This window comes from Tepidimonas alkaliphilus (genome assembly GCF_007556595.1).
Lineage (GTDB): Bacteria > Pseudomonadota > Gammaproteobacteria > Burkholderiales > Burkholderiaceae_C > Tepidimonas > Tepidimonas alkaliphila.
Genome location: NZ_VJNB01000005.1, coordinates 55401 through 112659 on the forward strand (window position 1 = coordinate 55401; position 57259 = coordinate 112659).

48 protein-coding genes (2 of these 48 only partly in view) are annotated in these 57259 nt (G+C 70.2%); 28 read left to right on the forward strand and 20 right to left on the reverse strand.

Annotation, left to right across the window (positions count from 1 at the left end):
- The 3 genes in view from ligK to Talka_RS06140 are tightly spaced (at most 47 nt apart) and all read right to left on the reverse strand, a layout consistent with a single transcriptional unit that may run on beyond the window.
- Window positions 1-565, reverse strand: the 5' portion of a protein-coding gene (gene ligK, locus Talka_RS06130; RefSeq protein ID WP_143890236.1) for a 4-carboxy-4-hydroxy-2-oxoadipate aldolase/oxaloacetate decarboxylase. 122 nt of this gene lie to the left of the window's left edge; the window shows 565 of its 687 coding nt (coding positions 1-565); its start codon is at window positions 563-565; its stop codon lies beyond the left edge, outside the window.
- A 38-nt stretch (window positions 566-603) separates the two neighbouring features.
- A complete protein-coding gene (locus tag Talka_RS06135; RefSeq protein ID WP_143890331.1) occupies window positions 604-1632 on the reverse strand; it encodes an amidohydrolase family protein in 1029 nt (342 codons plus the stop codon).
- Between the two features lie 47 nt (window positions 1633-1679).
- Window positions 1680-2432 (reverse strand): substrate-binding domain-containing protein, encoded by a 753-nt coding sequence (locus Talka_RS06140; protein ID WP_246100598.1) that lies wholly within the window; start codon window positions 2430-2432, stop codon window positions 1680-1682.
- A gap of 118 nt (window positions 2433-2550) precedes the next feature.
- Here Talka_RS06140 and Talka_RS06145 point away from each other — a divergent pair, with 118 nt between their 5' ends.
- Window positions 2551-3510, forward strand: a complete 960-nt coding sequence (locus tag Talka_RS06145; RefSeq protein WP_143890237.1) for a LysR substrate-binding domain-containing protein — start codon at window positions 2551-2553, stop codon at window positions 3508-3510.
- Here Talka_RS06145 and Talka_RS06150 read toward each other — a convergent pair.
- The 9 genes from Talka_RS06150 to Talka_RS06190 all read right to left on the reverse strand — a co-directional run bounded on the left by Talka_RS06150 (window position 3419) and on the right by Talka_RS06190 (window position 12510).
- A complete protein-coding gene (locus Talka_RS06150; protein ID WP_143890238.1) occupies window positions 3419-4384 on the reverse strand; it encodes an NAD(P)-dependent oxidoreductase in 966 nt (321 codons plus the stop codon). The two genes, Talka_RS06145 and Talka_RS06150, sit on opposite strands and share 92 nt — an antisense overlap.
- A 28-nt stretch (window positions 4385-4412) precedes the next feature.
- Window positions 4413-5735, reverse strand: a complete 1323-nt coding sequence (locus Talka_RS06155; protein WP_143890239.1) for a TRAP transporter large permease — start codon at window positions 5733-5735, stop codon at window positions 4413-4415.
- 1 nt (window position 5736) lies between these two features.
- Entirely contained in the window at window positions 5737-6258 is a 522-nt protein-coding gene (locus Talka_RS06160) for a TRAP transporter small permease (RefSeq protein WP_143890240.1), read from the reverse strand.
- A 114-nt stretch (window positions 6259-6372) separates the two neighbouring features.
- Window positions 6373-7422, reverse strand: a complete 1050-nt coding sequence (locus Talka_RS06165) for a TRAP transporter substrate-binding protein (protein WP_143890241.1) — start codon at window positions 7420-7422, stop codon at window positions 6373-6375.
- Between the two features lie 255 nt (window positions 7423-7677).
- Window positions 7678-9000, reverse strand: a complete 1323-nt coding sequence (gene fahA, locus Talka_RS06170; RefSeq protein ID WP_143890242.1) for a fumarylacetoacetase — start codon at window positions 8998-9000, stop codon at window positions 7678-7680.
- Between the two features lie 27 nt (window positions 9001-9027).
- On the reverse strand, window positions 9028-9234 hold the full coding sequence (locus Talka_RS06175) for a DUF2783 domain-containing protein (RefSeq protein WP_143890243.1): 207 nt from the start codon (window positions 9232-9234) through the stop codon (window positions 9028-9030).
- A 21-nt stretch (window positions 9235-9255) separates the two neighbouring features.
- Window positions 9256-10863 carry an FAD-dependent oxidoreductase gene (locus Talka_RS06180; protein ID WP_143890244.1) on the reverse strand — a complete coding sequence of 536 codons (1608 nt, stop codon included), beginning with the start codon at window positions 10861-10863 and terminating at the stop codon, window positions 9256-9258.
- Window positions 10864-10964: 101 nt separating this feature from the next.
- Window positions 10965-11507, reverse strand: coding sequence for a VOC family protein (locus Talka_RS06185; RefSeq protein ID WP_143890245.1), 543 nt, complete (start codon window positions 11505-11507; stop codon window positions 10965-10967).
- A gap of 46 nt (window positions 11508-11553) precedes the next feature.
- Window positions 11554-12510, reverse strand: a complete 957-nt coding sequence (locus Talka_RS06190) for an MBL fold metallo-hydrolase (protein ID WP_143890246.1) — start codon at window positions 12508-12510, stop codon at window positions 11554-11556.
- A gap of 176 nt (window positions 12511-12686) precedes the next feature.
- On the opposite strand from Talka_RS06190, the gene Talka_RS06195 reads away from it, so the two are divergent.
- The gene (locus Talka_RS06195; protein ID WP_246100599.1) at window positions 12687-13499 is read left to right on the forward strand and encodes an IclR family transcriptional regulator; all 813 of its coding nucleotides are present in this window, start codon (window positions 12687-12689) and stop codon (window positions 13497-13499) included.
- Window positions 13500-13508: 9 nt separating this feature from the next.
- Here Talka_RS06195 and Talka_RS06200 read toward each other — a convergent pair whose 3' ends face one another.
- Window positions 13509-13955 carry a Clp protease/crotonase-like domain-containing protein gene (locus Talka_RS06200; RefSeq protein ID WP_246100600.1) on the reverse strand — a complete coding sequence of 149 codons (447 nt, stop codon included), beginning with the start codon at window positions 13953-13955 and terminating at the stop codon, window positions 13509-13511.
- 228 nt (window positions 13956-14183) lie between these two features.
- Here Talka_RS06200 and Talka_RS06205 point away from each other — a divergent pair, with 228 nt between their 5' ends.
- The 6 genes from Talka_RS06205 to Talka_RS06230 are packed head-to-tail and all read left to right on the forward strand — an operon-like array spanning window position 14184 to window position 21211.
- Window positions 14184-14972 carry a crotonase/enoyl-CoA hydratase family protein gene (locus Talka_RS06205; RefSeq protein WP_143890248.1) on the forward strand — a complete coding sequence of 263 codons (789 nt, stop codon included), beginning with the start codon at window positions 14184-14186 and terminating at the stop codon, window positions 14970-14972.
- Window positions 14973-15028: 56 nt separating this feature from the next.
- Window positions 15029-16963 (forward strand): feruloyl-CoA synthase, encoded by a 1935-nt coding sequence (locus Talka_RS06210; protein WP_143890249.1) that lies wholly within the window; start codon window positions 15029-15031, stop codon window positions 16961-16963.
- Window positions 16960-18243: a thiolase family protein gene (locus tag Talka_RS06215; protein WP_143890250.1), complete on the forward strand. Its 1284-nt coding sequence runs from the start codon at window positions 16960-16962 to the stop codon at window positions 18241-18243. Before Talka_RS06210 ends, Talka_RS06215 begins: the two co-directional genes overlap by 4 nt.
- A gap of 56 nt (window positions 18244-18299) precedes the next feature.
- Entirely contained in the window at window positions 18300-19085 is a 786-nt protein-coding gene (locus tag Talka_RS06220; RefSeq protein WP_143890251.1) for an SDR family NAD(P)-dependent oxidoreductase, read from the forward strand.
- A gap of 16 nt (window positions 19086-19101) precedes the next feature.
- Complete coding sequence (locus Talka_RS06225) at window positions 19102-19524, forward strand: acyl-CoA thioesterase (protein ID WP_143890252.1); 423 nt, start codon at window positions 19102-19104, stop codon at window positions 19522-19524.
- 4 nt (window positions 19525-19528) lie between these two features.
- Complete coding sequence (locus tag Talka_RS06230) at window positions 19529-21211, forward strand: acyl-CoA dehydrogenase family protein (protein ID WP_143890253.1); 1683 nt, start codon at window positions 19529-19531, stop codon at window positions 21209-21211.
- Here the strand turns inward: Talka_RS06230 and Talka_RS06235 are convergent.
- The gene (locus Talka_RS06235; protein ID WP_143890254.1) at window positions 21208-21951 is read right to left on the reverse strand and encodes a type 1 glutamine amidotransferase; all 744 of its coding nucleotides are present in this window, start codon (window positions 21949-21951) and stop codon (window positions 21208-21210) included. The two genes, Talka_RS06230 and Talka_RS06235, sit on opposite strands and share 4 nt — an antisense overlap.
- 102 nt (window positions 21952-22053) lie before the next feature.
- Between Talka_RS06235 and Talka_RS06240 the strand changes: the two genes are divergently transcribed.
- Entirely contained in the window at window positions 22054-22551 is a 498-nt protein-coding gene (locus tag Talka_RS06240) for a MarR family winged helix-turn-helix transcriptional regulator (RefSeq protein ID WP_143890255.1), read from the forward strand.
- Here the strand turns inward: Talka_RS06240 and Talka_RS06245 are convergent.
- The gene (locus Talka_RS06245) at window positions 22521-23372 is read right to left on the reverse strand and encodes a fumarylacetoacetate hydrolase family protein (protein ID WP_143890256.1); all 852 of its coding nucleotides are present in this window, start codon (window positions 23370-23372) and stop codon (window positions 22521-22523) included. The genes Talka_RS06240 and Talka_RS06245 overlap by 31 nt on opposite strands.
- Window positions 23373-23512: 140 nt before the next feature.
- Here Talka_RS06245 and grpE point away from each other — a divergent pair, with 140 nt between their 5' ends.
- The 3 genes from grpE to dnaJ all read left to right on the forward strand — a co-directional run bounded on the left by grpE (window position 23513) and on the right by dnaJ (window position 27362).
- Window positions 23513-24106, forward strand: a complete 594-nt coding sequence (gene grpE / locus Talka_RS06250; protein ID WP_143890257.1) for a nucleotide exchange factor GrpE — start codon at window positions 23513-23515, stop codon at window positions 24104-24106.
- Window positions 24107-24202: 96 nt separating this feature from the next.
- Entirely contained in the window at window positions 24203-26131 is a 1929-nt protein-coding gene (gene dnaK / locus Talka_RS06255; RefSeq protein ID WP_143890258.1) for a molecular chaperone DnaK, read from the forward strand.
- A gap of 97 nt (window positions 26132-26228) precedes the next feature.
- Entirely contained in the window at window positions 26229-27362 is a 1134-nt protein-coding gene (dnaJ, locus tag Talka_RS06260) for a molecular chaperone DnaJ (RefSeq protein ID WP_143890259.1), read from the forward strand.
- Window positions 27363-27489: 127 nt separating this feature from the next.
- Here the strand turns inward: dnaJ and Talka_RS06265 are convergent, their stop codons facing one another.
- The gene (locus Talka_RS06265; protein ID WP_143890260.1) at window positions 27490-28287 is read right to left on the reverse strand and encodes a spherulation-specific family 4 protein; all 798 of its coding nucleotides are present in this window, start codon (window positions 28285-28287) and stop codon (window positions 27490-27492) included.
- Between the two features lie 158 nt (window positions 28288-28445).
- Here Talka_RS06265 and Talka_RS06270 point away from each other — a divergent pair, with 158 nt between their 5' ends.
- The 8 genes from Talka_RS06270 to Talka_RS06305 all read left to right on the forward strand — a co-directional run bounded on the left by Talka_RS06270 (window position 28446) and on the right by Talka_RS06305 (window position 42150).
- Window positions 28446-31181 carry a bifunctional glycoside hydrolase/polysaccharide deacetylase family protein gene (locus Talka_RS06270; protein ID WP_143890261.1) on the forward strand — a complete coding sequence of 912 codons (2736 nt, stop codon included), beginning with the start codon at window positions 28446-28448 and terminating at the stop codon, window positions 31179-31181.
- A complete protein-coding gene (locus tag Talka_RS06275) occupies window positions 31141-34947 on the forward strand; it encodes a tetratricopeptide repeat protein (RefSeq protein WP_143890262.1) in 3807 nt (1268 codons plus the stop codon). Before Talka_RS06270 ends, Talka_RS06275 begins: the two co-directional genes overlap by 41 nt.
- A gap of 40 nt (window positions 34948-34987) precedes the next feature.
- Window positions 34988-35509: a penicillin-binding protein activator LpoB gene (locus Talka_RS06280; protein ID WP_143890263.1), complete on the forward strand. Its 522-nt coding sequence runs from the start codon at window positions 34988-34990 to the stop codon at window positions 35507-35509.
- On the forward strand, window positions 35506-36807 hold the full coding sequence (locus Talka_RS06285) for a PelD GGDEF domain-containing protein (protein ID WP_143890264.1): 1302 nt from the start codon (window positions 35506-35508) through the stop codon (window positions 36805-36807). The genes Talka_RS06280 and Talka_RS06285 overlap by 4 nt, the downstream gene beginning before the upstream one ends.
- Window positions 36804-37814, forward strand: a complete 1011-nt coding sequence (locus Talka_RS06290; RefSeq protein ID WP_143890265.1) for a hypothetical protein — start codon at window positions 36804-36806, stop codon at window positions 37812-37814. The genes Talka_RS06285 and Talka_RS06290 overlap by 4 nt, the downstream gene beginning before the upstream one ends.
- Window positions 37811-39325, forward strand: a complete 1515-nt coding sequence (pelF, locus tag Talka_RS06295) for a GT4 family glycosyltransferase PelF (RefSeq protein ID WP_143890266.1) — start codon at window positions 37811-37813, stop codon at window positions 39323-39325. The genes Talka_RS06290 and pelF overlap by 4 nt, the downstream gene beginning before the upstream one ends.
- A gap of 2 nt (window positions 39326-39327) precedes the next feature.
- Window positions 39328-40704, forward strand: a complete 1377-nt coding sequence (pelG, locus tag Talka_RS06300) for an exopolysaccharide Pel transporter PelG (RefSeq protein ID WP_143890267.1) — start codon at window positions 39328-39330, stop codon at window positions 40702-40704.
- 78 nt (window positions 40705-40782) lie between these two features.
- A complete protein-coding gene (locus Talka_RS06305; RefSeq protein WP_143890268.1) occupies window positions 40783-42150 on the forward strand; it encodes an MBL fold metallo-hydrolase RNA specificity domain-containing protein in 1368 nt (455 codons plus the stop codon).
- A 17-nt stretch (window positions 42151-42167) separates the two neighbouring features.
- Here Talka_RS06305 and Talka_RS06310 read toward each other — a convergent pair whose 3' ends face one another.
- Window positions 42168-44288: a PhoX family protein gene (locus Talka_RS06310; protein WP_246100602.1), complete on the reverse strand. Its 2121-nt coding sequence runs from the start codon at window positions 44286-44288 to the stop codon at window positions 42168-42170.
- An 89-nt stretch (window positions 44289-44377) separates the two neighbouring features.
- Complete coding sequence (locus Talka_RS06315) at window positions 44378-45787, reverse strand: aminotransferase-like domain-containing protein (RefSeq protein ID WP_143890269.1); 1410 nt, start codon at window positions 45785-45787, stop codon at window positions 44378-44380.
- Window positions 45788-45948: 161 nt separating this feature from the next.
- Between Talka_RS06315 and gabT the strand changes: the two genes are divergently transcribed.
- Window positions 45949-47259 (forward strand): 4-aminobutyrate--2-oxoglutarate transaminase, encoded by a 1311-nt coding sequence (gabT, locus tag Talka_RS06320; RefSeq protein ID WP_143890270.1) that lies wholly within the window; start codon window positions 45949-45951, stop codon window positions 47257-47259.
- A 27-nt stretch (window positions 47260-47286) separates the two neighbouring features.
- On the opposite strand, the gene Talka_RS06325 is transcribed toward gabT, so the two are convergent.
- Together Talka_RS06325 and Talka_RS06330 are read right to left on the reverse strand one after the other, a co-directional pair.
- The gene (locus tag Talka_RS06325; protein WP_143890271.1) at window positions 47287-48465 is read right to left on the reverse strand and encodes an ATP-binding protein; all 1179 of its coding nucleotides are present in this window, start codon (window positions 48463-48465) and stop codon (window positions 47287-47289) included.
- Window positions 48466-48510: 45 nt separating this feature from the next.
- On the reverse strand, window positions 48511-49428 hold the full coding sequence (locus Talka_RS06330; RefSeq protein ID WP_143890272.1) for a LysR substrate-binding domain-containing protein: 918 nt from the start codon (window positions 49426-49428) through the stop codon (window positions 48511-48513).
- A gap of 192 nt (window positions 49429-49620) precedes the next feature.
- Here Talka_RS06330 and Talka_RS06335 point away from each other — a divergent pair, with 192 nt between their 5' ends.
- The 7 genes from Talka_RS06335 to speB form a co-directional block, all read left to right on the forward strand.
- Window positions 49621-50808, forward strand: coding sequence for an acyl-CoA dehydrogenase (locus Talka_RS06335; protein ID WP_143890273.1), 1188 nt, complete (start codon window positions 49621-49623; stop codon window positions 50806-50808).
- Window positions 50809-50822: 14 nt separating this feature from the next.
- Entirely contained in the window at window positions 50823-51995 is a 1173-nt protein-coding gene (locus Talka_RS06340; RefSeq protein WP_143890274.1) for a CaiB/BaiF CoA transferase family protein, read from the forward strand.
- A 198-nt stretch (window positions 51996-52193) separates the two neighbouring features.
- Window positions 52194-53267 (forward strand): ABC transporter ATP-binding protein, encoded by a 1074-nt coding sequence (locus tag Talka_RS06345; protein ID WP_143890275.1) that lies wholly within the window; start codon window positions 52194-52196, stop codon window positions 53265-53267.
- A 28-nt stretch (window positions 53268-53295) separates the two neighbouring features.
- Complete coding sequence (locus tag Talka_RS06350) at window positions 53296-54339, forward strand: ABC transporter substrate-binding protein (protein ID WP_143890276.1); 1044 nt, start codon at window positions 53296-53298, stop codon at window positions 54337-54339.
- Entirely contained in the window at window positions 54324-55577 is a 1254-nt protein-coding gene (locus tag Talka_RS06355) for an ABC transporter permease (protein WP_143890277.1), read from the forward strand. The genes Talka_RS06350 and Talka_RS06355 overlap by 16 nt, the downstream gene beginning before the upstream one ends.
- A gap of 4 nt (window positions 55578-55581) precedes the next feature.
- Entirely contained in the window at window positions 55582-56412 is an 831-nt protein-coding gene (locus Talka_RS06360) for an ABC transporter permease (RefSeq protein ID WP_143890278.1), read from the forward strand.
- Window positions 56409-57259: the 5' portion of an agmatinase gene (speB, locus tag Talka_RS06365; protein WP_143890279.1), read on the forward strand. The gene runs 121 nt beyond the window's last position; only the first 851 of its 972 coding nucleotides appear in the window; the start codon lies at window positions 56409-56411; its stop codon lies beyond the right edge, outside the window. The genes Talka_RS06360 and speB overlap by 4 nt, the downstream gene beginning before the upstream one ends.

Consider the following 57259-nt stretch of genomic DNA (forward strand, 5'->3'; position numbering starts at 1 on the left):
CCGCCTCCAGCGTCGCGGCGGCCTTGTCGCGCGGCACCACGACCACCCCATCGTCATCGGCGACGATGACGTCGCCCGGGTGCACCAGCGCGCCGGCGCACACCACCGGGATGTTGACCGAACCCAGCGTGGCCTTGATCGTGCCCTTGGCGCTGATGCACTTGCTCCAGACCGGAAAGCGCATCTCGGTGAGCGTGCGCACGTCGCGCACGCCGGCGTCGATCACCAGCGCGCGCGCCCCGCGCGCCTGAAAGCTGGTGGCCAACAGGTCGCCGAAGTAGCCGTCGCAGCACTCGGCGGTGAGCGCCGCGACGACCACGTCGCCGGGCTGGATCTGTTCGGCCACCACGTGCATCATCCAGTTGTCGCCGGGGTGCAGCAGCACGGTGATCGCCGTGCCGCCGACCTGCGCGCCGGCCCAGATCGGGCGCATGTAGGGCTTCATGAGGCCAACGCGGCCCATGGCCTCGTGCACGGTGGCGCTGCCGAAGGCGGCCAGCGCGTCGGCGACCTCGCGGTCGGCGCGCACGACGTTGCGGTAGACGACGCCGAGTTCGTAGTGCATGGTGGGGACTCCTGCGGGATCGGTTGGCGCGCGGCGCCTCACAGGCCGCGCGCCTTGAGCCTGGCGTCCAGCCGCGGAAAGACGCGGCGGGCGTTGGTCTCGAACACCTTGCGCCGCGCAGCCTCGTCCAGGTGCGGCGTGGCCAGCACATAGCGCCGGGTGTCGTCGTAATGGTGGCCGGTCTCGGGGTCGATGCCACGCACGGCACCGATCATCTCGCTGGCGAACAGGATGTTGTCCACCGGCACCACGCGCGTCAGCAGGTCGATGCCCGGCTGGTGGTAGACGCAGGTGTCGAAGAACACGTTGCCCAGCAGATGCTCCTGCAGCGGGGGTTTCTTTAGCTCCTGCGCCAACCCCCGGTAGCGGCCCCAGTGATAAGGCGCCGCACCGCCGCCGTGCGGGATGATGAAGCGCAGCGTCGGGAAGTCCTTGAACAGGTCACCCTGGATCAGCTGCATGAACGCCGTCGTGTCGGCGTTGATGTAGTGTGCCCCGGTGGTGTGGAAGCACGCGTTGCACGAGGTGCTGACGTGGATCATCGCCGGGATGTCGTACTCGACCATCACCTCGTAGATCGGGTACCACCAGCGGTCGGTCAGCGGCGGCTCGCGCCAGTGGCCGCCGGAGGGGTCGGGGTTGAGGTTCACGCCGACGAAGCCGTACTGCTCGACGCACTTGCGCAGCTCCGGGATGCAGGTGCGCGGATCGACGCCGGGCGACTGCGGCAGCATCGCCGCGCCGACGAAGTGCTCGGGAAAGAGCTGCGTGACGCGGTAGACCAGCTCGTTGCAGATCGCCGCCCAGGTGGCCGAGGTGTTGAAGTCGCCGATGTGGTGCGCCATGAAGCTGGCGCGCGGGCTGAAGACGGTGAGGTCGCCGCCGCGCTCGCGCATCCTGGCGAGCTGGTTGGTCTCGATCGACTCGCGGATCTCGTCGTCGCTGATGCGCAGCTCGCTCGGGCTGGGCGCACGGGCCGGATCGCCGAGCGCCGCGATCTGCCGGTTGCGCCACACTTCCAGCGCCTTGGGCGCGGTGGTGTAGTGGCCGTGGACGTCGATGACCAGGGGTGGACGCATCGGGGATGACCTCTTGAGGGATGGTGGAAAGTGGCTCAGGCTGGCGGCGCGGCATCGGACGGGCACGGGGCGAGCCGCGCCGGCTCCATGCCCTCGCGCCGCTTGACCTCATCGGCGGCTGGCGCGGCCATGAAGGCCAGCAGCGCGCGCGCCACCGCAGCGCGGGCGCTGCCGGCACCGATGGCGCCGCTGAAGGTGGTGACGATGGCAATCTCGGGCGGCAGTATGCCCACCACCTGCACGCCCGGCTCGTGGATCAGCTCACTCAGCTGCTGAAAGCCCAGGTCGATCTCGCCGGCGGCCAGCAGGCGCGCCACCGGCACGCCGGGCGGCGGCACCACCAGCCGCCCGCGCACGTGCGCCCCCAGCCCCCACTGCTCGAACAACGCCTGCAGCGCACGCCCGCTCGGGCCGGTGGAGACGCCCAGGCGCCGCGCCGCCTGCACCGCGGCGCGCACCGCCGCGGCACTGCCGAGATCCGGCCGCGGCGCCCCGGCCGGCACGGCCACCGCCACCGGCGAGCGCACCAGATCGACGCGTGAGCCGGCCAGCGCGTGCCCACCCTGCAGCAGCCGCTCGATCGCATCGGACGCCAAGATGACCACGTCGCAGGGCTCGCCGGCGGCGACCCGCCGCTCGGCCTCGACGCCGCCGACCGACTCGATCGCCACCGGCGCCCCACCAGCCTCGCGCCACGCCCGCAGCAGCTCGGCGAGCACGCGCCGCGTCGCCATCGATGAGAGGACGCGCAGCGGCGCGCTCGGGTCGGAGGGCATGGCGGAGGTCATGGCAGCGTGGACGGTTGGCGGATCGTCGGCATTGTGCCGCGCCTCAGCCGTCACGTTCGCGCATGACGCGGCTAGCTGCTATGGCACTTTGGCATGGCATGGCGTTAGACTCGTCGCCATGGACCTCAAGCAGCTGGAGTACTTCGTGCGCGTGGCGGAGCTGGGCAGCTTCACGCGCGCCTCGCACGCCCTGGGCGTGGTGCAGCCGGCGCTGAGCCGCCAGATCCGCGCGCTGGAGGTGGAGCTGCGCCAGCACCTGCTGCTGCGCAACGGCCGCGGGGCGGTGCCGACCGAGGCCGGCAAGGTGCTGCTGGCGCACGCGCGCGGCATTCTGCATCAGGTGGCGCGTGCGCGCGAGGAGCTGGGCCGCGTGCGCGGGGCGCTGGTCGGGCGCGTCGCGATCGGGCTGCCGCCGAGCCTGGCGCGCACGCTGGCGGTGCCGCTGACGCGGGCGTTCCGCCGCGCGCTGCCGGAGGCGACGCTGTCGATCGGCGAAGGGCTGACGGTGGCGATGCTGGACGACCTGACGCAGGGCCGCCTGGATCTCGTGCTCGCCTACAACCCCCCGGCGCTGGCCGACGTCACATTCGAGCCACTGTTCGACGAGGCGCTGGTGCTGGTGCAGCGGCGCACGCCGGGGCTGGCGGAGGATCCGCCGCTGCCGCTGACGCTGCGCGAGGTGGCGGCGCTGCCGCTGGTCATCCCGAGCCGGCCCAACGCGCTGCGCGTTCAGGTGGACGCGGCGATGGCGGCGCTGGGCTGCAAGCCGCGCATCGAGCTGGAGATCGACGGCGTGGCGGCGATCCTGGAGCTGGTGGCCGACGGCGTGGGCGCGGCGATCCTGTCGCCGCATGCGGTGGCCTCAAGCCCCCACGCCGCGACGCTGGCGGCACGGCCGATCGTGGAGCCGGCGCTGCATGCCCACGTGGCGCTGGCCACCTGCGACCGCCGCCCGGCGACGCTGACGCAGCAGGCCGCGGCCGACGTCATCCGCCAGCTGTGCCGTCAGCGCTTCGGCGCGCCGCCAGCAGTGCGTCCGCCCATGCCCGCCACGGTGCACGGGGATCCACCGCGTTGAAGACGCCGGCCGCGCGCGCGTCGGCCACCTCGTCGTCCTTGCGCGCGATCGCCTCGGCCAGCAGCGGCGCCAGGCCCGCCTCGCGCACCGTGCGCGCCACCTCGCGCATCTCCTCGGCACGCCGCCGCCCGTGCTGCGCCACGCGCTGGAAGAAGTAGCCGCCCTGCCCCTCCCAGTCGACGCCGGGAAAGGTTTCCCGCAGCGTGGCCAGCATCGCGTCCTCCACGCCGTAGTGGCGCGCCGCGGTGTAGCTTTCGATGACCAGCGCTTCCAGCCCCTTGATCATGATGCTGCGGCACATCTTGGTGGCGCTGGCCACGCCGAGCCGCGCGCTCGCCAGCTCCACCTGCATGCCCCAGGCGCGCAGCGCCGGCAGCAGCGCCGCGGCGTGCGGCCCGCCCACCAGCATCGGCACGCGGATGCCGTACGGCGGCACCGAGGTCATCACCGCCGCCTCGACGTAGCGGCCGCCGGCGGCCTCGATGATGGCGGCGGCTTCCTGCTTGGCCGCCGGCGACGCGGAGTTCAGGTCCAGCCACCAGGTGCCGGGGCGCAGGTGGGCAGCCGCCTGCCGCGCCGCCGGCACCGCATTGGCGGCCGTGACGGCGCAGATGATCAGGTCCGCTCCGGCGCACAGGGCCGCCATGTCGGCGCACGCCTCGGCGCCGGCCTCGCGGGCCCGCGCGCGCACCTCGGCCTGTTCCGGATGGCCGGGGGCGAGCTTGACGTCCCAGCCGCCGAGCCAGGTCAGCCCGTGCTGGGCCAAGGCGCGCGCGAAGATCGTGCCGACCTCGCCGAGCCCGAGCAGCCCGACGCGCTGCACGCTGCCGGGTGCCCCGTCGTCCGCCCCGCACCTCGCAGCCGTTGCCTTCATGGTCCGCCCCTCCTCGCTTGCGCCGGCATCAGGAGGTCAGCCGCAGCGCCAGCAGCGTGATGGCCGGAAACGCCGCCAGGATGGCCGTGCGCACCAGGTCACTTAGCACGAACGGCATCACCCCGCGGTAGGTCTGCACGATCGGCACGCCGCGCGCCAGGTTGTTGATGACGAACAGGTTCATCCCTACCGGCGGTGTGATCAGGCCGACCTCGACGACGATCAGCACCAGGATGCCGAACCAGATGGCCGTCTCCTCCGGCGACAAGCCGAAATCCAGCCCCATGATCATCGGGAAGAAGATCGGGATCGTCAGCAGGATCATCGACAGCGAATCCATCACGCAGCCCAGCAGCAGGTAGATCACCAGGATGATCGTCAGCACCAGCCACGGACTCAACCCCAGCCCGATGACCCACTGCGCCAGCTCCTGCGGCAGCTGCGACAGCGCCAGGAACGTGTTGTACAGACCCGCCCCCAGCACGATCATGAAAATCATGCCGGTGGCCACTGCGGTGCCAAAGACGGCCTCGCGCAGCGTCTTCATGTTGAGCCCGCCGCCGAACCATGCCGCCAACCCCGTGCCGAAAGCGCCCACCGCGGCCCCCTCGGTCGGCGTGAAGACGCCGCTGTAGATGCCGCCCACCACCGCCAGGAAGATCACGATCACCGGCCAAGTGCGGGCCAGCGCCCTGAGCCGCTCGCTCATCGGCGCCGGCTCCATGCGGCCGGCGCTGTCGGGCCTGAGGCGCACGACGATCGAGATGACGATCACGTAGCCGACCGCCGCCAAGATGCCCGGAATGAAAGCCGCCAGGAACAGCTTGGCGATGTTCTGCTCGGTCAGGATGGCGTAGATGACCAGTACCACCGACGGCGGGATCAGGATGCCCAGCGTCCCCCCGGCAGCCAGGCACGCGGTGGCCAGGCCGCCGGCGTAGCCGGCGCGACGCAGCTCCGGCAGCGCCACCTGCCCCATCGTGGCCGCCGTGGCCAGCGACGAGCCGCAGATGGCGCCAAAGCCCGCGCAGGCGCCCACCGCCGCCATCGCCACCCCGCCGCGCCAGTGGCCGACCCAGGCCTCGGCAGCCTTGAACAGCGAGCGCGACAGCCCGCCCAGCGCCGCGAACTGCCCCATCAGCAAAAACAGCGGCACCACCGACAGGTTGTAGTTGGCAAAGGTCGTGTAGGTGATGTGCTTGAGCTGGTTGAGCAGCGGCAGCGGCGTGCCGTAGACCAGATAGGCGCCTGCGAGCCCGCACAGGGCCATCGCCAGCCCGATCGGCACGCGGATGAAGATCAGCCCCAGCAGGACGGGAAACGACCAGGCGGCCAGTTCGATGTTGGTCATCTCAGTGCTCCCCCGCCTCGGCCTGCGGCCAGCCGGCCGGGTACTCGGCCAGCCCGAGGTCGATCAGCGCCTGCGTCAGGTAGGCCAGGCAGCCGATCACCGCGCCGGCCAGGCCCGCCGCGTAGCCCCACCAGACGGGCATCTGCAGGATGAAAGAGGTCTCCAGGTACTCGCGCTTTTCCAGCATGCCGTCCCACAGCTTCCACGTCAGTACCAGCCACAGGGCCAACATCAGCACGTCGCAGACGACGCGGATGGCGCGGCGCAGCGCCGCCGGCAGGTGCTGGTACAGCAAGTCCACGGTGGCGTGACCCCCGCGCAAGTGCGTCCACGGCAGGAAGAGGAACACGGCCACGCCGATGCCTACCTCCACCAGCTCGAAGTCGCCCGGCACAGGCCCGAGCCCGAAGCCGATCAAGGCCCGGCCGGCGATGCTGGCCACGCTCATCAACGTCAGGGCCACCAGCACCAGCCCCCCCACCATCGCTGCCGCCTGCGACAGCCGGAACACCCATGTCGTCATGCCCGTTGAAACCTTCCGTCTCGTTGATCCCGTTACCATCCGCGCGACGTGCCGGCGCAAAAACGGGCGCGCAGCGTCGGATCCGGTCCGGCTGCGCGCCCGCGCGCGCTCAGCTCACTGGCGCACGTCGTGCTGCCTGATCAGCGCACGCGCCTCCTTCAGCAGCGCCTCGCCGTCGATGCCCTTGCCGCGCATCTCCTTGATCCAGTCGTCCTCCACGCTGCTGGCGGTGCGCAACCAGCGCTGGGTTTCGGCCAGCTCCAGGAGGTTGATGCGGTTGCCGGCCTTGACGGCGATCTCGCGCCCCGTCTTGTCCGCCTCGTCCATCGCCTTGCCGAACGCGGCCGACAGCGCCGCACCGCTGTTGTTGTCGATGACCTTCTTCAGGTCCGGCGGCAGCGACTCGTACTTGGCCTTGTTCATCGAGAACGCGAACCCCATCGTGTAAAGCGCCCGGTCACCAGCGAAGGTGGTGTGGTTCTTGACGATCTCGTGGATGCGCAGCGACGGGCCGACCTCCCACGGGATGGTGGTGCCGTCCAGCACGCCCTTGGACAGCGCCTCGGTCACCTGCGGCACCGGCATGCCCACCGGCGTGGCGCCGAGCTTGACCAGCATGTTGTTGACGATGCGCGTGCCACCGCGGATCTTCATGCCGCGCAGGCTCTCCAGCCCGGTGACGGGCTGCTTGGTGTGGATCAGGCCGGGGCCGTGCGTGTGCACGGCCAGCAGCTTGACGTCCTTGAACTCCTCGGCGGCGAACTTCTGCGCGAAGTCCCACGCCGCCTTGGAGGTGACCTCGGCCGAGCGGTCGTGCGACGGCGCGATGAACGGAATCTCGAACACCTCCATGCGCTGGAAGCGCCCCGGCGTGTAGCCGAGCACGGTCCAGGTCACGTCGGCCACGCCGTCACGGGCCTGGTCGAACAGCTGCGCCGGCGAGCCGCCCAGCTGCATCGCCGGGAAGATCTGCACCTTGATGCGGCCACCGGACTCGGCCTCGACCTTGCGCGCCCACGGCTCGATGGCCAGGCGCGGGATCGCACTCTGCGCCGGCAGGAAATGGTGCACGCGCAGCGTGACCTGCTGCGCCCAGGCCGGGCTGCCCAGCAGCGTGGCGGCCGCAGCCGCCGCCAGGGCCTTCAAGGTCGTACGCTTGTCCATGTCGATCGTCTCCTTCGGGTGTGAGAGAAGCCGGGCCCGGCGTGGCAAGCCCGAACCGCTCAAACAATGAGCATACTGACGATTATCGGGGCAATCGAGGGGTGCCGGAACGCGCCCCCATTGGGGATTACCCCTAACCGCGGGGCGCGACATCCTGCCGCGCTCCCGCGCGGACACTGTAGGCCCCGCACCATCCGAACCGAACCGGGCCGCCGCTCAAGCTGCTATGCCTGATCGGCATGGCCGCTGCCTGGCTCAGACCGCCGGCGCCGGCAGCACGGTGCCGGTGCAGCGGCCAAAGCCGATGCGCACCGCCCCCGGCGCCTCGCACCAGCCGCTCAGCGTCACCTCGTCGCCGTCCTCGAGGAAGGTGCGCCGCTCGCCGCCGGGCAGCTCCAGCGGCCGCTGGCCGCCCTCGGTCAGCTCGATCAGCGCGGCGGCCTGCTCGGGCGCCGGGCCGGAGAGCGTGCCGGTGCCGAGCAGATCGCCCGGCTGCAGGTTGCAGCCGTTGACGGTGTGGTGCGCCACCAGCTGCGCCGCCGTCCAGTAGGCGTGGCGGTAGTTGGTGCGCGCGATCGTCTGGGCCGGCAGCCCCTGCGCGCGCATGCGCGCGGTGCGCAGCGCCACCGCGAGCTCGATCGCCACCGCGCCGGCGCGGCGGTTGGCCTCGCCGTCCAGATACGGCAGCGGCGCCGGGTCGCCGGCGGGCCGCTCCAGCGGCGCGCGAAACGGCGCCAGCGCCTCCCACGTCACCACCCACGGCGAGATCGTGGTGGCGAAATTTTTGGCCAGAAAGGGCCCGAGCGGCTGATATTCCCACGCCTGGATGTCGCGCGCCGACCAGTCGTTGAGCAGCACGACGCCGAACAGGTGCGCCTCGGCCTGCGGCAGCGGAATCGGCTCGCCCAGCGCGTTGCCGGGGCCGACGAACAGGCCCAGCTCCAGCTCGATGTCGAGCCGGCGGCTCGGCGCCACGACCGGCTCGGCGACATCAGGCAGCTTGATCTGCCCGCACGGGCGGCGAAACGCCTGCGGCGAGACGGCCACGCTGGAGCTGCGGCCATGGTAGCCGATCGGCACCCACTTGTAGTTCGGCAGCAGCGGGTTGTCGGGGCGGAACAGCCGGCCGATGTTGGTGGCGTGGTGGATCGAGGTGTAGAAATCGGTGTAGTCGCCGATGCGCGCCGGCAGCGTCAGCTCCGCCGCGGCCTGCGGCACCAGACACGCCGCCACGGTGGCCTCGAGCGCACTGCCGCAGCGCAGCGCGCGCGACAGCGCCAGCCGCAGCGCGCTCCAGTGCGCCGGCCCCAGCGCCATCAGCGCGTTGAGCGTGGGGCCGGCGGCCGCCGCCAGCGCCTCGGCCGCCGCGCCGTCGAACGGATGCGCGCGGTGCAGCGCCGCCAGGTCGATGATCTGGTCGCCGATGGCCACGCCGCCGCGCCATGGCTCGGCCGTGCCGGCGCGGCGGAACACCCCGAACGGCAGGTTCTGGATCGGAAAGTCGGTGCCCGGCTCGTGGGCCGAGGCGACCCAGCAGCGCAGTGCCGGATCGTGGGTCTCGTTCAGCGTCGGGATCATGCGGACAGGCCTCCGGCGGGCGGCGGCTCAGGGGCGCGCGGCCAGCGAGTTGTCGCGCGCCAGGCGGATCGCCTCGCTCAGGATGGCGCGGTCGCCGACGTGGTTGGCCAGGATCAGCGCCAGCTTGGCGACGAACATCTCGGCCTGCTCGTCGGTTAGGTCGCGCTGGGCGTCGATGAGCTCCTCGTAGAAGCCGTCGTGGTCGGGGATGTTGGGGGTGCGGATCAGCGGCATAGCGGCGTGCCTCCGGTCGGTTCAGTGCAGGGCCAGCGCGCGCGCCAGCGCCGCCTGCACGGCGGCGGCGTCGAAGCGGCGCCAGCGCGCGGCGACGTACTGGTCCGGGCGGAACAGGTACACGGTGCCGGGCTGGCCATCGTAGCGCTGCGTCAGCACGCCCAGGCGGTCGTGCAGGTCGCGTCCGACCTCCAGCACCGTCGCCTCCACGCCGCCGACGCGCACCGGCTGCGCGCCGGCCCCGAAGCTCAGCAGCACGAAGCCGCGGCCGAGCCGCTCCAGCAGCCAGCCCGGGCGGCCATCCACCTCCACCGGCGCGTCGGCGGCGAACATCCCCGGCGCCATGCGCCCGGCAAAGGTGTCCGCATCCGGCGTGTTCAGCGGCGAGCCGACGTACGGCGTCGGGGTGGACAGCCGCCCGCTGTTGACGAGTGGCCGCGCGAACGGCTCGGTGCGCGCCAGCTCCAGCACCGCGTTGCGCAGCCGCAGCGACGTGCGGCTCTTGGGCGTGATGAAGTCGGTGGAGCGGGTGGAGTTGAGGATGTTGTCGTCCGCGGCCAGCGCCCGCTCCCAGTGGTAGCTGTCCAGCAGCGCCTCGGGCGCGTGACCCGCCAGCACCGCGGCCAGCTTCCAGCCCAGGTTGTCGGCGTCCTGCACGCCGCTGTTGGCGCCGCGCGCGCCGAACGGCGAGACCTGATGCGCCGCATCCCCGGCGAAGATCACCCGCCCGTGGCGGAAGCGGTCGATGCGCCGGCAGGCGAACTGGTACACCGATACCCACTCCAGCTCGAACGGCACGTCCGGCCCCAGCATCGCCTGGATGCGCGGGATGACGCGCTCGGGCTTCTTCTCCTCGTTGGGGTCGGCGTCCCAGCCGAGCTGGAAGTCGATGCGCCAGACGTTGTCGCACTGCTTGTGCAGCAGCACGCTCTGGCCGCGGTGGAACGGCGGGTCGAACCAGAACCAACGCTCGGTCGGGAAGTCCGCCTTCATCACCACGTCGGCGATCAGGAAGCGGTCCTGGAAGAACTGGCCGGTGAACTCCGCCCCGACCATGCGCCGGATGTCGCTGTGCGCGCCGTCGCAGGCGATCAGCCACTCAGCCTCCATCTTGAAGATGCCGTCGGGGGTCTCCACCGTCAGCACCACGTGGTCAGGCTGCGGCTCCACCGCCAGCACCTTGTGCTTCCAGCGCAGGTCCACCCGCGGCGAGGCGTCGCAGGCGCGCACCAGCCGCTCCTCCAGGTAGTACTGCTGCAGGTTGATCATCGCCGGCATCTTGTGGTGATCCTCCGGCAGCAGGTCGAACTGGTAGACCAGCTCGTCGCGGAAGAACACCTTGCCGACCTTCCACTGCACCCCCTGCGCGACCAGATCCTCGCCCAGCCCGAGGCGGTCCCAGATCTCCAGCGGGCGCTTGGCGTAACAGACCGCGCGCGAGCCGACGCTGACAGTGTTGTTGTCGTCCAGGATCACGGTGGGCACACCGCGGAAGGCCAGGTCCAGCGCCTGCGTCATGCCGACCGGCCCGGCGCCGACGACGACCACCGGATGGCGCACGCGCCGCCCCTCGGCCTGCTCAGGGCTGATGCGATAGGGGTATCGCGGGTAGGTGTAGGTGTGCAACATCGCTCGTGTCCTTCGGACGGGGGCCGCGCCGCGGGCACGCGGCGCACGGCCACCCCGGCCCGCAGCGGGCCGGGCCTGGCGCGCGCGGCGAGGCCAAGCCTTCAGCCGGCGGCGCCGAACTCCTTCTCGTGCATCCAGGCGGCGTGCTTGGGCGCGCGGCGCGTGCGCGCCCACTCTTCCAACATGTCCCACTTCACGGCGTCGAGCTTGGCATACATCTCGGGCGTGCCGACGTCGGCGGCCAGCTCGATGCGGTGGCCGTTGGGGTCGAAGAAGTAGATGCTCTTGAAGATCGTGTGGTCGGTGATGCCGACCACCGGGATGCCGGCGGCCTCCAGCCGCGCCTTGGTCTCCTCCAGCGTGCGCACGCTGTCGACCTTGAAGGCGATGTGCTGCACCCAGTCCGGCGTGTTGGGATCCTTGCCCATCGGCGGCGACTTCGGCAGCTCGAAGAACGCCAGCACGTTGCCCTGCCCGGCGTCGAGGAAGACGTGCATGTACGGGTCGGGGGCCTTGGTGGAGGGCACCTGGTCCTCGGCGATGGCCAGCACGAACTTCATGTTCAGGTGCTTGACGTACCACTCCACCGTCTCCTTGGCGTCGCGGCAGCGGTAGGCGACGTGGTGAATGCGCTCGATCTTCATCGTGGGTCTCCTCTGCGAGGGTGCGGCGGCGCGGCCCGTCTGGCGTTCAGCCTTCCAGCGCCTCCCACATCTGGCGGTCGCGCTCGGCGGTCCAGATGCGCGGGTCGGGGTAGGCGGTCAGCTCGTCGTAGCAGCGCGTCACGTCAAACGGCATGCAGTGGTCGAAGATCACCCAGCGGCCATACTTGGGTTGCAGGCGCGCGTAGGTCTCTTTGTAGATGACGCGCAAGTCCTTGCCGGCGCGCACGCCCTCCTCCACCGCGGCGCGCACGTCCTCGATGAAGGCTTTGGTGCCGGCCAGCGCCTGCTGCACCTGCTCCGGCGTGGTCAGCGCCGCGCCGCGGCCCGGCACGAGCTTTTCGGGCTGAAGCGCCGCGAGGTTGTCCAGCGTCTGCGGCCAGTCGCGGAAATAGGCATCGCCGGCGTAGGGCGTGGCGTCGAACTCGACCAGGTCACCGCTGAAAAGGATGCGCTCCTGCGGCAGCCAGGCCACCGTGTCGCCCTTGGTGTGGCCGCGGCCCAGCTGCAGCAGCTGCACCTCCAGCTTGCCCAGCCAAATCGTCATCTTGCCGGTGAACGTGAGGGTGGGCCAGGTCAGCCCCGGCGGAATCGACTCCACCGCCCGGAACAGGCGCGGGAAGCGGCCGATCTCGCTGGCCTTGTCCTGCTCGCCGCGCTCGACGATCAGGTCGTAGGTGTCCTGGCTGGCGATGATGTGCTGCGCGCCATACGCGCTGGCGCCCAGCACGCGCACCGCGTGGTAGTGGCTCAGCACCACGTACTGGATCGGCTTGTCGGTGACCTCGCGGATGCGGCGGATCACGTCCTGCGCCATCACGGGCGTGGCCTGGGTGTCGATCACCATCACGGCGTTATCGCCAATGATGACGCCGGTGTTGGGATCGCCCTCGGCGGTGTAGGCGTAGGCGTGGTCGGACAGCTTGGTGAAGCTGACCTGCTTGTCCTGCAGGTCGGCCTGGCTGGCGAAGGCTTTGGTGCTCATGGTCCGGTTTTCGTCGGGCGAACGCGGCATGGAGATTCAACCATGCCAAACGCATTTGTCTTATGTGGCGCAATGGTAGGCGATCAGGTTGTACGATGTCAAACGCGTTCGCATAAGTGAAAACCCCGAGATCGCCAGCGCGGAGGCAGGCGAGCCGCGCGGCGACAATGATGCGCATGCACACTCTGCCCCCGGACCACCACGCAACGGACAGCACGGCCGGCGACGACGGCCCGCTGCGCCGCCCCCGCGGCATCCAGAGCATCGAGGTCGGCGGCCAGCTGCTCAAGGCGCTGGCTCGCGCCGGCCGCGCGCTGCCGCTGAAGGAGTTGGCGCGCGCCGCCGGCATGGGCGCCGCCAAGGCCCACCCCTACTTGGTCAGCTTCGGCAAGCTCGGACTGGTGGAACAGGATCCGGTCAGCGGCCACTATGGGCTGGGGCCGCTGGCGCTGCAACTCGGCCTGATCGGGCTGCAGCAGGTCGACCCCGTGCGGCTGGCGGTGGCCGAGCTGCCGGCACTGGCACGCACGCTCGGCTGCACGGTCTCGGCCGCCGTGTGGGGGCCGGTGGGGCCGATCATCGTGCACGTGGAGCTGGCCCCCACGCCGGTGCACGTGGCGATGCGCCACGGCATGCCGGCCTCGCTGCGCCACACCGGCACTGGCAAGATCTTCGCCGCCTTCGGCGAGCCGCAGGCAGTGGCCGCGGCGCTGGCGCGCGAGGGCGAGGCCGAGGCGCTGCGCGATCCGGCCTTCGCCGAGGAGCTGGCAGCGATCCGCCGCGAGGGCCTGAGCCGCGTACGCGATGAACTGCTGCCGGGCATCAGCGCGCTGGCGGTGCCGGTGTTCGATGGCTTCGGGCGCGTGGTGCTGGCGCTGGCCGCCATCGCCCCCAGCGCGCTGCTGGATCTGCGTGCCGAAGGCGCCCAGGCGCAGGCCCTCATCGCCGCCGGAAGGCGGCTGACGCAACGCTTGGGCACGGGCGGCTGAGCCGCCGCTTCAGGCCCCGCGGAACACCGGCGCCCGGCGCGCCCGCACCGCCGCGATGCCCTCGGCGAAGTCGGCGCTGGCGTGCGTGGCCAGCTCGCGCTGGCGCCACACCGCGGGTTCATCCGTACCCTCGGCCAGTTCGCGCAGCGTGCACTTCATCCCCTGCACGGCCGGCGGCGCCAGCGCCTCCAACGCCGCGCCGCGCCGCCGCACCTCCTCCTCCAGCGCCGCGCAAGCCACGCACGCATCGAGGAAGCCGCACGCCCGCAGCGCCGTCGCATCGAGCGGCTCGGCGGCGAGGAACAGCTGCCGAGCCGCCGGCAGGCCCAGCGTCGCCACCGCGCGGCGCAGCCCGGCGGTGTAGTAGTGCAGACCGATCGCGGCGGCCGGCACGCGCGCCGTCACCACCAGCACGCGCACCGCCGGGTCGGCGTCCACCGCGCGCACGTGACGCACCAGCGCCTGCAGGTCGGCGGCCTCCAGCCGGTTGCGGTGGCGCGGGCGGTTCAGCGTGATCGTGTGGCCACGCCGGCCTCGACGCTCAACTGGGGCTTGGAGCCGGAATCAACCATGTCGACGTGCATGCCCGCAGTATGCCGCGCCGCGCGCCTGCGGGAAAACCCGCATGGCCACCACCACCAGACCACGCTACCCTTTTCGATATCGTTATTTTTTGTAACCATCATGACCACCGCCCCTTCCCTCGACGAGCTGGACTGCACCTTGGACGGCCCCGTCGCGATCGTGCGGCTGCGCCGGCCGGCCAAGCGCAACGCGCTCTCCGACGGCCTGATCCTGGCCCTGCGGCAGACCTTCGACCAGCTGCCTGCCGAGGCGCGCGCGGCCGTGATCTGCGGCGAAGGCGAGCATTTCTGCGCCGGGCTGGATCTGGCGGAGCTGCGCGAGCGCGACGCGGTGGAGGGCCTGCACCACTCGCGGCTGTGGCACGCCGCCTTCGACGCCATCGAGCGTGGACGCGTGCCGGTGGTGGCGGCGCTGCACGGTGCGGTGGTCGGCGGCGGGCTGGAGCTGGCCAGCGCCTGCCACGTGCGCGTGGCCGACGACAGCGCCTACTTCGCGCTGCCGGAGGGCACGCGCGGCATCTTCGTTGGCGGCAGCGGTGCGGTGCGCATCCCGCGCCTGATCGGCGTGGCGCGCATGATGGACATGATGCTGACCGGCCGCGTGCTCGGCGCCGACGAGGCCGAGCGCGCCGGGCTGGTGCAGTACCGCGTGCCGGCCGGCCAGGCGCTGGCCAAGGCACTGGAGCTGGCGCGGCGCATCGCCGCCAACGCGCCGATGACCAACTACGCGCTGATGCACGCGCTGCCGCGCATCGCCGAGCAGGCCAGCGACCACGGGCTGTTCACCGAGGCGCTGATCTCCGCGATCGCCCAGGCCGCCCCCGAGGCCAAGGCGCGCCTGCGCGACTTTCTGGAGGGGCGCGCCGCCAAGGTGCGCCCGGGCGGCTGACCCAGGCGGGCACCGCCCGCCCCTCATCTGACGAGAACCACGAGGGCCGAGGAGACATGAATCGCGAACCGCACCTTCCCCCCGAGGTGGCGCAGGCGCCGTTTCGCCCGCTGCGCTTCGGCGTGACACGCGTGCACGTGCGTGACGGCCCCGCCGGGGTGCACTACCTGCGCGCCGAGCAGGCCTTGCAACCCTACCCGGCGCGCATGACCGACCGGCTGCGCCATTGGGCGCACGAGCGTGGGCAGCGCACGCTGTTCGCGCGCCGGCGCCGCCACGTTGCGGCCGACGGCACGGTGACGCTCACCGACTGGGAACACGTCACCTGGGCCCAGGCCTGGGCCACGGCGCGCGCGCTGGCGCAGGCGCTGCTGCAGCGCGATCTGTCGGCCGAACGCCCGGTACTGATCCTGAGCGAGAACAGCCTGGAGCATGCGCTGCTGGCGCTGGGCTGCATGGTGGCCGGCGTGCCGTGGGCGCCGGTCTCGCCCGCCTACTCGCTGCTGAGCAGCGATTTCGCCAAGCTGCGCCACGTGTGGGTGACGCTGACGCCGGGCCTGGTGTTCGCGCAGGATGCGCGCTACGCGCGCGCCATCGGGGCGGTGGTGCCGCCCCAGGTGGAGGTGGTGCTGGCCGAGGGCGCCCTGCCCGACCGCGCGGTGACGCCGTACGCGGCGCTGGCGGCCACCGAGCCGACCGCGGCGGTGGAGGCCGCCATCGAGGCCACCGGGCCGGACACCATCGTCAAGTTTCTCTTCACCAGCGGCTCGACCAAGGCGCCCAAGGCCGTCATCAACACGCACCGCATGTGGTGCGCCAACCAGCAGCAGATGACGCAGTCGATGCCGGTGCTGGCCGAGGAGGATCTGGTGCTGGTCGACTGGCTGCCGTGGAACCACACCTTCGGCGGCAACCACAACGTCGGCATGGTGCTCTACCACGGCGGCACGCTCTACCTCGACGACGGCAAGCCCACCCCGGCGCTGATCGGCGAGACGCTGCGCAACCTGCGCGAGATCGCGCCGACCGTGTATTTCAACGTGCCGGTGGGCTTCGAGGCGATCGCGCAGGCGATGCAGACCGACGCGGCGCTGCGGCGCACGCTGCTGTCGCGCGTGCGCATGTTCTTCTACGCCGGCGCGTCGCTGGCCCAGCCGGTATGGGACAGCCTCTACGCCAGCGCGGTGCGCGAGCTCGGCTTGCGCATCCCGATGACCTCGGGCCTGGGCATGACCGAGACCGCGCCGTTTGCGCTGTTCGTCACCAGCCCCGAGGTGCGCGCCGGCGACCTGGGCCTGCCGACGCCGGGGCTGGAGATCAAGCTGGTCGACGTCGACGGCAAGACCGAGGTGCGCTACCGCGGCCCCAACGTCACGCCCGGCTACTGGCGCAACCCCGAGGAGACCGCCGCCGCCTTCGACGAGGAAGGCTTCTTCCGCTCGGGCGACGCGGTGCGCTGGATCGACGAGACCGACGTGCACCGCGGCCTGCGCTTCGACGGCCGCATCGCCGAGGACTTCAAGCTCGCCACCGGCACCTTCGTCAGCGTCGGCCCGTTGCGCGCACGCCTGATCGCGGCCGGCGCGCCCTACGTGCAGGACGCGGTGATCACGGGTCTGAACCGCCATGAGGTCGGCGCCCTGGTCTTCCCGACGCCGCGCGTGCGCGAGCTGTGCCCGCTGCCGCCCGAGGCCTCGCTGCACGAGGTGGTGGAGCATCCGGCGGTGCTGGCGCACTTCCAGCGCGTAGTCGACGAGCTAGCGCGGCAGGCCACCGGCAGCGCCAACCGCATCGCCCGGCTGGTGCTGCTGGCCGACCCGCCGAGCCTCGACCGTGGCGAGATCACCGACAAGGGCTCGATCAACCAGCGCGCGGTGCTCACGCACCGGGCCGACACGGTGGACAAACTCTACGAGGATGCGCTGCACCCCATCGTCAAGCCCACGGTCCAGCCCCCGACCGACACCCTTTCCACGAGGACCTTGCCATGACCGACCCCCTGCGCCAGCCGCGCGGCCTGTTCAACCGGTTCGAAGACTGCTGGATCCTGGACGGCGCGCGCACGCCGATGGTGGACTACTGCGGTGCCTTCGGTGCGATCTCCCCCACCGACCTGGGCATCCACGCCGCGCGCGCGGCGCTGCGCCGCGCCGGCGTCGCGCCGGAGGCCGTCGGCGCCGTGCTGGCCGGCAACATGGCCCCCGGCGACAGCTTCCAGTACATGCTGCCGCGCCACGTCGGCCTGTACGCCGGCGTGCCGATCGACGTGCCGGCGCTGATGGTGCAGCGCATCTGCGGCACCGGCTTCGAGCTGTTCCGCCAGGCCGGGCTGCATCTGCGCGACGGCGTCGAGGTGGCGCTGGTGACGGGCACCGAGAGCATGACGCGCAACCCCATCGCCGCTTTCGAGCACCGCACCGGCTTCAAGCTCGGGGCGCCGGTCCGGTTCGAGGACTTCATGTGGGAGGCGCTGAAGGACCCGGCCGCCGGCGTCGACATGATCGGCACCGCCGAGAACCTGGCGCGCCGCTACGGCATCACCCGCGCCGAGGTGGACGCCTGGGCGGCGCGTTCGTTCGAGCGGGCGCTGGCGGCGCAGGCCAGTGGCTTTCTGGCCGGCGAGATCGAGCCCGTCACCCCCACCACCTTCGAGCGCGAGGGCTACGCGCCGCGCGCGCTGCGCCTGCCGCCGAAGGTGGAGCGCGTGGAGGCCGACACCCACCCGCGCCCCTCGCCGCCGGAGGCGCTGGCGCGCCTGCGCCCGGTGCACGCCGGGGGCGTGCAGACGGCCGGCAACAGCTCGGCGCTGGTGGATGGGGCCGCGGCCGCGGTCGTGGCGGGCGGCGCGTTCGCGCGCGACTGGCGCGCGCGCACCGGACGCTCGCCGCTGGCGCGCGTGGTGGCCGCGGCGGTGGTCGGCGTGCCGCCGGAGATCATGGGCATCGGCCCGGCGCCGGCGATCCGCCTGCTGCTGCAGCGCGCGGGGCTGACGCTGGAGGCCATCGACCGCTTCGAGATCAACGAGGCGCAGGGCGCGCAGGTGCTGGCGGTGGTGCGCGAACTGGGGCTGGACGAGGCGCGCCTGAACGTGCATGGCGGGGCCATTGCACTGGGGCATCCGCTGGCGGCCACCGGCGTGCGGCTGACGCTGACCTGCGCGCGCGCGCTGCGCGCCTGCGGCGGGCGCTGGGGCGTGGCCTCGGCCTGCATCGGCGGCGGTCAGGGCATCGCGCTGCTGCTGGAAAACCCCGACGCCGAGACCGCCGTCTGATCCACAACCCCTACCCCAACACCGGGCCACTTCCCGAGGCCCGCAAGGAGACCCCGATGCAGATCAAAGGACAAACCGCCCTGGTCACCGGCGCCGGCTCCGGCCTCGGCGAAGCCACGGCGCGCGAGCTGGCCACGCGTGGCGCACGCGTGGCCGTCATCGACCTCAACGGCGAGGCCGCCGCGCGCGTCGCCGCCGACTTGAACGCCAGGCATGGCGCCGGCACGGCGCTGGCGCTGGCTGCCGACGTGGCCAGCGCCGACGGCCTGCGCGACGCCTTTGCCCAGGCCGCCGCCGCGCTCGGCCCGGCGCGCATCCTGATGCACGTGGCCGGCATCGGCACCGCGCGGCGCATCGTCGGCAAGGACGGCCAGCCCGCACCGCTGGAGGACTTCGAGCGCGTCGTGCGCGTCAACCTGATCGGCACCTACAACGCCGCGCGCCTGTTCGCCGCCGCCTGCGCCGCCCTGCCCCCGCTGGAGGGTGGCGAGCGTGGCGTGATGGTGTTCACCGCCTCCGTGGCGGCCTTCGACGGCCAGGTCGGCCAGCAGGCCTACAGTGCCTCCAAGGGCGGCGTGGTCGGCATGACGCTGCCCATGGCGCGCGACCTGGCGCAGCATGGGATCCGGGTCTGCACCATCGCGCCCGGGCTGTTCGACACGCCGCTGATGCGCACCCTGCCCGAGGCGGTGCAGCAGTCGCTGGCGGCCAGCATCCCGTTTCCGTCCCGGCTGGGCCGGCCACAGGAGTTTGCCGATCTAGCCTGCCACATCGTCACCAACGGCCACCTCAACGGCGAGGTGGTCCGCCTGGACGGGGCGCTGCGCCTGCCCCCGCGCTGATCCCGACGGAAGCCCCATGAGCAAGACCACGGTTTACGAGGTGGAGGTGATGTTCGGCGACTGCGATCCGGCCGGCATCGTCTTTTTTCCCAACTTCAGCAAGTGGATGGATGCGGCGTCGCTGCACTTCTTCGTGCAGTGCGGCGTGCCGCCCTGGCGCGAGCTGGTCAAGACGCGCGGCATCATCGGCACGCCGCTGCTGGAGATCCACACCCGCTTCCTCAAGCCCGCCACCTACGGCGAGCGCCTACAGGTGCACACGCGGGTGGAGGAATGGCGCGAGAAGGTCTTCATCCAGCATCACGTGGTGCGCCGCGGCGACGACGTACTGTGCGAGGGACGCGAGACGCGTGCCTTCTGCATCCGCCACCCGGACGACCCGGACCGCATCAAAGCGATCCCGATCCCCGCGGACATCCGCGCGCTGTGCGGAGGTTGAGGCGATGACGCAGCCCTATCGCCCCGACGCGGCGCTGTCCGCGCGCTGGCTGCTGGACGTGCTGGATGCCCCGGCCACCTGGCGCGAGCTGCCGGCGCTGGCCGAACACGCCGACGCCGACCTCGCGCGCCAGGTGCTGGAGGAAGCCGCCACCTTCGTGCACGAGGTGGTGGCGCCGCTGAACCGCAGCGGTGACGAGATCGGTGCCCGCTGGCACGACGGCGCGGTGACGATGCCGCCGGGCTTTCGTGACGCCTACCAGGCGTTCTGGCGCGCCGGCTGGCCGGCGCTGTCGGCCCCCACAGCGCTGGGCGGCCAGGGCCTGCCGGTGGCGCTGGAGTTCGTGCTGTACGAATGGCTGAGCGCCGCCAACCACGGCTGGACCATGGCGCCGGGCCTGCTGCACGGCGCGGTGGAGTGCCTGCGCCACCACGCCGGCCCCGCGCTGCAGGCGCGCTACCTGCCCAGGCTGGTCAGCGGCGAGTGGCTGGCCACCATGGCGCTGACCGAGCCGCACGCCGGCAGCGACCTGGGCCTGGTGCGCACGCGCGCCACGCCGGCGGGCGACGATGGTTACCGGATCGAGGGGACGAAGATCTTCATCTCCGGCGGCGAGCACGACCTGACCGACAACATCGTGCACCTGGTGCTGGCACGGCTGCCCGAGGCCCCGCCGGGGCCGAAGGGCCTGAGCCTGCTTCTGGTACCGAAATGGCTGCCGGACGGCCGGCGCAACGCCATCGTCTGCGAGCGCATCGAGGTCAAGATGGGCCTGCACGCCAGCCCCACCTGCGTGCTGCGCTTCGATGGCGCCGAGGGGTGGCTGGTCGGCGCACCGCACCAGGGGCTTGCGGCGATGTTCGTGATGATGAACGCGGCGCGGCTGCACGTGGCGCTGCAGGGCATCGGCCTGCTGGACGCCGCATGGCAGAAGGCGCACGCCTACGCGCACGAGCGGCGCCAGATGCGCGCGCCGCAGCGGCGCGACCCGACGCAGCCGGCCGACCCGATCATCGACCACCCGGCGGTGCGGCGGCTGCTGGACACGCAGCGCGCCTGGATCGACACCGGCCGGCTGCTGGCCTACCGCACGGCGCTGGCGCTGGACGTGGCCCACCACCACCCGGACGGCGCGCGCCGCCAGGCCGCGCAGCGCTGGTGCGCACTGATCACCCCAGTGCTGAAGGCCGCGTGGACCGAGCAGGCCTTTCACGGCGCCAGCGACTGCCTGCAGGTCTTCGGCGGCCACGGCTACGTACGCGAGTGGGGCATCGAGCAGATCGTGCGCGACGCGCGCGTGACGATGATCTACGAGGGCACCAACGAGATCCAGGCGCAGGATCTGCTGCTGCGCAAGACGCTGCCGGATGGCGGCGCAGCGCTGGCCGCGCTGTTGCGCGGGCTGCAGAACGACGGGCCCGCCGACGCCGCCTGGCACGCCGGCGCGCAGCGGCTGCACGCGCTGCTCGGCCGGCTGGCGGCGGCCGCCGAAGCGCAGCGAACGGCGTTGCTCCCCGTTGCAGGGGACTTCCTGCGCGCGGTGGCGCTGACGCTGATGGGCTGGGCGCGCGCGCGGCTGGGTCGGCACGATGCCGCATGGGACAGCGCGGTCGGCGCGGCCTTCGACCGCTGGGTCTGGCCGGAGCAGGCCTGGCGCTGCGAGATGGTCGAGCGCGCGCTCGGCTAGGCCGCACGCCAGCGCCGCCGCCAGGCACCGTAGATGCGGTCGGCCAGGCGGTAGCTCGCCGCCTGGTGGGTGGCGGTGGCGGCGCGCATCGCCGCCGGCGCCTGCACCGTCTGCGGGTGCGCGCCGACCGCGCCCGGGTACACCTCGCCGGGGCTGGCCAGCCAGCTCTCGATCTTCAGCGGCGTGATCTCGATGTGGAACTGCATGCCCAGATGCGGCCCGAGCGCAAACGCCTGCACCGCGCAGGCGTCCGACGCCGCGAGCACCGCCGAGCCCGACGGTAGCGCCACCACGCCGTCGTAGTGCCACTGATAGACCACCGGGGCGGGCTCTTCGCCCAACCATTCGCGCGCCGCGGCGCTGCCGTCGTGCCGGATCGGCAGCCAGCCAATTTCCGGCTGCGGCAGGCGCTCGACCCGGCCCCCCAACGCACGCGCCATCAGCTGCGCGCCCAGGCAATGCCCCAACACCGGGATGCCGCGCGCGTCGGCCTCGCGGATCAGCGCCTCGGCGTGGCGCAGGCTGGCGCGCTCGTCGTTGGCGCTCCACTCCCCGCCCAGCACCGCCAGCGCCCGGTAGCCAGCCACCGAGTCCGGATACGCCTGTCCGGCCTCGGCGCAGAATACGTCCCAGCGCGCACCGACCGCATCCAGCCACGTGGCCAAGTAGCCGGGCGGATCCTCCAGCGTGTGCTGCAGCACCAGCACGTCGGGAAGCGGAACGGGGACGGCGGCGGACATGGTGCGCCGATGCTAGCCTGTGCGGCACCGGGAAGGGAGCCATTGCGCCACCACTGCGGCGGGCCACCGCGCCACGGCGCCGGTCCCCCGCCTTCGCGCACAATGCGGGGCGTGAACGCCCGCTGCCCGCCCCGTGCTGCTTCCGGCGCCGCGCCGCCGGACACCTCGTTCCTCGAGTCCCTGATCGGCTACAACGCGCGCCGCGCCGCGCTGGCCATCATCGCCCGGGTGCTGCCGACCCTGCAGCCGCACGACCTGCGCGTGGTGGAGTTCTCGGTGCTGACGGTGATCGCGCACAACCCCGGCATCACCTCGCGTCAGGTGTGCGCGGCGCTGGACATCCTGCCGCCCAACCTGGTGGGACTGCTGCGCCGGCTGGAGCGGCGCGGCCTGGTGGAAAAGCGCGCCCACCCCGGCGACCGGCGCGCGCAGAGCCTCTACGTCACCGCGCTAGGCGCGCAGGTGCAGCGACAGGCCCAGGACGCGGTGGCCGCCGTCGAGACCGACGAGGCGACCCATCTGAGCGCCGCCGAGCGCGCCACCCTGATCGCGCTGCTGCGCCGCATCTATCAAGGCAACGGCGCCGGCACCACGCGCTGACGCTGCCGCCCCAGCACGTCGCAGCCGAGCTCCATCACATCGCCGGCCTGCAGGAAGCGCGGCGGCTTGTGCCCCATGCCCACCCCCGGGGGCGTGCCGGTGAGGATCACGTCGCCGGGCAGCAGTCGCATGAAGCGGCTGAGGTAGGCGATCAGCGCGGCCACGCCGAACACCATCGTGCGCGTGCTACCGCGCTGGCACGGCTGGCCGTTGACGTCCAGCCACAGCTCCAGAGCCTGGGGATCGGGCACCTCGTCGGCGGTGACGAGCCAGGGGCCCAGCGGACAGTGCGTCGGGTAGCTCTTGCCCTTGATCCACTGGCCGTCCATCTCCAGCTGATGCGCGCGCTCGGAAATGTCGTTGGCCAGGCAGTAGCCGGCCACGTGCGCCAGCGCGTCGGCCTCGGTCACGTGCCAAGCCGCGCGCCCGATCACCACCGCCAGCTCCACCTCCCAGTCGAGCTTGACCGCCCCCGGCGGCAGCCAGACGTCGTCGTCGGGGCCGCAGACCGCCGCCGTGTGTTTGCTGAAAACAATCGGCTGGCGCGGCAGCGGCAGGCCGGCCTCGGCGGCGTGCTCGGCATCATTGAGACCGATGGCGATGACGTTGCCGATCTGCCCCACCGGCGGCCCCAGCCGCGCGGCCGGGTCCACCTCCGGCAGACGGGACGGATCCAGCCGCGCCAGCCGCGCCAGCGCGTCTGGCCCCAGCGTGTGCGGCGTCAAGTCCCCGACCACGCCAGAAAGATCACGGCGCACCCCGCGGACATCGAGCAGGCCGGGACGCTCATCGCCCGGTGGGCCATAGCGAAAAAGTCTCATGGCGTCTCACCTGTCAACGCAGTCGCATTGTGGCATGGCAGACTTGAAAGTGGCGGGTTTGCCCCAAGTTAACGGCAGTTGAATCCATCGTTCGATCGTTCGTTTGAACGAAGCTTGTCCTGCCTTTTGCCCTCGACACCATGACCGAGCACACCCACTCCGATTCGACCCCCGCGCCCGAGCAAGCCGAACAAGCTTGCCCGCCAGCGCCGCAGACCGATGGCGCCACGCCGACGGCCGCTGCCCAGGCGGAAACGCCGCCGCCAGCCGAGGCAGCTCACGCGGAATTGGCGGCGCTGCGGCAACGCGTGGCCGAACTTAACGACCAGCTGCTGCGCGCGCTGGCCGACGCCGACAACACGCGCCGCCGCGCCGAGGAGGAAATGGCCAAGGCGCGCAAGTTCGCGGTGGAGCAGTTGGCCGAAAGCTTGCTGCCGGTGGTGGACAGCTTGGAGGCCGGCCTCAACGTGCAAGAGGCCACGCTTGAGCAATTGCGCGAAGGCATGCAGGCCACGCTGCGGCAGCTGGTGAGCGCCCTGCAGCGGCACAAAATCACGCCGATTGCGCCGGCGGCGGGCGAGCGCTTCGACCCGCATCAGCACCAAGCCATCAGCATGGTGCCGGCCGAGCAGCCGGCCAACACCGTGGTGGCCACGCTGCAGAAGGGCTACCTGATCCATGAGCGCGTACTGCGCCCGGCGCTGGTCACGGTGGCCGCGCCGGCCAGCGCGTGACCTCTTGAAACCCGCGCGCGCGGCCACCAGATACGCGGCAGACCGTAACGCAAGCGCGGTGGCCCGCCACCGCATCCAGCAAGGAGCATTCGCATCATGGGCAAGATCATTGGCATCGACCTGGGCACCACCAACTCGTGCGTGGCCATCATGGAGGGCGGCAGCCCCAAGGTCATCGAAAACTCCGAGGGCGCGCGCACCACGCCCTCCATCGTCGCCTACATGGAGGACGGCGAGATTCTGGTGGGCGCGCCGGCCAAGCGCCAGGCCGTCACCAACCCGAAGAACACGCTGTTTGCGGTCAAGCGCCTGATCGGCCGCAAGTTCGAGGAAAAGGAAGTCCAGAAAGACATCGGCCTGATGCCCTACAAAATCGTCAAGGCCGACAACGGCGACGCCTGGGTGGAGGTGCGCGGCCAGAAGCTCGCTCCGCCGCAGGTCAGCGCCGAGGTGCTGCGCAAGATGAAAAAGACCGCCGAGGACTACCTCGGCGAGCCGGTGACCGAGGCCGTCATCACCGTGCCGGCCTACTTCAACGACGCGCAGCGCCAGGCCACCAAGGACGCCGGGCGCATCGCCGGTCTGGAGGTCAAGCGCATCATCAACGAGCCGACCGCCGCGGCGCTGGCCTTCGGCCTGGACAAGGCCGGCAAGGGCGACCGCAAGATCGCCGTCTATGACCTGGGCGGCGGCACGTTCGACATCTCGATCATCGAGATCGCCGACGTCGATGGCGAAAAGCAGTTCGAGGTGCTGTCCACCAACGGCGACACCTTCCTGGGTGGCGAGGACTTCGACCAGCGCATCATCGACTACGTCATCACCGAGTTCAAGAAGGAGCAAGGCGTTGACCTGTCGAAGGACGTGCTGGCGCTGCAGCGCCTGAAGGAGGCCGCCGAGAAGGCCAAGATCGAGCTGTCCTCCAGCCAGCAGACCGAGATCAACCTGCCCTACATCACGGCCGATGCCACGGGGCCCAAGCACCTCAACATCAAGCTGACGCGCGCCAAGCTGGAAAGCCTGGTGGAAGACCTGATCGAGCGCACGATCGAGCCGTGCCGCGTGGCGATCAAGGACGCCGGCATCAAGGTCAGCGACATCGACGACGTCATCCTGGTCGGCGGCATGACGCGCATGCCGAAGGTGCAGGAAAAGGTCAAGGAATTCTTCGGCAAGGAGCCGCGCAAGGACGTCAACCCCGACGAGGCGGTGGCCATCGGCGCGGCCATCCAGGGCTCGGTGCTGGCCGGCGAGCGCACCGATGTGCTGCTGCTGGACGTCACGCCGCTGTCGCTCGGCATCGAGACGATGGGCGGGGTCATGACCAAGATGATCAAGAAAAACACCACGATCCCGACCAAGTACTCGCAGATCTTCTCCACCGCCGAGGACAACCAGCCGGCGGTGACGATCAAGGTCTATCAAGGCGAGCGCGACATTGCCGCGCACAACAAGCTGCTGGGCGAGTTCAACCTGGAGGGCATCCCGCCGGCGCCGCGCGGCGTGCCGCAGATCGAGGTCACGTTCGACATCGACGCCAACGGCATCCTGCATGTCTCGGCGCGCGACAAAGGCACCGGCAAGGAAAACAAGATCACCATCAAGGCCAACTCGGGTTTGACCGAGGAGGAAATTCAGCGCATGATCCGCGACGCCGAGGCCAACGCCGCGGAAGACAAAAAGAAAGTCGAACTGGTGCAGGCGCGCAACCAAGCCGATGCGCTGGTCAGCTCGGTGCGCAAGAGCCTCAAAGAATACGGCGACAAGCTCGAAGCCGCCGAACGCGAGCGCATCGAGGCCGCGATCAAGGAGCTGGAAGACGCCGCCAAGGGCGACGACAAAGCTGCGATCGAGGCCAAAACCGAGGCGCTGATGAGCGCCAGCCAGAAATTGGGCGAAAAAATGTATGCCGACATGCAAGGCTCGGCGCAAGCCGCCTCATCGTCCGGCGCCGCCGCCAGCAGCGGCAAGGCTGGCGACGATGACATCGTGGACGCCGAAGTCAAGGAGGTCAAGCGCGGCTGAGCGCAGCGCCGGCTTTCGACCCTGATGCAACGCCGCGCGGGGGCGCACAAGCACCCGGCGCGGCTTTTGTCCACCTCGCGACGCACCGACAACTCCCATGGCCAAGCGCGACTACTACGACGTTCTGGGTGTGCCCCGCAACGCCAGCGACGACGACATCAAAAAAGCCTATCGCAAGCTGGCGATGAAGTACCACCCGGACCGCAACCAGGGTGAGGCCGCCAAGACTGCCGAAGAAAAATTCAAAGAAGTCAAAGAGGCTTACGAAATCTTGTCCGACCCCGACAAGCGCGCGGCTTACGACCGCTACGGTCACGCCGGGGTCGATCCGACCATGCGCGCCAGCGCCGGCGCCAGCGACGGCTTTGCCGGCTTCACCGAAGCGTTCGGCGATATCTTCGGCGATCTGTTTGGCGCTGCGCGCGGCGGACGCGGACGCCAGGTGTATCGCGGCGCCGATCTCTCTTACACCCTCGAAATCACGCTGGAGGAAGCCGCCCGCGGCAAAGAGGCGCAAATTCGCGTGCCCAGTTGGGACACCTGCGACACCTGCGGCGGCAGCGGCGCCAAGCCCGGCACCAGCGTCAAAACCTGCCCGACCTGCCACGGGCACGGCGTGGTGCAAATCCGTCAGGGCTTCTTTAGCGTGCAGCAGACCTGCCCGCACTGCCGCGGCAGCGGCAAGATCATCCCCGAGCCCTGCCCCACCTGCCACGGCGAGGGGCGCGTCAAGCGCCACAAGACGCTGGAAATCAAAATCCCGGCTGGCATCGACGACGGCATGCGCATCCGCTCCAGCGGCAACGGCGAGCCGGGCCGCAACGGCGGCCCGCCCGGCGACCTCTACATCGAAATCCGGGTGCGGCGGCACGACATTTTCGAGCGCGACGGCGACGACCTGCACGTGCAGGTGCCGGTCAGCATCACCACCGCAGCGCTGGGCGGCGAGGTGGAAATTCCGACGCTGGACGGGCAAAAAGCCGTGATCGAGATTCCGGAAGGCACGCAAACGGGCAAGACCTTCCGCCTGCGCGGTCGCGGCATCAAAGGCGTGCGCTCCAGCTACCCTGGCGACCTCTACGCGCACATCGTGGTGGAAACCCCGGTCAAGCTCACCGAGCACCAGCGCCGGCTGCTGCGCGAGCTGGATGAGTCGTTCCGCAAAGGCGGCACGCGCCACAGCCCGCACGAAAAAAGCTGGTTCGAAAAAGCGCGCGATTTTTTCTCTTGATGGGCAGGCGGTGGCGGCGCTGAGAAGCGCGCAGCCGGCTGCCCGCTTTCCAAGCCTGCGCTGCCAGGGCAAGCCAGCCGTCCATCAGGCCGCGTGCGTTGCCCCCCCCGCGTCAAAAAGCCCCCGCTTAAAGCGCGGCTTGCTGCGCCCAATACGAAGGCAGCCGCAGATGGTATTCCGCGGAGCTGGCATCCGTGACAAAAAAGCCGTGCAGCCCCTGCTGGCGCACGAAATCGTACACGGGGCGCAGCGCCTCGGGCGGCGCTGAATACACGATCAAATGGCTGCGCGCGCGCCAGGGCCGCAGCGCATCCGGGAAGCGATACGCCGAAAACGCCGTCCAGCGGTCTTCAAACACCACGATTTCCACCGCCGGGTCGAGCCGAAAATAACCTGCATCCGGCGTCGTGCCCGGATTGAGCACGATCAAACCGCCCGGCTGCAGCCGCCGCCAGCCGGCGATCAAATCGGCGTAATACGCCAAACCGCTGGGCTGCGCAGCCACTTCATCGACAAACAGATGGCGCACGCCGTAAAGCTGATCCCAGCGCGCCGCCGCATCCAGCACCGCAGCCAGCGGCACGCGGGTGTAATCAGTGGCCACATAACCCAACACTTCGTGCCCGCCCTGGCGCGCCAGCGCGATCGAGCTGGCCAAGGTCTCATCGCGGCGGCTGCCGGGGCCGCTGGCGGCGTTGGCGATGATCCAGTGCGCCGGATCGCGCGGGGCGCTCACCGCGGCCCACAGCGCGGCGTCGCGGAAATACGCCGGCACCAGCAGCCGCGGTCGCACGATCGCAGGCGCCGGCGCCTCATCGCCGCCGCCACAACCGGTCAATCCGCCGGCCGCCCAACCCAAGCCGGCGGCCAGCAAGCCACGACGTTTCAAACCAGGAACGAATTCGACCTTTTGGCGCCGCATCATCGGAATGCCCTTTTTGAAGAGGGATCAACTGCCCAACCGCAATTATCCTGCTCTATTGTCACGAAACCATCGTAACCCAAGCCATCGCCGCGCGTTGATGAAAAGCAATCAAACTTGACTGACGCTGAGGCAATTTTCTGGATAAGATAATAGGTTTTATGTTCGCGAACTTTATTCGGCTAAGCCTCAGCTTGCTGACGCTGCTGGCCCCCTTCGGCGGCTGGGCGCAGGCGCCGTCGGTGGCGTTCTACTACGGCGCGGCTTGGCGCCCCGAGCTGGCGGCGTTCGACATCGTGGTGCTGGAGCCCGCTCACGGCCACGATCCGCAACGCCTGCGCGCGCCGGGGATGGAGCCGTTCGCTTATGTCAGCGTAGGGGAGCTGCCCGACAGCCATCCCGCCGCCGCGCAGGCCTCGGCGGGTTGCCTGTCGGCGGTGCGCAACCCGCACTGGGGCGGACGGATCTGGAGCCATGCCGAGGCGGCGTGCCGCGGGTTCTGGATCGAGCAGGTTTTTACGCCGCTGTGGCAGCGCGGCTGGCGCGGATTTTTCCTTGACACGCTGGACAGCTTCCGGCTCGACCCGCAACTGGACCCCCTCCAGCAGCAAGCCGGGCTGGTGGAACTCATCCGCGCCATCAAGCAACGCGCCCCGCAGGCGCGCCTGATGCTCAACCGCGGCTTTGAGCTGTTGCCGCAGGTGGCCGACGCGGTGGAGCTGGTGGCGGCGGAATCGCTGCTGCACCGCTTTGACGCCGCCCGCGGCGCCTACGGCCCCACCACCGAGGCCGACCAGCAATGGCTGCTGCAGCAGCTGCGCCAAGTGCAGCAGCGCCATGGCAAGCCGGTGGTGGTGATCGACTATGTTGCGCCCACCGAACGCGCGCAAGCCCGCGAGCTGGCCGCCCGCATCGAGCAGCTGGGCTTCATCCCCTACGTCACCGACGGGCTGTTGCAAGGCGTCGGCGTTGGACGGGTGGAAAGCCTGCCGCGCACGCTGCTGATCCTGCTGGATCGCCAGCGCCACCCCGATCTGCAGACCACGCCGATGCTGCGCTGGCTCGACATGCCGGCTCAGTATCTGGGTTACCGCACCGAAGTGGTGTCGCTGCAGGGTCCGTATCCGCAAGAGCCGCTGAGCGGTCATGTGGCCGGCATCATCGTTTGGGGTCAGGGCGCCGTGAATGACCCCACGGGTCTGCAAACCTTCCTGCGCCGCGCGCGCGCCCAGGGGTTGCCGATCTTGGTGCTGAACGATTGGGCATTCGATCCACGTGTGCTGGATCCTGCCCTGCGCACGGTGCGCATCGCGGCGCAAACTCCGCTGCAGCACGAGCGGCTCGGTGTCGAAACGCGCCCGCCGGCCCGGCTGCCGGGGCCGGTCACAGGTCTGGCTGGCCCTGATCTGCGCCGCTGGGCCTGGGCGGGGCCGGGAACGCTGGTGGGCACCGCGCCGTGGGGCGGCTTTGCGCTGCAGCCCGCGCTGCTGGATTTTGTGCCCGGTTTCAAGCAGATGCGCTGGCTGGTCGATCCGTTTGCGCTGCTGACCGAGGCGCTGCGGCTGCCGCCGATGCCGGTGCCGGATGTCACCACCGAAAGCGGTCGGCGGCTGCTGACCATTCACATCGACGGCGACGGCTTCGTCAACCGCGGCGAGTGGCCCGAGCGTCCCTTGGCCGGCGAGGTGTTGCGGCGCTTTATCGAGCGGCACCCTTGGCCGCACAGCATGTCGCTGATCGAAGCCGAGCTTTCCCCGCAAGGCCCTTACCCTGAAACGGCCGAAGAGGCGCAACGCATCGCGCGCCGCCTGTTCGAGCTGCCATGGGTGGAAGCCGCCACCCACACCTTCAGCCACCCTTACCGCTGGCAGCCGCTCGAACAAGCCGCGCGCAACGATGAGGATGTCACTGAGCTGAACTACAACCTGATCATCCCCGGCTACCAATTCGACCTGCAGCGCGAGGTCGAAGGCAGCGCCGCTTTCATTCGTCGCCTGCTGCCGCCGGGCAAGGACGTGCGGCTGCTGTTCTGGTCGGGCGACTGCAACCCGAGCGCCGCCCAGATCGCCCACGTGCGCCGCGCCGGCCTGCTCAACCTCAACGGCGGCGACACCCTCAAAAGCCAGCAATGCCCAAGCCTGACCTGCGTGGCGCCCATGGGCATCGTCAAGGACGGGCAGTTGCAGGTCTATGCCCCGCTGGCCAACGAAAACCTCTACACCAACCTGTGGACCGGGCCGTTCTGGGGCTATCAACGCGTCATCGAAACGCTGGAGCTGACCGAGTTGCCCCGCCGTCTGAAGCCCGCAAGCATTTACTACCACACCTACTCCGCCTCCAAACCCGCCTCGCTGCAGGCGCTGGAAAAGGTTTATGCCTGGGCGCGCACGCAGCCGCTGCATCCGCAGCCGGTCAGCGCTTACGTGCGCAAGGTCGAGGATTTCTTTGAGCATTTCGCGGTGGCGCGGCTGCCCGACGGCCGCTGGCTGCTCAAGGGCCGTGGCGACGTGCGCACCGTGCGCCTGCCAACCGGCAGCCGCCCCGACTGGGCGCGCAGCGCGGGTGTGGCCGGCTACACCGATCACCCGTCCGGCACTTACCTGCATCTGGCCGCGCTGCCGGCCCAACTGGCGCTGCGCGAGGCCACCGACGCCGACGACATGCCGTATCTCATCAGCGCCAACGCCGCGATCGGTCAGCCCCAAGCGGTGGCAGGGCAGCGCTGGCGCTGGACGCTGCAAGGCCACGTCCCCGTTGAAGCCGAATGGCACCTGCCAGACGGCTGTCGCCTCCATCCCGCCACCCCTGCCACAGCGACCTCATCCGCGGGTCGCCTCGTCCGCGTCACAAGCCCCCATGCCACGGTCACCCTGGACATCGACTGCCCGCGCCGCTGAGCGCCCGGCGCGCGCCGTGCCGCCCTGGGGCATCGCTTTGCTGGTGCTCGGGGTGGTGGCGGCGCTGGCGGCGCTGCAGTGGCGGCAACACGCTGGCGACTCCAACCGCCAGATTCAGGCATTGGATCGCCTCGTGCAAGCGGCCGCCTCGGAAGACCCGCGTTCGGACCCAGTGGCCCTGATGGCCGAAGTCGAACGCCTTTTGCAGGAACGCCGCCCGGCTGAGGCGCTGGCGCTGCTGACGGCGCTGCAAACTCAAGGCAGCCCGGATCAGCAAGCGTGGGCGCGGCAGCGCGCCTGGTACGCGCGCTGGCAGCTTTGGCACGCGCAGGGCTGCGCCGCCCCGAACATCCACGCGGCGGCGGAATGTGAGGCCGACGCCGACGCGCTCACCGCCGACGCTTGGCCCTTGCTGCGCGAGTCCGAAACCAGGCTGCCTGCCGCCATGCGCGAACTGTTGCAGCAATGGCTGTGGCAGCGCGCGCCGCTGGCCCAGCTGCAAGCGCACGCGTCAGCGCTCACCGCTGCCGACCCCGCGGCCGCGCCGCTGCCGCAGGCGTTGAGCCGCGCCGCCCAGGCCGCGCTGGCGGCAGGTCTGCAGCGGCGCAGCGCGGAGCTGTGGCTTTGGGCCGCTGAAGCCAGCCCACCCGGCGCAGCGCGGTTGCACGCCTGGGGCCAGGCGTTGCGCGCACTGGAAAGCGCCGGGCAATGGCCGCTGCTGCTGCGCTGGCTGCAAGACCACGAAGATTGGTTTGTCCACGACCGCCAAGGCTTGCTCGAGGCGGTGCGGCTCAGCCGCGCCGCGGGTCAACCGCAGTTGGCGTTGCGCTACGTCAACAAGTTGCTGGCCCTCACCGAGCGGACGGCCCCCGCGCCGACACCGCCGGCAGCCCGCTTGAGCGACGCTACCGCCCTGCCCGGATCGGCGCTGGGCCCACGGCTGTGGGCATGGCAGCGCGCGCAGGCGCACGCCGGCGCCTGGCCCGGCGGCTGGCGGCGCGCCGCCTGGCCGGCATCGGGGCCGACGTCGGAAACGGCGCCCTCTTCTCGGTCTGCGCCTAACGTCAAGCCGAGCCTCGACTTGGAGGTGATGGAGCTGGCCTACCAAGTCTTCCTGGAAAACCGCAAGCTCGACGACGCGCTGGCGCTGGCGCAGCGCGTCGCGCAGCAGCGCCCTGACGACCTGCGCTGGCAGCGCCGGCTGGCGCAAGTGGCGGAATGGAACCAACGCCCCGAGCTGGCGCTGGATGCGTGGTGGCAGGCGGCGCGCTTAAGCGACGAACCCGCCGCCTGGGAAGCCGTGCGACGCCTCTCGATCGGCCTGTTGCGCGACGACGCCTACGTCGCCTACCTGCAGCAGCGGCTGCAGCGTCAACCTTCGGAAACCGCCACCTGGCTGGAGCTGGCCAGCGTGCAGGAACGCTTGGGCGACCCGGAGGCCGCCTGGCAAACGCTGCAGCGCGGCTGGCAGCAGCTGCCCGATGCGGCGCTGGCGCGCGCCTTGGCCGAACTGGCCGAACGACTGGGCCGCACGCGTGAGGCCATCGTCTGGTGGAACCGCAGTGCGGCGCCTCCATGGCCGGCGGAGCTGGCGCAGCGCGTGGCGTTGCTGCACCTGCTGCTCGACGAACGCGAGCAAGCGCTGGCCGTGCTGCGTCAGGCGCTGGAGCCGCAGACCGACACCCCTGAAGCCGACGACTACCGCCGGCTGCGTGCCGAGCTGGCGCTGGAAAGCGGCGACGCCGACGATGCCAGCCGCCAACTGCGCGCCTTGGCCGAGCGGCCCCAAGCCAGCGCGCAAGACCTGGCCGACTGGGAATACGCCCTTGAGGTGGCCGGGCGCGAACTGGAAGCCGCGCAGGCCGCAGCCCTGCTATGGCACCGTCATCAGCAGGAAGAGGCGCTGATACGCGCCCTCACCCGCTGGCAAAACCACGCCCGGCTGGATGCAGCGCAAACGCTGCTGGCCTCGCTGACCGAAGGGCAACGCGCCCAGCTGGAGCGCAACCCGCGCTACCTGGTGGCCGCCGCACGCCAAGCGTGGCAAACCGGTCAATGGCCCGAGGCGCGCCGCCTCTACGGCCTGGCGCTGCAACGCGCGCCGCAAGACGCCGACATCGTCGAGGCCGCCCTTTGGTTCACCCTCGACACCCAGGACGTGGCTGCGGTGCGCCGCCACTGGAGCCGCCACGGCGCCGTGGTGCAAGACCGGCTGGAGCTGCGCGTGGCGGTGGCCCTCACGCTGGGCGACGTGGCCGAAGCGTGGCGCCTGACCGCCCCCACCCTGCGCGAGCGGCGCCACGACCCACTGTGGCTGACTCAGGCCGCCGACATCCTGCAAGCGCTGGATCGGCACGACGAAGCCTGGCAACTGCGGCTGCACACCTGGCGCCAACTGCGCCGCCAGCCGCTGGCGCCGCAGACCATGCTGCCGATCCTGCGCGCGCGGCTGAGCGCCTTTTTGCAGCCCGGCGACGCCGAATGGGCCGCGCTGCGCGAGGTGGCGGCGCTGCCCGATACCGCGGCAGCCCGCAGCGTGCTGCTCGCGCAGTGGATTCAGCGCGGCCAATACTCGGCGGCGCGCGCCTGGATGCTGCGCCATGTCGCGCCAGGTCTGGCCCAGCCCGGCTGGGCTGAGCTGGCGGTTGCGCTGGCCGAGGACGACCGCGAGGCCCTGCAGCGCCTGCTGGAGGACCCGCGCCCGCTGCCGCGGCGCGACGTGGTGCAAGCCGCCCGACGGCTGGACGAAGCGCAAGCCGCCACGCTGGCCGCCGAGGGGCTGGAGCGCTACCCCGACGACGACCTGCTGCACGAGCAATGGGTGGCCCTCACGCGCAGCCAACGCAACCGTTTCAGCGTGGAGCTGCAACGCACCGAGCGGCCCGCCTGGGACGAGCTGCAAACGTTGCTGCATTGGCAAGCGCTGCTGACCCCGCACCTGCGCTTCAGCGTCAACCTGCAGCGCTTCGAGCGCTCGCTGCAGCGGCCCGACTTGCTGGCCGCGGTGCCAGACGAACGCCAGCTGCAGCTGCGTCTGGACGCCGGCGACGCGCGCGAATCCTGGCAGTGGCGCTTGGGCTGGCTGGAAGCGCTGGGCACGCACGCCTCGCTGGGCTTGCGCTGGCAGCGCCGCTGGGATCGCCTGCAGCTCGGCTTGGAAGCCGGCTGGGCCGAGCCGGCCAGCGCCAGCGACAACCTGCGCCTGATCGGGCTGCAAGACTGGCTCGGCGCCGACCTGGTCTGGCCGCTGCAGCCCACGCTGGCGCTCAACGTGCGCGCCAGCGCCGCGCGCTGGCGGGCGCAGCCTGGCGGGGTCACGCTTGGCCGCGGCCAGCGTCTGGACGCGATCCTGAGCTGGCAGGCCGAAGCCAACCCGCACGGCCTGCGCATCGATCTGGGCTGGAACCGCCAGCGCTACCGCGCCGCCGACCCCAACGACCTGCCGGCGCTGCGCGCGCTGCTGCCAGCTGGCGCCACGCTGTTTGCGCCGGACGCCTTCGTGCCGCGCAGCCGCACGCAGTGGGCGCTGACCGTCAGCCACGGGCTGACGTTGCAGGCCGAGCCGCGCCGCGGCTGGCTGCCGTATGCGGCGCTGACCTGGTCCACCGACAGCGAACTCGGCGCCGGCGTTGGCGGCCAATTCGGCCTTGCGGGCAGCGTGCTGGGCCATGATCGCGGCCTGATCGGGCTGCAGCTCGACCGCAACCTCGGCGCCAACCCCGGCCTGACCCGCCGCCTGCTGCTGCGCTATTGGGCCGACCTCTGACTTGGACTTGACCTCGATGAGACTCTATAAGGAACCCGCCATGCAACGACGCCGCTTGCTGTTCGCCACTGCCGCCGTGCTCGCCCTGAGCGCCTGCTCCACGGTGCAGCGCTCCAGCCGCCCCACGCTGCAGCCCAACGCCGTGTGGGCCGTGGCCCCTTTTGCCAACCATACTGAAACCCCGATGGCCGGGCGGCGCGCCCAGAGCATCGTCGCCGAATGGCTGGCCGCCGCGGTGTCCCCGTCGGTGGTCACCCCGCCGGTCGAATGGCTGGATGAAAGCCTGTTTGAAAAAGGCCAACTGCGCAGCACGCCCGAGCTGCTGCAGTGGGCCAAGTCCGCCGGGGCGCGCTACCTGGTCATCGGTCAGGTCTCGGAATGGCGCTACAAGGTGGGCGTCGATGGCGAGCCCGCCGTGGGCCTGGCGCTGACGGTGCTGGATGTTGGCAGCGGGCAGCGCGTCTATAGCGCCGTTGGCGGCAAGAGCGGCTTTTCGCGCGAGTCCCTGGCCGGCGTGGCGCAAAAGCTGGTGCGCGAGCTGCTGGGGCCGCTGGCGCCATGACGTCGCTGGCCTTGCGTGCCAGCCCCACGCTGGCGCAGCGTTGGGATCACGTCCAGCCCCGCCCGTGGGCGCTGATCGAAGCCGTGGCGCTGCCGCTGCTGGCAGGGCTGCTGGCCGCGGTGTTGGGCAACACGGGTTGGCTCAGCGGCGAGCCGGGCTTCCCATGGGCGTGGCTGGCGCCGTGGATCGTCACGCTGCGCTACGGCACGCTGGCCGGCGCTCTAGCCGCAGCGGCGCTGACCGCCTTCGGCGTGATTTGGCTGGGCGCCAGCTTTGCGCAGGCCGACTGGACGGGTTGGGCCGGGGGGTGGATCGTCACCCTGATCCTGGGCGAATTCGCCGACCGCTGGATCGATCGGGTGCGCCGACATCAAATCGAGCGCGATTACGCCCATGATCAACTGCAGCGCTTGAGCCGCCAGCACTACACCCTGCGTCTGTCGCACGACCGCCTGGAACAGGAGCTGCTGCACCAGCCGCTGACGCTGCGCGCGGCGCTGGAGCAGCTGCGCCGCTTGGGGCCGGATACCTCCGACGCCGAGGCCGGCCGCCTGCTGTTGCAACTGCTCGCCGGCTTTGCCAAGGTGCAGCAGGCCACGCTGCACCGGCTCGACGAAGCAGGCCGGCCCGAGCCCGCGCCGCTGGCGCACCTGGGCCCGCCGCAGCCGTTGGACCCCAACGATCCCATGGTGATGCAGGCGCTGAGAAGACGCCGGCTCGCGCATGCGCGCGACGTGGAAGAGCTGGTCGCTTCGCGCTACCGGGCGGTGCTGCCATTCGGCCCCGATGAGCAACCGCAATGGCTGCTGGTGGTGCATCACCTGCCGTTTCTGGCGCTGCACGATGGCACCCTGGTGGCGCTGCAGGTGCTGTGCGATGACTTTGCGGCGCTGCGTCAAGCGCGCCTGAGCGCAGCCGACGTGCTGCGCGAGCAGCCCGGCTGCGCGGCGGACTTCGCGCTGGAGCTGCAGCGCCTGCACCGATTGCAACAGCGCTGGAGCCTGCCCTCCACGCTGGGCGTGCTGCACGCTGACAGCACCCCAGCGGCGCACTGGTTGCCGCGGATTGCCGCGCAGCTGCGCTCGCTTGACCTCAGCTGCGAACCGGCCCCAGGCCGCCTGTTAGTGGTGTTGCCGCTGACGCATGGGGCGGGCAGCGAAGGCTTCTTGCAACGCATCGAGCAGTGGCTGCAGCGTCAAGGAGCGGGCGGCTTGGCCGAGGCCGGCTTGCGCTGGCGCGCCCGCACGCTGGATGCACCACCCGCTGCGCTGCTGCGCTGGGGCATGGAGGACGCATGAGACGGCTGCCGCGAGGCGCCATGGCGCTGCTGCTTGGCTTGCTCGGCGTGGCCCTGGAACTGGCAGCCGCGACCGCCTGGCTGGCCCAAGGTCTGGATCGGACGTTGCTACCCGCATTTTGGGCTACGCACGCGGTGGCCAGCGTGCTCATGGCCAGCGCTCTGGTGTGGGGCTTGGCCCGTGCGCGACATCAGCGCCGTCCTCGGGTCGTGATGCTGGTGACTGCGCTGTTGATGGCCTGGCCGCTGCTGGGCTGGGTGCTGCTGCCGCTGGCGCTGGGGCAGCTGCGCCGCCTGCAGCCCGGGCCGGCACGCCAACGCTTTGGTGAAGTGCACTTACCAGCGCTCGAGCGCATCGAACCCCGGCGCCTGGCGCGTCGCGTGGCGGGGCTAGGGACGCAGGTGGCGCGCGGCGCTGCGCCGCTGCCGCTGCAGCAGCAAGTGCTGACCTTGCTGACGCAACGCCCCTCGGCCGTTGGTAACCAAACCTTGGCAGCGCTGCGCGAAACCGGCCAGCTGGAGGACGTGCGGCTGCTGGCCTACGGCGTGCTCGACCGCCAGCAGCAGCGCCTGCAGCACTGGATCGATCAGGCGCGCGCGGCGCTGCCCACCGCCGCCGATCCGGCGCGGCTGCTGGCGCTGTTGGCCGAGCTGCACTGGGAGCTGGCGCACCAAGGGCTCGCCAGCGATGACCTGCGGCAGCACGCGCTGCAACAAACCCTTCACTGGCTGCAGGCGCTGCAGCAACGGCAAAGCCAGCTCGCGCCCCCGCAACGGTTGTTGCGGCTGCGGACGTGGCTGGCCTTGGGCCAGCACGACGCCGCCCGCGCCGAGGTGGAGGTGATGGCCCGCGAACCCCGCCCCGATCCGGCCTGGCTGCCCTACATGGCCGAGTGGGCCTACGAAGCCAACCAACTTGATCGGTGCCGGCACTGGCTCGGCCAGCTGCCCGCCGCGCTGCTGAGCGACAAAGTGCAACCCGTGGTTCGTTATTGGACGCGCGCATGAACGCCGATGTGATGCTGCTGCTGGAAGGGACCTACCCCTACACTCGCGGCGGGGTGGCGGCATGGGTCGATCAACTCGTGCGCGCTCACCCGCAGCTGCGCTTTCATGCGGTTTATATCGGCGCGCGTGCCCGCGACGCCGGCGCGCCGGTCTATATCCCACCACCCCAGGTGGTGGCCTTGGACACCATCTGGCTGTTCGAGCCGCAGGAGCTGCAATCCCCACCCGATGTGCGGCGCCGCCTGCATGAGCCCGCAACACCTTGGCAAGCCGCCGTGCAGCGCTGGCACGACGTCTTCCTCGGCATCCAGCCGGCCCCCACCACGCTCGGAGCTGAAGTGGCCGAGGCGCTGCTACGCGACGACGGGCTGCAAGCCCGGCACTACCTGCATTCGGACTTCAGCTGGACGATGATCTGCGAGCGCTACCAGCGCCACTGCACCGACCCTTCGTTTGTCGATTATTTCTGGACCAGCCGCACGCTGCACGCGCCGCTGTGGACGCTGGCGCGCTGGGCACGGCAGTTGCCGCCGGCGCGGGTGTATCACAGCATCTCCACCGGCTACGCGGGGTTTCTGGGCGCGCTGCTGAGCCATCGTGACCGCCGCCCGCTGATCCTCACCGAACACGGCATCTACACCAAGGAACGGCAAATCGATCTGGCGCTGGCCACCTGGGTGCCCGACAACCGCCATCCGCTGTTGCGCGACGACACCGAAACGCCTTACCTGCGCGGGATGTGGACCCGCTTCTTTGAATGGCTGGGCCGCTTCTGCTACGAGCGCGCCGACCCGATCGTGTCGCTCTACGAAGCCAACCGGCAACGCCAAATCCGCGACGGCGCCGCGCCGCAGCGCACGCGCGTCATTCCCAACGGCATCGACGTGGAGGCGCTGGCGGCGGCGCGCCGTCCCGCCGGGGCTGCCATCCCGCGCGTGGTGGCGCTGATCGGTCGCGTGGTAGCGATCAAAGATATCAAAACCTTCATCCGCGCGATGCGCCGTGTGGCCAACCTGCGACCCGATATCGAGGGCTGGATCGTCGGCCCCACCGACGAAGACCCCGACTACGCCGCCGAGTGCCGTACGTTGATCGAGCAGCTCGGGCTGCAGGATCGCGTCAAGATGCTGGGCCTGCAGCGCACGCCGGAGGTGCTGCCGCGCGTCGGCGTCACCGTGCTGTCCTCCATCAGCGAGGCGCTGCCGTTGGTGGTGCTGGAAAGCTTGGCCGCAGGCATCCCGGTCATCAGCACCGATGTCGGCGCCTGCCGCGAGCTCATCGAGGGCTGTCCGACGGATGCGGACGACGTGGCGCTGGGCGCCGCGGGGGTGGTGGTGCCGCCGGCGCAGCCCACGGCGCTGGCCGACGCCATCGTGGCGCTGCTGGACGACCCGCCACGCTGGCACGCCATGGCCGAGCGTGGCCTGGCGCGCGTGCGACGGCGCTACCGCGACCGCGACATGCACGCCGCTTACCGGCAACTTTACGCCGATGCCCTGGAGCGCGCCTGATCATGGCTGGCATCGGCTTTGAACTGCGCAAGCTGCTGGATCGCGGCACGTTTTGGAGCGGGGCACGCGCCTACGCTTACGCTGGGCTGATCGGCTCGGGGCCGTGGGTGCTGTCGATTCTGGGCATGCTGCTGGTCGGCATCCTGTGCGCCAGCATCGTGGTGCCACCGTCGCTGGTGACGCAATTTCAAACCACCATCACCTACCTGGTGGCCGGCAGCCTCATTGCCAGCGGCGGGCTGCAGCTGGTGCTGACGCGCTACTGCGCCGACCGGCTGTTTGAGCGCCGCCCGCAGCGCGTGCTGCCCGCGCTGCATGGCACGCTGGCGGTGCTGCTGCCGCTGGCCACGCTGGTTGGCATGGGGGTGGCGCTGTGGCTGCCAGAGGTCGGCGGGCTTTACCTCGCGCTGACACTGGCGTGCTGGGTGGCGCTGTGCGCGGTATGGATGCTGGCGGTGCTGCTGTCGGGCCTGAAGCGCTACCGCGCTCTGGTGGTCATGTTCGCCGCCGGCTACGGTAGCACGGTGCTGCTGGCGTATCCATTTTCGCTGCTGGGCTGGGGACTGGAGGGGCTGCTGGCGGCGTTTTTGATCGGGCAGCTGATCCTGCTGGCCGGCCTGTGGCAGGTTGTCGTGCGCGGCTACCCGTCCGCCCACTGGGTGGGGCTGGACTGGTTGCGTCGCTCCCGCTTCTACCCCAGCCTGATGCTGGCCGGCACCGCCTTCAATCTGGCGGTGTGGGCCGACAAGTTCATCTTTTGGTTGAACCCCAGCACCTCGGTGGAAGTCATCAGCGTGCTGCGCAGCAGCCCGGTGTATGACGTGCCGGTGTTTCTGGCCTACCTGGCCATCGTGCCCGGCATGGCCATCTTTCTGGTGCGTATCGAAACCGATTTCGTCGAGTATTACGACAAGTATTACGACGCCGTGCGCGGCGGCGGCAGCCTGGCGCATATCCAAACCCTGCGTGACGAAATGATTCTGACCGTGCGCACGGGGCTGGCCGAAATCGGCAAGTGGCAGGCGATTGCCACCCTGCTGGCGCTGCTGGCGGGTCCTGCCTCGTTTGAGCTGCTGGGGCTGGATGCAGCGCTGCTGCCGCTCTTTTATGTGCAGGTCATCGGCGCCGGGCTGCAGGTGATGGTGCTGGCGCTGATCAATGTGCTGTATTACTTCGACCGGCGGCGCGACGTGGCGCTGCTGACGGTCGTGTTCCTCGTCGCCAACGTGGCGCTGACGCTGCTAAGCCTTGTCCTGGGGCCGTCCTACTACGGCTACGGCTTTGCCGCCGCCGCGCTGCTGACGGTGGCGCTGGGGCTGGTGCAGCTGGATCGGTGCTTGGGCCGCATTGACTTCGACACCTTCATGAAGCAGCCCTGAAAATCCGCGCTGACGAATGCAGCCACGCCTCGCCGGGCTGTCGCGCCTGGCCCCAGCGTTCTGGCGTAGGATGGCCCCATGACCGTCACCATCCAGTTTCTCGGCGGGGCCGGCACCGTCACCGGCTCCAAGTATCTGGTGCGCCACGGCAGCCAGCAGCTGCTGGTCGATTGCGGCCTGTTCCAGGGCTACAAGGCGCTGCGGCTGCGCAACCGCGCGCCGCTGCCCGTGGCGTCAGCGCAGATCGGCGCGGTGGTGCTGACGCACGCGCACCTGGACCACAGCGGCCACCTGCCGCTGCTGGTGCGCGAGGGCTTTCGCGGCCAAGTCTGGTGCACGCACGCCACGCGCGACCTGTGCGAAATTCTGCTGCCCGACAGCGCCCACCTGCAAGAGGAAGACGCCGCCCACGCCAATCGGCACGGCTACTCCCGGCACCACCCGGCGCTGCCGCTTTACACCGTTGCCGACGCGCGCAAGGCGCTGAGTCACCTGCGCGCGCAGCCGTTCGGCCAGCCATGGGAGCCGCTGCCGGGCTGGCGCGTGCAGCTCTTCCGTGCCGGGCACATCCTGGGGGCGGCACAGGTGCTGGTGGAAGTTGGCGGGCGGCGCATCCTGTTTTCCGGCGACCTCGGCCGCGCCGACGACCTGATGATGCGGCCGCCCGACCCGCCGCCGCAGGCCGACGCGGTGGTGGTCGAATCCACCTACGGCAACCGACAGCACCCGGACACCGACCTGATCGAAGAGCTGGCGCCGCTGCTGGCTCGCGTGGCCGCGCGCGGCGGCACGGCGGTGGTGCCGGTGTTCGCGGTGGGCCGCGCGCAGGCGCTGCTGCACGCCATCGCCCAACTCAAGCGCCAGCGCCGACTGCCGGCGGCGCTGCCGGTGTACCTGGACAGCCCGATGGCGATCCACGCCACCGCACTGCTGGAGCGCCATCTGGAGGAGCACCGACTTAGCCTCGAGGCCATCCACGCGATGACGCGCGACGTCACCGCCGTGATGTCACCCGAAGATTCCCAGGCGATCGCGCACCAGCGCGGGCCCAAGGTCATTTTGGCCGGCAGCGGCATGGCCACCGGCGGACGGGTGCTGCACCACCTCAAGCTCTACCTGGGCGACCGCCGCCACATGGTGATCCTGACCGGCTACCAGGCCCCCGGCACGCGCGGCGATGCGCTGCAGCGCGGGGCCGCCAGCCTGCGCATCCACGGCGAGGACTGGCCGGTGCGCGCCGAAGTCGCGCAGCTGCGCTCGGCCTCCGCTCACGCCGACGCCGAAGGACTGCTCGCGTGGCAGCGCACGATCCCGAACCCGCCGCGCCAGACCTTCGTCGTGCACGGGGAGCCGGATGCCGCCGACGCGCTGCGCTGCCGCATCGAGCGCGAGCTGAAGCGCACCGCCCTCGTGCCGGAGCACGGGGCGGTGTGGGAGGTCGCTTAACGCGGCACCGCTTGGGTTTAGCCGCCAATCACGCCGCCGTCAACGCGGCGAATCACCACCGTCGCCGAGCGCGGCCGCACCCCCTGGGTCGGCCATTGCGAGAAGCGGGTCGGATCGCGCGCGATTTGATTGTCGCTCCACGTCGAACCATCGGGGTTCTTAGGGCGGTTCGGATGGCTGCCCAGCTCGCCGGGGTGCTGGATGTTGACGAACATCGTCTTGCGGTCCGGGGTCCACGTCACGCCGGTCACCTCGCAGCCGGACGGACCGACGAGGAAGCGGCGGATCTCCTTCGTCACCGGATCGGCGGCCAGCATCTGGTTGTTGCCCATGCCGGCGTAGTCACCGGTGTTGCTGAACGAGCCGTCGGTCTGGATCCACAAGCGGCCGAAGCCGTCGAACATCAGGCCGTCGGGGCTGTTGAACAGGTTGTTGGCGTTGATGTTGCTGCTCGGCGCACGCTCCCCGGTGATCGACGGCTGTCCGGCCAGCACGAAGATGTCCCACGTGAACGTGGTCGCCGCGGGGTCGTTGCCGGCCTCGGTCCAGCGCACGATGTGGCCCCACAGGTTGTTGGTGCGCGGGTTGGCCTCGTCGACCGGCGGGCGGGCCGAGCCGGCGCTCGAGGATCCATCCGGGTTGTTGGACGACGCCGGCGTCGTGCCGCGGCGGTTGTTGTTGGTCAACGTCACATAAACGTTGCCCGGGTTCTTCGGGTTGACGGTGATCCACTCCGGACGATCCATCATCGTGGCGCCGACCGCATCAGCTGCTTGGCGCGTTTTGATCATGATCAGCGCCAGCACCTCGGCGTCGGTGGGGGCGGCAAAGTTGGGGTTTTCGCGCAGGGGCTTGCCATCCACGCCCACCGTGCTGGGCAGCAACGGAATCCACACGCCGGTCCCCATCCGGTCGCCGGCCACCGGCCCCGCGTCAAACCGCGCCACATACAACGTGCCCTGTTCCAGCAGGCGGCGGTTGGCGGCGCTGGTGGGGTTGGCGGCGTCGAACTTGCCGCTGGAGACGAACTTGTAGATGTACTCGTTGCGCTCGTCGCAGCCCATGTAGACCACGACACGGCCGTCCGGGCCGATCGACACCGCCGCGTTCTCGTGCTTGAAGCGGCCCAGCGCCGTGCGCTTGACCGGGCGCGCGTTCGGGTCGAATGGGTCGATCTCCACCACCCAGCCAAAGCGGTTCGGCTCGTTCGGATTGGCGTTGACGTCGAAGCGCGGATCGACGGTGTGCCAGAGGTAGCCGAACCCGTCCTTGGTGATGCCGTAGCGGCGCTCCAGCGCGGTCGGCGTGCGGTCGCCGTTCCAGCCAAAGTAGCCGTTGAAGTTTTCCTCGCAGGTCAGGTAGGTGCCCCACGGCGTACGGCCGGATCCGCAGTTGTTGAGCGTGCCCAGCACCATCGTGCCGGCCGGATCGGCCGCCGTGCGCATCAGCGGATGGCCCGCCGCCGGCCCCTGGATGCTGACCGGCGTGTTGCCGTGGATGCGGCGGTTGTACGGCGAGGTCTTGACGTGCTCCCACATGCCGTCGGCTCGGCGGCGGATGTGGGCGATCGTGACGCCGTGGCCGGCCTGACCCTTGCGGGCCTTCTCCAGCGTGAACGGCAGCAGCCAGTTCTCGGAGTCCGAGCCGGGAGCGTAGAAGTACTCGGGGTTGATGTACTCGTGGTTGAAGACCAGCAGGCCTTCGTCGCTGCGGTTGCCAAAGCCGTTGCCGGCGGCGTTGAAGCCGAAGAACTCGATGCCGTCGTGGTTGTCGCCGACCTGCAGCTCCTGCTCAGCCGCGGTGTTGCTGGCGTCGGGCTTCCACGCCGGCGCGCTGGCGTTGATCGGCTCCCCCCAAGGCAAAAACGCGGTTGCCACATAACCCGCAGGCACGAGCACGCTGTCGCCGGTGGCCGCCGGGATGCCCTGAAAGCCCAGCATCTGCTCCACGGGGTCGTCGCCGCCGCCCAAACAGCCCGACAGCATGCCAAGGAACGGCAGCGAGGCGGCGCCGAGGCCGGCCTTCATCAGCCGGCGGCGCGTCGGATCATGGCCAATGGCCTGCTCGACCACTTCTTGCAGATGGCGGTTGCCGGAAACGTTGGAAACGCCGTCATCGTCACGGATGCTCTGTGCCACGTTGGTGCTCCTGGTGGTGTTGCGGGTAAGCGCCGCGCACTGTGGCGCAGCCCCGTGACGGAGCCATGACAGCGGCCGGCCGCTGTCGCCTAGCGGACAGCGCACGTCCCTGCGGTAGCCGAAACGAGGAACGACCACAGCGCCTCGTCGTCGCAAAACGCCACGTTGAAGCGCAGCCAGGGGCTGGGCGCCAGATCCAGGCCGAACAGGTGCCCGGGGCCGAGCAGGATGTCGTGCTCGGCGGCCTGGTAGGCCAGCGTCGAGGCGTTGTCGATCGCCGGGTGGCGCGCCCACAGGAACATGCCGGCGCCGGGCTGGGCGAACAGCTCAAAGCCCAGCCGCTGCAGCCGCTCGGCGGCGGCCTGCTGCGCCGCGGCCAGGCGCTGGCGCAGGCTGCGCAGGTGCTTGCGCCAGCGCCCGTCGGTCAGCGCCCCGAACGTGAGGCGCTCAGCGAATTCGGACGACGTCAGGCCGGAGATCATCTTCAGCTGCGCCAGATCCTCCAGCACCTCGGGATGCGCGGCGACAAAGCCGACACGCAGGTTCGGCGAGACGGTCTTGGAGAAGCTGCCGATGTAAACCACCCGCTGCAACTGGTCGAGGCTGGCGAGCGAGGGCCGCGGCTCCGGGTCGAGGTCGGCGTAGATGTCGTTTTCGACGATGCGCAGGCCGTGCCGTTCGGCCAGCTGCAGCAGCCGGTGCAGCTGCGCCAGATTGGCCACCGACCCGGTGGGGCTGTGCAGCCGCGGCTGGGTGAACAGCACCTTCGGCGCATGTTCGGCGATACGCGCCTCCAGCGTCGCCAGATCCCAGCCCCACGGGGTGCGCGGCACGCCGATCAGACGCGCCCCCAGGAAGCGCAGCGAAAACAACAGGTTCGGGTAGCCCGGCTCGTCCACCAGCACCGCATCGCCCGGGCGCACCAGGCGGCGCGCCACCAGGTCCATCGCCTGGCTGGAGCCGTGCGTCAGCAGCACCTGATCGCGGCTGAGCGCAATTTCTTGCTCGGCCAACAGGTCGCGCACCAGCTGGCGCAGCGGCGTGTAGCCCTTGGGCTCGCCGTAGCCGCCTAAATCGACCTCCTGCGCCGCCAGCGCGCGCAGGCTGCGCCGCACGCCGTCGCCAAACAGCCAGTCGTGCGGCAACCAGCCGCAGCCAGGCTTCAAGCGCAGGTTGCGGTTTTCGAACACGCGCCGCAAATACCACATCGAGTCAAAGTGATACTGCGACGGACTGCCCGAGGTTGCCAGCGTCGGCGCGTCCTCACGGTGCCGAACAAAAAAGCCAAGTTGGGGGCGCGACACCAAATAACCCAGCGCCACCAGTCGGTCATAGGCATCGACCACCGTGTAAACGCTGACCCCGTGCGCGTGCGCGAACTGCCGGATCGACGGCACCTTGGCGCCGGGACGCAGCACGCCGGCGCGGATCAGCTCGCGAAAGCCTTCCACGATCTGCTGCACCAGCGGGATCGGGCTTTGGGCGTCGAGCGCAAACATCCAAGGGGTTTTTCTGTATCGGTCTGCCGGGCGCTACAGCGCCTTGTGCCGCTGCTCAGGCTTGTATATGGTAGCGCTTGCCCGCCAGCGCCATGATCGGTGTGCGAACGCTTGGCGCCCTCCGGGCGCCAGTCCGCCTGTCATTTTTGGAGACCTGCACCATGCACCGCGACCCGCACGTACCCCCCGCCACCCGCAGCAACGCCGCCCTGATGGCGCGCCGCCGCGCTGCCCTGCCCGCCGGCCTGGGCCAGACGCACGAAGTGTTCGCCGAGCGGGCCGAAGGCGCTGAAGTGTGGGACGTCGAGGGCCGCCGCTACATCGATTTCGCCGGCGGTATCGCGGTGCTCAACACTGGCCACCGCCATCCGAAGATCGTCGAAGCCGTCAAGGCGCAGCTCGACAAGCTGCACCACACCTGCTTCCAGGTGCTGGCCTACGAGCCCTACGTCGAGCTGGCCGAGCGCCTGATCGCCAAAATGCCCGGCGACTTCGCCAAGAAGGCGTTTTTCCTTTCTACCGGCGCCGAGGCGGTGGAAAACGCCATCAAGATCGCGCGCGCCGCCACCGGCCGGCAGGGCGTCATCGCCTTCGGCGGCGGCTTTCATGGCCGCACGCTGCTGGGCATGGCGCTGACCGGCAAGGTCGCCCCCTACAAAGCGGGCTTTGGGCCGTTTCCGGCCGAGGTTTATCACGCCGAATACCCCAACGCGCTGCACGGCGTGACGGTGGACGACGCGCTGCGCAGTCTGCAACATTTGTTCAAATACGACATCGAGCCACAGCGCGTCGCCGCCCTCATCCTGGAGCCGGTGCAGGGTGAGGGGGGCTTCTACGTCGCCCCGTTCGAGTTCGCGCGCGCGCTGCGCCGGCTGTGCGACGAGCACGGCATCGTCTTCATCGCTGACGAGGTGCAGACCGGCGCCGGCCGCACCGGCACCTGGTTGGCCTGCGAGCAGTGGGGCGTGGCGCCGGACCTGGTCACGATGGCCAAGAGCATGGCAGGGGGTTTTCCGATCTCCGCCGTCATCGGGCGCGCCGAGCTGATGGACAAGGTGCCGCCGGGGGGGCTCGGCGGCACCTACGCCGGGCATCCGCTGGCGTGCGCCGCGGCGCTGGCGGTGCTGGACGTGTTCGAGGAGGAGCGGCTGCTGGAGCGCAGCCGCGCCATCGGCGAGCGGCTGCGCGCGGGGCTGACCGCCATGATGGCGCGCCACGCCGAGATCCGCGACGTGCGGGGCTTGGGCGCCATGGTGGCCATCGAGCTGTTCGAAGGCGGCGACCTCACCCGCCCCGCCGCCGAGCTGACGCGGCGCCTGTGCGCCGAGGCGCTGCAGCGCGGGCTGGTGCTGCTGTCGTGCGGCCTCTACGGCAACGTGATCCGCATCCTGGTGCCGCTGACCGCCAGCGACGCGCTGCTCGACGAAGGGCTGGCGATCATGGAGGCGGCGCTGGTGGCGGCGAAGGGTTGAACAACACGTCTTGGCGCGGGGGCTGGGTCATTCGCCCGGGTCACGGTCAGCCAACAGCCGCACGGCTTCGGGCAGCGGCAACGCCTCCACGCCCGGGGCCAGCGCGAAGCGCTCGTTTCCGGCATACACCACCCAGGCCCGCTCGGGTTGCACGGTCTGCAGTCCGGCATAAAACCCTCGCTCCAGTTTCGGCGCCGAACTGCGCTTGATTTCAACAGCCCATGGCGCTGCATGGCTTGGCAGCTCCAGCAGCAAGTCGATTTCCGCCCCCGCCGCGGTGCGGAAAAACGACGCCTGCGTGCCCGCGGGGGCGGCCGCCAACAGGGACTCGATGACCATGCCCTCCCAACTCGCCCCGGCCACGGGGTGCGCCAGCAGCGCCTCGTGGTCGGCAATGCCCAGCAGCGCGTGCACCAATCCGCTGTCGCGCACATACACCTTGGGTGACTTGACCAGGCGCTTGCCCACGTTGTGCGACCACGGCGGCAGTCGCCGCACCAGCAGCAGATCCACCAGCAGGTCGAGGTAGCGCGCCACGGTCTTGCCATCGACCGCCAAGGCGCGCGCCAACGCGGCCGCGTTGAGCAACGCCCCTTGCTGGTGGGCCAGCATGGTCCAGAAACGGCGCAGGGTCTCCGCCGGAATGCGCGGGCCCAGCTGCGGGATGTCGCGCTCCAGGTAGGTGCGAATAAAGTCGAGCCGCCAGCGCAGGCTGGCCGCATCGGAGGCCGCCAGCAGGCTTAAAGGAAAGCCCCCACGCAGCCAAAGGGCTTGCAACCGCCCCGCCCCCACCTCCCCTGCGTCCAGCGGCCCGAGTTCCAGGTAGCGGATCCGCCCGGCCAGCGACTCGCTGGATTGCCGAAGCAGCTCAATCGAGGCCGAGCCCAACACCAGAAAGCGCCCCGTCCCTTGGCCCCGGCGTCGCCCCTGATCGATCAGACCGCGCAGCGTGCGAAACAGCTCGGGAGCACGTTGCACCTCATCCAGAATGACCAACTTGTCCTCGTGAGCCGACAGGTAGAGCGCCGGATCGCTCAGCTTGGCCCGATCGACCTCCGACTCTAAATCGAGATACACCGCCGGTCGGCGCGCCGCCACCTCCAGCGCCAAGGTGGTCTTCCCCGCCTGCCTTGGCCCCAGCAAGGCCACCGCCGGGACCTCATCCAGCGCCAACAACACTTCACGCAACAGCCGTCGCTCAATCATCCTTGCAATTATGGAGAAAAACTCCAGATTTGCAAGGATGCCAGGTCACCCCGGCGGCAAGGAGGCCGCGGCGGCGCACTCCTCCACCAGCCACGCGCGCAGGCGCGCCAGCGCCTCGCGCTCGGGCCCGTCGGGCTGCACGAGGTAGTAGGCGCGCTCGCCGCGCAGCGGCGCGGCGCACGCCACCGCCAGCTCGCCGCGGGCCAGCTCCTGCTGCACCAGCAGGGTCGGCATCAGCGCCACGCCCAGCCCGGCGATCGCCGCTGCGGCCTGCATGGAGAACAGCTCGTAGCGCGGCCCGGCCATCGCGTGCGGCGCCTCCACGCCCTGCGCCTCGAACCAGCGCCGCCACGCGTCGGGCCGGGTGGACTGCTGCAGCAGCGGCAGGCTCGCCAGCGCCGCCGCCGGCACCGGCCGGCCCTGCGGCAGCAGCCGCGGGCTGCACACCGGCAGCACCTCCTCCTCCAGCAGGCGCGTGGCGCGCGTACCGGGCCATTGGCGCAGCTGCTCGGGCGTGCCGGCCCACAGCGCCGCCTCCAGCCCGCTGTCGGGGAAGAGAAACGGGCGCGTGCGCGTCTCCAGGTGCACCAGCAGCTGCGGGTGGCGCGCCGCCAGCCGCGGCAGGCGCGGGATCAGCCAGCGCGTGGCAAAGGTGGGCACCGTGGCCAGCGTGACGCTGTCGCCCTGCCCGCGGCGCCCCATCAGATCGACGGTGTCGCGCTCCAGCGCCTCCAGCCGGCGGCTCACCTGGCGCGCGTAGTCGGCCCCAGCGGGGGTGAGCGCCATGCCGTGCGGCGTGCGGCGGAACAGCTTGACGCCGAGGAACCCCTCCAGCGCCGCCACCTGACGCGACACCGCCCCCTGCGTCAGCGCCAGCTCCTGCGCCGCGCGGGAAAAGCTCTGGTGGCGCGCGGCGGCCTCGAAGCATTGCAGGGCCTGCAGGGTGGGAAGGCGGCGGCGCATGGAGCAAGCAAAATATAACTGACAGTTATATTTTACGCCTACCGTGCATACGGTATGCGTTTCGCTCATATCGGCAACACAAAAAATCGTTTGCCCCCGGGCAACCGTCTCCCTACGATTCCGACACGGCATCCCTGCGGCGCATGCCCCGAGGGTGCCACCCCGCTTCCCTCGATCGCTTCCACTCGCGCCATGAGCCAGACCAAGACTGCCTTCGACTGGGCCGACCCGTTCTTCCTCGACGACCAGCTGCTGCCGGAGGAGCGCGCCGTGCGCGACGCCGCGCGCGCCTACTGCCAGGACAAGCTGCTGCCGCGCGTGCAGCAGGCGTTCCGCCACGAGCGGACCGACCGCGCCATCTTCCGCGAGATGGGCGAGCTGGGGCTGCTGGGCCCCACCATCCCCGAGCCCTACGGTGGCGCCGGCCTCAACTACGTCAGCTACGGTCTGATCGCGCGCGAGGTCGAGCGCATCGACAGCGGCTACCGCAGCATGATGAGCGTGCAGAGCTCGCTGGTGATGGTGCCGATCTTCGAATTCGGCACCGAGGCGCAGCGGCAAAAATACCTGCCCAAGCTCGCCCGCGGCGAGTGGGTGGGGTGCTTTGGCCTGACAGAGCCGAACCACGGCTCCGATCCGGGCAGCATGACGACGCGCGCGCGCAAGGTGCCGGGGGGCTGGCGCTTGAGCGGCGCCAAGATGTGGATCACCAACGCGCCGATCGCCGACGTGTTCGTCGTCTGGGCCAAGGACGACGACGGCCAGATCCGCGGCTTCGTGCTGGAAAAGGGCTGGGCGGGCCTGTCGGCCCCGGCCATCCACGGCAAGGTGGGCTTGCGCACCTCCATCACCGGCGAAATCGTCATGGACGACGTCTTCTGCCCCGAGGAGAACGCCTTCCCCGAGATCCGCGGCCTGAAAGGCCCCTTCACGTGCCTGAACAGCGCGCGCTACGGCATCGCGTGGGGGGCGCTCGGCGCGGCGGAAGACTGCTACCTGCGCGCGCGCCAGTATGTGCTGGATCGGCGCCAGTTCGGCCGGCCGCTGGCGGCCAACCAGCTGATCCAGAAGAAGCTTGCGGACATGCTGACCGAGATCGGCATCGGCCTGCAGGCGTGCCTGCGGCTGGGGCGGCTCAAGGACGAGGGGCGCGCGCCGGTGGAGCTCACCAGCGTCTGCAAGCGCAACAGCTGCGGCAAGGCGCTGGAGATCGCCCGCATGGCGCGCGACATGATGGGCGGCAACGGCATCAGCGACGAATACGGCGTGGCGCGCCACCTGGTCAACCTGGAGGTCGTCAACACCTACGAAGGCACGCACGACATCCACGCGCTGATCCTGGGCCGCGCCATCACCGGCATCGCGGCGTTCGCCAACTGAACAGGGGGCGGCCGATGGATGCCTCCACCCCTCCCCCGTCCGCTGCCCCGGCCCCGCCCCGGCCGCTGGAGGGCGTGCGGGTGCTGGACCTGTCACGCGTGCTGGCCGGCCCGTGGGCCAGCCAGATCCTGGCCGACTACGGCGCCGACGTGCTCAAGGTCGAGCGCCCCGGCAGCGGCGACGACACCCGCGCCTGGGGCCCGCCGTGGTGGGGCGAGGGCGCAGCGCGCCAGTCCGCCTACTTCATCTGCGCCAACCGCGGCAAGCGCTCGGTGGCGCTGGACCTCACCCACCCCGACGGCATCGCGCAGGTGCGGCGCCTGGCCGCCGAAGCTGACGTGCTGCTGGAAAACTACAAGGTCGGCCAGCTGGCCAAGTTTGGGCTGGATGCCGCAAGCCTCACACGCCTAAACCCGCGCCTGATCTACTGCTCCATCACCGGCTACGGCCAGAGCGGGCCGCTGGCGTCCAAGCCCGGCTACGACTTCGCCATCCAGGCCGAGGCGGGCCTGATGAGCATCACCGGCGAGCCTGACGGCGAGCCGCTGAAGGTCGGCGTCGCGGTGGTCGATCTGATGACCGGCCTCTACGCCGCCACGGCGATCCTGGCCGCCCTGCACGAACGCGCCCGCACCGGCCGCGGGCGCGTGCTGGACGTGGCGCTGTTCGACGTCGCGGTGGCGATGCTGGCCAACCAGGCCGCCAACCAGCTGATCGGCGGCGCCACGCCCCGGCGCCTGGGCAACGCCCACCCCAACATCGTGCCGTACCAAGCCTTTGCCACCGCCGACGGGCACCTGGTGCTGGCGGTCGGCAACGACGCGCAGTTCGCCCGCTTCTGCGAGGCAGCCGGCCACCCCGAGGTGGCGCGCGACCCGCGCTACGCCACCAACCCGGCGCGCGTGCAGCACCGCGGCGAACTGGTGCCGCGCATCGCCGACTGGCTGCGCACGCGCCCCACCGCCGAATGGGTGCAGACGCTCGAAGCCGCCGGCGTGCCGTGCGCCCCGATCCACGACCTGGCGCAGGTGATGGCCCACCCGCACACCCGTGCGCGCGGCCTCGTGCTGCCGGCCCGACAGAACCGCCCACCGATGGTGGCGCACCCGGTGCGCTTCGACGGGCAACGCCCGATGGCCCATCTGCCGCCGCCGGGGTTGGGAACGGCGCCGGCGACATGGGAATAAAGCCATCCGTGCAGCAGGATATCCCCATGTTGGCGCATCGGACGTCCCCATGGAGGTGCCGGATGCACCGTCACAGGCCTCCGGGAATCCATGTACCGGCCCGCGCGGCGGTACAGCGCCCGCGTAGGGCGGCGCCAACTGTACCGGCCGAATGCCCCGTCGTTGGCTAGAGTGTCGATCATCGTCCGACCCAGTCCCATGGCCGCCAACCCCCTCGTCACCTTCGACGCCGTCCAGAAGACCTACGATGGCAAACACCTCGTCGTGCGCAACCTGCACCTGACGATCGAGACGGGGGAGTTCATCTCGCTGCTGGGGCCGTCCGGATCGGGCAAGACCACCACGCTGATGATGCTGGCTGGTTTCGAGACGCCGACGGCCGGCCGCATCCTGCTGCGCGAGCGCGACATCACCCACACCCCGCCACACAAGCGCCACTTCGGCATGGTGTTCCAGGACTACGCGCTGTTTCCGCACATGACGGTGGCGGAAAACATCGCTTATCCGCTGACGGTGCGTCGCCTCGACCGCGCCGAACGGGAGCGGCGGATCCGGCGCGCGCTGGACATGGTGCAGATGACGGCCTTGGCCGACCGGTATCCGGCGCAGCTGTCGGGCGGGCAGCGCCAGCGCGTCGCGCTGGCGCGAGCGCTGGTCTTCGACCCACAGCTGGTGCTGATGGACGAACCGCTCGGGGCGCTGGACAAGCAGCTGCGCGAACACATGCAGCTGGAGCTCAAGGCCCTGCACCGCCGCCTCGGCCTGACGTTCGTCTACGTGACGCACGACCAGTCCGAGGCCCTGACGATGTCCGATCGGGTGGCCGTGTTCAACGACGGCATCATCCAGCAGATCGACCCGGTCGAACGCCTCTATGAGACCCCCGTCAACCGCTTCGTCGCCACCTTCGTCGGCGACAGCACCAACCTGCCCGGCACGGTGGCTGCCGTCCAGGAGGGGGGTGTGATTGTCGATGTCGGCGGCGTCCGCCTGACCGCGGTCAACGTCAACGCCGCCGGCCCCGGCACCCCGGTGACCTGCTGCATCCGCCCGGAGCGCATCGGCGTGCTGGCCGACGACGAGACCGCCAGCGACAACGTCCTGACGGCCACGGTCGAGGACGTGATCTATTTCGGCGACCACGTCAGGCTGCGCTGTCGCCATGCGCAACATGAAATCACGGTTAAGCGGCCACTGGTAGCCGCTCCCGTCCAGCCCGGGCAACCGATCCGGCTGCACCTGCCCGCGCAACACCTGCGCGCCTACCGATGACGTCTTCCACCACCAGAGGAGATCCTCGATGAAACGTGCTGCCATCCCCGCTGCCATCGCTGCCGCCATCGCGCTGACCGCCTGGACGGCCTACGCGCAACAGGCCACGCTGACGGTCGTCAACTTTGGCGGTGCCAACGGTGCCGCCCAGAAGAAGGCCTACATCGAGCCCTTCGAGAAGGCGGCCAACGTGCGGGTGACTGCCGTCGAGTACAACGGCGAGCAGGCGCGCATCAAGGCCATGGTCGAGGCCCGGCGTGTCACGTGGGACGTGGTCGAGGTCGAAAGCCCGGATGTCAGCCGCGGCTGCGACGAGGGGCTGTTCGAAAAGCTGGACTGGTCCAAGATCGGCAACAAGGCCGACTTCATGCCCGACGCCGTGCACGACTGCGGAGTCGGTACGTTCGTGTGGTCGACGGTGCTGGCCTACAACGGCGACCGACTGAAGGACGCCCCGAAGAGCTGGGCCGATTTCTGGGACGTAAAGAAATATCCGGGCAAGCGCGGCATGCGCAAGGGAGCTCGCTACAACCTGGAGTTCGCCCTGATGGCCGACGGCGTCAAGCCGGCCGACGTCTACAAGGTGCTGGCCACCAAGGAAGGCGCCGACCGGGCCTTCCGCAAGCTGACCGAGCTCAAGCCCCACATCCAGTGGTGGGAGGCTGGCGCCCAGCCGCCCCAGTTCCTCGTCGCCGGCGACGTCGTCATGACCACCGCCTACAACGGCCGCATCGACGCTGCCCAGCGCGAAGGTCGCAACCTCAAGATTACTTGGACAGGTGGCATCTATGACCTCGACTACTGGGTCATCCCGAAGGGTTCGCCGAACCGGGATCTGGCGCACCGGTTCATCGCGCTGGCCAGCACCCCCGAGGCACAAGCCGAATACGCCCGCCTGATCTCCTACGGCCCCACCAACACGAAGGCGATCGCCCGTCTGGATGCGAAGGTGCTGGAGCAGCTGCCCACGTCGCCGGCCAACAGCCGCGAGGCACTGCGCTTCAACATCCAGTTCTGGGCCGACCAGGGTGAGGCCCTGGAGAAGCGCTTCGCGGCATGGGCGGCACAGTGACCCCAGCCACCATGGGCGTAGCTGGGCGCGAGCTCGTGCGGCGCCTGCGGCGCGCCCAGCGGCGCCAGCAGTGGCGTGCGGCGGCCCTGACCGCCCCGCTGCTGCTGTTCCTGCTGGTGTTCTTTTTGGTGCCGCTGGGCGCGATGCTGCTGCGCGGCGTCGAGAACCCCGAGGTCGCCGACGCCCTGCCCGCCACCGCCCGTGCCCTGCAGCACTGGGACAGACACCACGCCCCGCCGGATGCAGCTTACGCGGCCGTCGTGGCCGACCTGTACGCCATCGAGGAGCCGGCCCAGGCCGGTGCGCTGGCGCGGCGGCTTAACAGCGAGGTGCCCGGGGCGCGCTCGCTGATCATGGGCACCTACCGTGCCGTCCGCTCGGCCCCGCCGCCTCCCGAGAAGGCCCGCGCGGCGCTGCTGGAGCTCGACGTGCGCTGGGCCGAACTCGAATACTGGCGCGCCATCGCCAAGAACACGCGGCGCTGGACCCTGGACTATCTGCTGTCGGCGGTCGACCTGCGCCGCGACGTCGACGGCGGGTTGCACCGGCTGCCGCCGGAGGAGGCCGTCTTCGGCGATATCCTGCTGCGCACCTTCGGCATCAGCGCCACCGTGACGGTCGTGGCGCTGCTGATGGCCTACCCGCTGTCGTTCTGGCTCTCGACGCTGCCGGAACGACGTGCCAACCTGCTGCTGATCCTGGTGTTGCTGCCGTTCTGGACTTCGGTGCTGGTGCGCATCGCGGCCTGGATCGTGCTGTTGCAGAGCAACGGCCTGATCAACCGAGGATTGCAGGCGCTGGGCCTCATCGACGCGCCGCTGCCTTTGCTGTTCAACCGCACTGGCGTGATCATCGCCATGGTGCACATCCTGCTGCCGTTCATGATCCTGCCGCTGTACAGCGTGATGAGGAGCGTGCCGGCGAACTACCTGCGCGCCGCCGTCTCCCTCGGAAGCCACCCGCTGGCCGCCTTTTTCCGCGTCTACGTGCCGCAGACCTATCCGGGCGTGGCCGCGGGCTGCCTGCTGGTGTTCATCACGTCGATCGGCTACTACGTGACCCCCGCGCTGCTGGGCGGGGCCGGTGACCAGATGCTGAGTTACTACATCGCCCAGTACACCAACGTGGAGGTCAACTGGGGCATGGCGTGCGCCCTCGGCGGGGTGCTGCTCGCCGCCACGCTGGTGTTGTTCGGCTTCTACCGTCGCGTCGCGCGCGGCGGTCTCAGTCTGGGGTGACTGCATGAACGGGTTGCGACTTCGACCGGACCTGCCCGCCCACTACCGCTGGCCGGACATCCTGGGCTGGTGGGCGCTGCGGCTGATGGCGTCTCTGGTGCTGGTGTTCCTGCTGCTGCCGATCCTGGCGATCGTGCCGCTGTCGTTCAGTGACAGTACGTTCCTCGCGTATCCAATCGAAGGCTGGTCGCTGCGCTGGTATCGCGAGATGGCCTCGACACCGGAGTGGGCGCGCGCCGCCCGCAACAGCTTCATCGTCGCCCCCGCTGCGACGCTGATCGCCACCGTGCTGGGCACGCTGGCGGCTATGGGACTGGCGCGCTCGCGCTTCCCGGGCAAGGAGCTGGTCAACAGCCTCATCCTGCTGCCGATGGTGGTGCCGGTGATCGTGGTGGCGGTCGGCACCTACCTCTATTTCGCCCGCCTCGGCCTCAACGACTCCTACCTCGGCCTGATCCTAGCTCACGCGGCGCTGGGCGCGCCGTTCGTCGTCACCACCGTCACCGCCACGCTGCAGAACTTCAACCAGAACCTCGTGCGCGCCAGCCTCAGCCTTGGCGCCAGCCCCTTGGAGACATTCCGCCGCGTCACGCTGCCGGTGATCGCTCCCGGCGTGCTGTCCGGCGCGCTGTTCGCCTTTGCCACCTCCTTCGACGAGGTCGTGGTCACACTCTTCCTGGCCGGCCCCGACCAGGTGACGCTGCCCCGACAGATGTTCACCGGCATTCGTGAAAACATCTCCCCGACGATCGCCGCGGTGGCGACGCTGCTGACGCTTTTCACCACGGCCCTGATGCTGACCCTGGAGTGGCTGCGCGGAAGGACCCGGCGATGAACGAACCGGTCCAACCCATCCCGCCGCGCAACCAGCCGCTCGGCGGCAACGAGATGCCCCGCTTCGGCGGGCCGGCGACGATGATGCGCCTGCCGGCGGCCGACACCCCGCACGGCCTCGACGCCGCATTCATCGGCGTGCCGCTGGACATCGGCACCAGCCACCGCCCCGGCGCCCGCTTCGGTCCGCGCCAGATCCGCGCCGAGTCGGCTCTGCTGCGGCCCTACAACATGGCCACGGGTGCCGCACCGTTCGACACGCTGCAGGTAGCCGATCTCGGCGACGTGCCGATCAATCCTTACCACCTGCCGAAATCGGTCGACATCATCGAGCGCCACTACCGCCCGATCATCGACGCCGGCTGCATTCCGCTGACGCTGGGCGGAGACCATACCCTCGTGCTGCCGATCCTGCGCGCGGTGGCCGCCCGACATGGCCCGGTGGCGCTGATCCACGTCGATGCCCACGCGGACGTCAATGACACCATGTTCGGCGAACCGCTGGCCCATGGCACGCCTTTCCGGCGGGCGGTCGAGGAAGGGCTGCTTCAGAGGAACAAGGTCTGGCAGATCGGGCTACGGGGGACGGGTTACGCCATCGACGACTTCGACTGGCCGCGCCACCAAGGATTTCACCTCGTGCCTGCCCACGAGGTCTGGGGACAAACGCTGGCACCGCTGATGGATGAGATTCGTCAGCAGATCGGGCCGCAGACCCCGACCTACCTCAGCTTCGACATCGACGGCATCGACCCCGCCTACGCCGGAGGAACGGGCACCCCGGAAATCGGGGGGCTGACGGTCCCGCAGGCCCTGGAAATCGTGCGCGGCTGCCGTGGCCTGCGGCT

Coding starts and splice junctions, on each gene's coding strand:
- Talka_RS06140 (WP_246100598.1), bottom strand. CDS start 2,432: ATGACCTCCGCCATGCCCTCCGACCCGAGCGCGCCGCTGCGCGTCCTC.
- Talka_RS06145 (WP_143890237.1), top strand. CDS start 2,551: ATGGACCTCAAGCAGCTGGAGTACTTCGTGCGCGTGGCGGAGCTGGGC.
- Talka_RS06150 (WP_143890238.1), bottom strand. CDS start 4,384: ATGAAGGCAACGGCTGCGAGGTGCGGGGCGGACGACGGGGCACCCGGC.
- Talka_RS06155 (WP_143890239.1), bottom strand. CDS start 5,735: ATGACCAACATCGAACTGGCCGCCTGGTCGTTTCCCGTCCTGCTGGGG.
- Talka_RS06160 (WP_143890240.1), bottom strand. CDS start 6,258: ATGACGACATGGGTGTTCCGGCTGTCGCAGGCGGCAGCGATGGTGGGG.
- Talka_RS06165 (WP_143890241.1), bottom strand. CDS start 7,422: ATGGACAAGCGTACGACCTTGAAGGCCCTGGCGGCGGCTGCGGCCGCC.
- fahA (WP_143890242.1), bottom strand. CDS start 9,000: ATGATCCCGACGCTGAACGAGACCCACGATCCGGCACTGCGCTGCTGG.
- Talka_RS06175 (WP_143890243.1), bottom strand. CDS start 9,234: ATGCCGCTGATCCGCACCCCCAACATCCCCGACCACGACGGCTTCTAC.
- Talka_RS06180 (WP_143890244.1), bottom strand. CDS start 10,863: ATGTTGCACACCTACACCTACCCGCGATACCCCTATCGCATCAGCCCT.
- Talka_RS06185 (WP_143890245.1), bottom strand. CDS start 11,507: ATGAAGATCGAGCGCATTCACCACGTCGCCTACCGCTGCCGCGACGCC.
- Talka_RS06190 (WP_143890246.1), bottom strand. CDS start 12,510: ATGAGCACCAAAGCCTTCGCCAGCCAGGCCGACCTGCAGGACAAGCAG.
- Talka_RS06195 (WP_246100599.1), top strand. CDS start 12,687: ATGCACACTCTGCCCCCGGACCACCACGCAACGGACAGCACGGCCGGC.
- Talka_RS06205 (WP_143890248.1), top strand. CDS start 14,184: ATGACCACCGCCCCTTCCCTCGACGAGCTGGACTGCACCTTGGACGGC.
- Talka_RS06210 (WP_143890249.1), top strand. CDS start 15,029: ATGAATCGCGAACCGCACCTTCCCCCCGAGGTGGCGCAGGCGCCGTTT.
- Talka_RS06215 (WP_143890250.1), top strand. CDS start 16,960: ATGACCGACCCCCTGCGCCAGCCGCGCGGCCTGTTCAACCGGTTCGAA.
- Talka_RS06220 (WP_143890251.1), top strand. CDS start 18,300: ATGCAGATCAAAGGACAAACCGCCCTGGTCACCGGCGCCGGCTCCGGC.
- Talka_RS06225 (WP_143890252.1), top strand. CDS start 19,102: ATGAGCAAGACCACGGTTTACGAGGTGGAGGTGATGTTCGGCGACTGC.
- Talka_RS06230 (WP_143890253.1), top strand. CDS start 19,529: ATGACGCAGCCCTATCGCCCCGACGCGGCGCTGTCCGCGCGCTGGCTG.
- Talka_RS06235 (WP_143890254.1), bottom strand. CDS start 21,951: ATGTCCGCCGCCGTCCCCGTTCCGCTTCCCGACGTGCTGGTGCTGCAG.
- Talka_RS06240 (WP_143890255.1), top strand. CDS start 22,054: ATGCGGGGCGTGAACGCCCGCTGCCCGCCCCGTGCTGCTTCCGGCGCC.
- Talka_RS06245 (WP_143890256.1), bottom strand. CDS start 23,372: ATGAGACTTTTTCGCTATGGCCCACCGGGCGATGAGCGTCCCGGCCTG.
- grpE (WP_143890257.1), top strand. CDS start 23,513: ATGACCGAGCACACCCACTCCGATTCGACCCCCGCGCCCGAGCAAGCC.
- dnaK (WP_143890258.1), top strand. CDS start 24,203: ATGGGCAAGATCATTGGCATCGACCTGGGCACCACCAACTCGTGCGTG.
- dnaJ (WP_143890259.1), top strand. CDS start 26,229: ATGGCCAAGCGCGACTACTACGACGTTCTGGGTGTGCCCCGCAACGCC.
- Talka_RS06265 (WP_143890260.1), bottom strand. CDS start 28,287: ATGATGCGGCGCCAAAAGGTCGAATTCGTTCCTGGTTTGAAACGTCGT.
- Talka_RS06270 (WP_143890261.1), top strand. CDS start 28,446: ATGTTCGCGAACTTTATTCGGCTAAGCCTCAGCTTGCTGACGCTGCTG.
- Talka_RS06275 (WP_143890262.1), top strand. CDS start 31,141: ATGCCACGGTCACCCTGGACATCGACTGCCCGCGCCGCTGAGCGCCCG.
- Talka_RS06280 (WP_143890263.1), top strand. CDS start 34,988: ATGCAACGACGCCGCTTGCTGTTCGCCACTGCCGCCGTGCTCGCCCTG.
- Talka_RS06285 (WP_143890264.1), top strand. CDS start 35,506: ATGACGTCGCTGGCCTTGCGTGCCAGCCCCACGCTGGCGCAGCGTTGG.
- Talka_RS06290 (WP_143890265.1), top strand. CDS start 36,804: ATGAGACGGCTGCCGCGAGGCGCCATGGCGCTGCTGCTTGGCTTGCTC.
- pelF (WP_143890266.1), top strand. CDS start 37,811: ATGAACGCCGATGTGATGCTGCTGCTGGAAGGGACCTACCCCTACACT.
- pelG (WP_143890267.1), top strand. CDS start 39,328: ATGGCTGGCATCGGCTTTGAACTGCGCAAGCTGCTGGATCGCGGCACG.
- Talka_RS06305 (WP_143890268.1), top strand. CDS start 40,783: ATGACCGTCACCATCCAGTTTCTCGGCGGGGCCGGCACCGTCACCGGC.
- Talka_RS06315 (WP_143890269.1), bottom strand. CDS start 45,787: ATGTTTGCGCTCGACGCCCAAAGCCCGATCCCGCTGGTGCAGCAGATC.
- gabT (WP_143890270.1), top strand. CDS start 45,949: ATGCACCGCGACCCGCACGTACCCCCCGCCACCCGCAGCAACGCCGCC.
- Talka_RS06325 (WP_143890271.1), bottom strand. CDS start 48,465: ATGATTGAGCGACGGCTGTTGCGTGAAGTGTTGTTGGCGCTGGATGAG.
- Talka_RS06330 (WP_143890272.1), bottom strand. CDS start 49,428: ATGCGCCGCCGCCTTCCCACCCTGCAGGCCCTGCAATGCTTCGAGGCC.
- Talka_RS06335 (WP_143890273.1), top strand. CDS start 49,621: ATGAGCCAGACCAAGACTGCCTTCGACTGGGCCGACCCGTTCTTCCTC.
- Talka_RS06340 (WP_143890274.1), top strand. CDS start 50,823: ATGGATGCCTCCACCCCTCCCCCGTCCGCTGCCCCGGCCCCGCCCCGG.
- Talka_RS06345 (WP_143890275.1), top strand. CDS start 52,194: ATGGCCGCCAACCCCCTCGTCACCTTCGACGCCGTCCAGAAGACCTAC.
- Talka_RS06350 (WP_143890276.1), top strand. CDS start 53,296: ATGAAACGTGCTGCCATCCCCGCTGCCATCGCTGCCGCCATCGCGCTG.
- Talka_RS06355 (WP_143890277.1), top strand. CDS start 54,324: ATGGGCGGCACAGTGACCCCAGCCACCATGGGCGTAGCTGGGCGCGAG.
- Talka_RS06360 (WP_143890278.1), top strand. CDS start 55,582: ATGAACGGGTTGCGACTTCGACCGGACCTGCCCGCCCACTACCGCTGG.